This is a genomic window from Blastococcus saxobsidens (assembly GCF_002938435.1).
Taxonomy (GTDB): Bacteria; Actinomycetota; Actinomycetes; order Mycobacteriales; family Geodermatophilaceae; genus Blastococcus; species Blastococcus saxobsidens.
In genome coordinates this window covers 1-57,448 of record NZ_POQT01000022.1, presented here as the reverse complement: position 1 = coordinate 57,448, position 57,448 = coordinate 1, and the positions used below count along the sequence as shown (strand labels likewise).

Here is a 57,448-nt window from a genome sequence, read left to right as displayed (position 1 = left end):
CACGGCGGGCACGCGGACTTCTACTCGACGTTCCTGCGGACGCCGGCGGACGGCGAGCGGGGCATCTCCTGCTTCCACCTCACGCCCGACCTGCCCGGGTTCAGCGCCGCACGGCCCGAGGAGAAGATGGGCCTGACCGGCTCGACGACGTCGGCCATCCGGCTCGACGAGGTCCCGGTCCCGGCCGACCGGCTGGTGGGCGACCCGGGCCGCGGCATGGCGATCGCCCTGGGTGCGCTGGACTCCGGGCGGCTGGGCGTCAGCGCCGTCGCGGTGGGGCTCGCGCAGTCCGCCCTGGACGTCGCCGTCGCCTACGCCGTGGAGCGGGAGGCCTTCGGCAAGCGCATCGCCGACCACCAGGGCGTGTCCTTCCTGCTGGCCGACATGGCCGCGGCCGTGGAGTCCGCTCGCGCCACCTACCTGGTCGCCGCCCGCCGCAAGGACGCCGGGAAGCCGTTCTCCCGCCAGGCCAGCATCGCCAAGCTCGTGGCCACCGACGCGGCGATGAAGGTGACCACCGACGCCGTCCAGGTGCTCGGCGGCGCGGGCTACACCCGTGACCACCCGGCCGAGCGCTACATGCGCGAGGCCAAGGTGATGCAGATCTTCGAGGGCACCAACCAGATCCAGCGCATGGTCATCGGCCGCCACCTGACCGCGGGGACGGTGCCGCCCGCCGGCTGACGGGTTCCACGTGGAACCGGTGACAGCTGTCAGTGGTTCCGGCGGGGTGCCGCGGACCAGACTGGTGTCCCCGATCCAGGAGAGCACCGTGGCCCAGCCCCACCTGCGCGCCGCCGATTCCGACCGCGCCGCCGTCGCCACCACCCTCGGCCGTGCGATGTCGGAGGGCCGGCTGACCGTCGCCGAGTACGACGACCGGCTGGCCCGGGTGTACGCCTCCCGCACCTACGGCGAGCTCGCCGAGCTCACCGCCGACCTGCCCGCGGTCGCCGCCCGTCCGGTGCAGGCGCGGTCGGCACCCCCGGCGCCCGCCTGCGGTGGCCGGCGCCACGGAGGCAGCCACCACGCGGTCGCCTGGGGTTCGTGGTCCAGCACCGCGGTCATCGTGCTGCTCGTCTGGGGCATCACGTCGCTGGCGGCGGGCCGGTTCCTCTCCTTCTGGCCGTTCTGGGTGATCGTGCCGTGGGGCGCCGTCCTCCTGGTGGGCCAGGTCTTCGGCGGCGGCCGCGGCGCGGGGGCCACCGACGGCGGGTGGGGTGTGCGGGAGGTACCCGGCCGCTGAGCGGCGGAACCTGGAGCGGGATCGTGCATCCGGCCGCCGGGACGAGGGGCGCAGCACGACGGGTGGGCCGGGCACGACGGGGTAGGGCGGCACGGGGTGGGGCGCGACCCGCTCCGCGGCGGGCACCGCCGCACCGACGTCCCAGGAGGAACCGTGCACTCGATGACCGAGCGCTTCACCGTCGCGCTGCACACGCTCGACAGCGACCGCGACGCCGGGCCGATGCTCGAGCTCACCGCGGACGACGCCCGGCTGGTCAAGCTGGACGAGCACCACGAGACCTCGGGCAAGGACGGCGCGAAGGTCTTCTGGGAGGACTACCGCAACGTCTTCGGCGACCTGGAGACCACGTTCACCCACTCCGTCGTCGGGGAGAGCAGCGCCGCCCTGGAGTGGACCTCGACCGGCACCCTGCGCAGCGGCAAGCCCTTCACCTACCGGGGCGTCACGGTCATCGAGGGCGACGAGGACCGGCTCAGCGGCGTCCGCACCTACTATGACTCGGCGGCCTTCCTGCAGGGCACCGGCGGATCGGCCTGACCGCCGGACGGGACGAGCGCCGGCCCCCGTGGGGGACCGGCGCTCGCTCTGCGTCTGGTGGGCAAGGGGGGAGTTGAACCCCCACGTCCTTTCGGACACACGGACCTGAACCGTGCGCGTCTGCCATTCCGCCACTTGCCCTGGCGAGGGAAGACAGTAGCAGCCGGGCCCTGTACCCCCGGGAGGGGGTCGATCGTTGGCCGGTCCCGGGACGACGTCCGGGGCGTCGTGGCTTCCGGAGCAGTCAGCCGCGCCCGGCCCGGCTACGATCACGGGTGGCACAGGCGGATCATCGGACGAGCGCAGAGGAGCGACTGTGGGTGTGCTGCAGCGCTTCGAGCGCCGGCTCGAGGGCATGGTGGGTCTGGCCTTCGCCCGGCTCTTCAAGGGCAAGGTGCACCCGGCCGAGATCGCCAAGGCCCTGCAGCGCGAGGCCGACGAGCAGCGCTCGATCATGGGCGAGGGCCGCGTCCTCGCCCCGAACGTCTACGTCGTGCGCCTCGGCGAGACCGACTTCGCCCACCTCGGGCAGTGGTCCGACCAGCTCGCCGGCGAGCTCGCCGACATGGTCACCGAGCACATCGAGGACGAGGGCTACCAGGTCTTCGACAAGGTCACCGTGCAGCTCGAGCAGGACGAGGAGCTGACCACCGGCGTCTTCGAGGTCAGCTCACACGTCGCCGACCCGGCGCGCCCCGCCCCGCGGGCCGAGGTAGCGGCACCGGCCAACGGGCACCCCGCACTGCCCCCGCTGCCCCCGCTCCCGCCGCTGCGCGGCGGCCGGAGCGCCACCGACACCGGCAAGCAGGGCCCGACGATGATCGGCCGCGCCGGCTCGCGGAACACGACCACGCACGTCCTGGTCGTCGACGGGCCCGGCACGCGGCACGAGCTGTCCACCGGCCGCAACGTCATCGGCCGCGGCACCGAGGCCGACATCCGCCTGCCCGACACCGGGGTGAGCCGCAAGCACGTCGACGTCGTCCTCGACGGCGGCGTCGCGACGGTGGAGGACCTCGGCTCGACGAACGGCACGCTGGTCAACGGCCGGCGCGTCACCCGCCAGCCGCTCAGCGACGGCGACGTCATCCGCATCGGCCACTCGGTCCTGGTCTACCGGCAGGACGGGGCGTGACCGGATCCGCGCCGTCGCAGCAGCTCAGGACGGCTCAGCACCCTCCTCGCCGAGGTGCCGAGCCGACCGGCGCCGGGGTGGTGCCCCGGTGAGCGAACTCGTCCTGCAGATCTTCCGGTTCGGCTTCCTGCTGCTTCTCTGGCTGTTCATCTTCGCCGCGTTCCGCGTCGTGCGCGCCGACCTGTTCGGCGGGCGCCCGGGCCGCGTCGCCTCGGTACCGCCGCGCTCGGCCACGCCCAAGAAGCGCGGCCACCGGGGCCCCCGCTCCCTCGTGGTCACCGCCGGCCCGCTCAGCGGCACCAAGATCACCCTGGGTGACCAGCCGATCCTCATCGGCCGGGCCGACGACTCCACGCTCGTGCTGACCGACGACTTCGCCAGCTCGCGGCACGCACGGCTCACCAACCGTGGCGGCCAGTGGTACGTCGAGGACCTCGGCTCCACCAATGGCACCTACCTCGACCAGCAGCGCGTCCAGGGCCCGCTGCTGGTGGCCCCCGGCCAGCCGATCCGCATCGGCCAGACCGCACTGGAGCTGCGTTCGTGACGCTGGTTCTCCGCTATGCCGCGCGTTCCGACCGCGGTCTCATCCGTGGCAACAACCAGGACTCGGTCTACGCCGGGCCCCGGCTGCTGGCCGTGGCCGACGGCATGGGCGGCCACGCCGCCGGTGACGTCGCGAGCAAGGTGGTCATCGCCGCGCTCGAGCACCTGGACGACGACGCGCCCTCCGGCGACATGCTGCAGGCGCTGCGCGGCGCGGTGTTCGACGGCAGCGAGCACCTGCGCGAGGTGATCCGCGAGTCGCCCCAGCTCGAGGGAATGGGGACGACGCTCACCGCGATCCTGTTCGCCGGTGGCCGGCTGGCGCTCTGCCACGTCGGCGACTCCCGCGCCTACCTGCTGCGCGACGGCCAGCTGTCGCAGATCACGCACGACGACACGTTCGTCCAGACGCTGATCGACGACGGCCGCATCACGCCCGAGGAGGCCAACACCCACCCGCAGCGCTCCCTGCTGCTGCGGGCGCTCAACGGCCAGGAGGTCGAGCCCGACCTCTCCATGCGCGAGGTGCGCGCCGGCGACCGCTACATGCTGTGCTCCGACGGCCTCTCCGGCGTCGTGAGCGAGGAGACGCTGGCCGACGCGCTGCAGGACCCGGACCCGCAGGCCACCGCGGACCGGCTGATCGAGCTGGCGCTGCGCAGCGGCGGCCCGGACAACATCACCGTGATCGTCGCCGACGTCGTCGAGGACACCGGCGGCCGTGGCCGCCTGGATCCGGTCGTCGACGGCGCCGCCGGCGACAACGTCGGCCAGCGGCAGGTCGACGCGCGCTCGGCCGCCGGCCGCGCCGCGCTGGCCGATCCAGCCCCCGCGCCCCCGCCGACACCCACACTGCCGACGGGCGGCGGCCCCTCCGCCCGCCGCCGCCCGCTGCGCATCCTCCTGGTGGCGGGGGCCCTCCTCACCGTGCTGGTGGTGGGGGCGATCGGTGTGTACGTCTGGGCGCTCAACCACTGGTTCGTGGGGGTGAGCGGCAGCGGCGACGACCAGCAGGTCGCCGTCTTCCGGGGACTGGACGTCTCCGTGCTCGGCATGGATTTCTACGAGCTCGAACGCGGCACCGACCTGGCGGTCTCCGACCTGACCCCGGCGGCCCGCACGCGGGTGCGCGGCAGCATCACCGCCGACGACTCCGGCCACGCCGACCGGATCCTCGACGCGCTGCGCGAGCAGCGGCTGCCGGTGTGCCGCACCGGGACGAGCGGCGCCGCCCAGGCGACGCCGTCCACGCCGCCGGCGGCCGAGAGCCCCCCGCAGGAGCCCGTCACCGGGGAGCCGGAACCGACCGGGCCCCCCGCTCCCGACGCGACGGCGACCGCCTCGTCGTCGGCCCGGACGACCACGTCGTCCGAGCCGGGGGTGAACTGCCGGGAGGCGAGCTAGTGAGCGCCGAGGGCCCCGGTCCCCCACCGGAGGTGTGTTGATGCCCGGACCCGTCACCGACCCGCGCGGCACGCCGGCCTCGGACACGCCCACCCGGCGGGGCACCGAGGCGGTGCTGCTCGGCTTCGCCGTGCTCATCACGGTCGTCGCCCAGGTCATCGTGGACCTCACGGTCACCGGCTCGCTCCGGCCGGAGATGGCCGGCTTCAGCGTGTGGATCTCCGCGTTGTGGGTCGTCGCGCACCTCGTCGTCCGTAGGTGGGCCGCCTACGCCGACCCGCTGCTCCTGCCCTCGGTCGCCCTTCTCGTGGGCCTGGGGCTGACGGTGATCCACCGGCTGGACCTCGCCGCCGAGCAGGTCGGCAGCACGATCACCCGCGAGGACGCCCCGGTCCAGCTGATCTGGGCGACGCTCGGCGTCGCGCTCTTCGTCGCCCTGCTGATCGTGGTCCGCGACCACCGCACGCTGTCCCGCTTCGCCTACACGCTGGCCCTGCTGGGCATCGTGCTGCTCGCCCTGCCGGCCGTCCTGCCGGCATCGATCTCCGAGGTCAACGGCGCGAAGATCTGGATCCGGGTGGCCGGCTTCTCCATCCAGCCCGGCGAGTTCGCCAAGATCTGCCTGGTCGTCTTCTTCGCCGCCTACCTGGTCGACAAGCGGGACGTCCTGGCGCTGGCCAGCAAGAAGGTGGCCGGGCTCGAGCTGCCGCGCGGCCGTGACCTCGGCCCGGTGCTGCTGGCCTGGATCCTGTCGATCCTCGTGCTGGTCTTCGAGCGCGACCTGGGCAGCTCGCTGCTGCTCTTCGGCATCTTCGTGGTGATGCTCTACATCGCCACGGAGCGCGCGAGCTGGCTGTTCATCGGCCTGCTGCTCTTCGCCGGCGGCGCGCTGATCGCCTACCAGGCGTTCGGCCACGTGCGCGCCCGCGTGGACACCTGGCTCGACCCCTTCGCCTACATCGACGGCGCCGGCTACCAGCTGGTCCAGTCGCTGTTCGGTCTCGGCACCGGCGGGCTGTTCGGCGCCGGGCTGGGCGGCGGCCGCCCCGACCAGGTGCCGGTGGCCAAGAGCGACTTCATCGCCTCGGCCGTCGGCGAGGAGCTGGGCCTGTTCGGCCTGGTCGCCGTCATCGTCGTCTACCTGATCCTGGTCGAGCGCGGGCTCCGCACCTCGCTGGTCGTCCGGGACGCCTTCGGCAAGCTGCTGGCCGCGGGCCTCGCGTTCGCCATCGCCTGGCAGGTGTTCGTGGTCCTCGGCGGGGTCACCGGGCTGCTCCCGCTGACCGGTCTCACCACGCCGTTCCTGGCCTACGGCGGTTCCTCGCTCGTGGCCAACTTCGTGCTCGTCGCGCTGCTCGTGCGGATCAGCGACGCCGCCCGCCGGCCGGTCGCACCGCACGCGACCCCCGTGCGCCTCGGCGACGCCCCGACCGAGGTGGTGACGCCGTGAACGCACCCCTGCGGCGGGTGGCGATCAGCGTGCTGGTGCTGTTCACGCTGCTGATCATCAACGTCAACATCATCCAGGTCGTGCGCTCCGACGAGCTGCGCAGCGACGAGCGCAACACCCGCGTGCTCGCCGAGGAGTACGACCGCGAGCGCGGTTCGATCATCGTCAACGGCAACGAGATCGCCGTCTCGGTGCCCACCGACGACCGGCTGGAGTACCTGCGCACCTATCCGCAGGGGCCGTTGTACGCGGCCGTGACGGGGTACTACTCGCTGGTGTACGGGAACACCGCCCTGGAGCGCGCCGAGAACGACGTGCTGTCGGGTGAGGACTCCCGGCTGTTCGTCCGCCGCATCGCCGACCTCTTCACCGGTCGAGACCCCGCCGGCGGCGACGTCGTCACCACCCTGGACCCGGCCGTCCAGGAGGCCGCCATGGCCGGCCTGGAAGGCGTGACCGGCGCCGTCGTGGCCCTCGATCCCTCGACCGGAGCGATCCTCGGCATGGCCAGCACCCCCACCTACGACCCGGCGCTGCTGTCCAGCCACGACCCCGGGGCGATCCGCGCCTACATGGAGGAGATCACCGGGACCGACGGGCCGGACCCGCGGGTGAACCGGGCGATCGAGAACAACTACCCGCCCGGCTCGCTGTTCAAGGTCATCGTGTCGGCCGCGGCGCTCCAGGAGGGGTACACACCGGAGACGGTCGTGCCGGCGCCCGACGAACTCACCCTGCCGCAGACCAGCACCAAGCTGCGGAACTTCAACAACTCCCGCTGCGACGCCAGTCAGGAGCAGCGGCTGATCGACTCCCTGACCATCTCGTGCAACACCGCCTTCGCGCAGCTGGGCATCGACCTGGGCGAGGACAAGATCCGCGACATGGCGGCGGCGTTCGGCCTGGACGACGAGAAGATGGAGATCCCGCTGGTGGTCGCCCCCAGCGGCGTCGGCGACATCGAGAGCGACGCCGCCCTGGGGCAGACGTCGATCGGTCAGCGCGACGTGCGCATGACGGTCCTGCAGGCGGCGATGGTCGCGGCGACCGTGGCCAACGACGGCGTGCAGATGAAGCCCTACCTCGTCGACGAGGTGCGGGCCCCCGACCTGACGGTCATCGACGAGACCGATCCCGAGGAGCTGCGCGAGCCGATCTCCGCACAGATCGCCGACCAGCTCACCGAGATGCTGATCAGCGTGGTCGACCGGGGCTCGGGCCGGGCCGCCCGGCTCCCGGGCATGGAGGTGGCCGGCAAGACCGGCACCGCCCAGGTCCGGGCCGACGTCCCCGACCACAACTGGTTCATGGGGTTCGCCCCGGCCGACGAACCCCGGATCGCGGTCGCCGTCTTCGTCGCCAACGGCGGCGGGACCGGGGGCGACGTGTCCGCCCCCATCGCCCGCGACGTCATGGCGGCCTTCTTCGAGGGACGGGGCTGATGGCACTCGGCATCGGGAGCCTGCTGGCGGGGCGCTACGAGATCACCGCGCCGATCGCCACCGGGGGGATGGGCGAGGTCTGGAAGGCCCGCGACCAGGTGCTGGACCGCATCGTCGCGGCCAAGGTGCTCAAGTCCGAGTACACGAACGACCCCAGCTTCCTGGCGCGCTTCCGGAACGAGGCCCGCCACACCGCTGCCCTATCGCACCCGAACATCGCCTCGGTCTACGACTACGGCGAGACGACCGACGACAGCGGCACCCAGACCCTGGCCTTCCTCGTCATGGAGTTCGTCGAGGGCCAGCCGCTGGTCACGATCCTGCACGAGGAGGGCCGGCTCCCGGTCGACTGGACGCTGCACGTGCTCAGCCAGTCCGCCGACGGACTCTCCGCCGCCCACCGGGCCGGCGTCGTGCACCGCGACATCAAGCCGGGCAACCTGATCGTCCGCCCCGACGGCGTGGTGAAGCTGACCGACTTCGGCATCGCCCAGGCCCGCGACGCCGCCCCGCTCACCCGCACCGGCATGGTGGTGGGCACCGCCCAGTACCTCTCCCCCGAGCAGGCGCAGGGGATGGAGGTCAACGCGGCCTCGGACGTCTACTCGCTCGGCGTCGTCGGCTACGAGTGCCTGACCGGCGCCCGCCCGTTCGACGGCGCCTCCCAGGTGGCCATCGCACTGGCGCACATCAACCGCCCACCGCCGCCGCTGCCCGCCGACATCCCGGCCCCGGTGCGGCTGCTCGTGGAGCGGGCCCTGGCCAAGGACCCCGCCGACCGCTTCGCCGACGGAGGGGCCTTCGCCGACGCCGTCCGCCGGGTCGCCGCCGGGGGCAGCGTCGCCGCCCCTGCCGCGGCCGCCGCGGGAGCCGCCGCTGCCGCCGCCGCGTTCTCCCCGCCGACGGCGCCCACGCAGATCGTCGACACCGCTGCCGCGGCGGACCGGACGCAGATCTTCGCCACGCCCGCGGCCGGCATGCCCGCCGTGTCCCCGGCCACCGCGGGGCGCCCCATGCCGCCGCTGCACGCGCGGCCGGACGAGGACGAGGAGTGGCTGCCCGAGGAGGAGCAGCCCCCTGGCAACCGCCGTCGCTGGGCCTGGGTGGCGGCCGCGGTCGTGCTCCTGCTGCTGCTCGGCGGTGCGGTCGGGCTGCTGATGTCCGGGAGCGGCGGCCAGGACGACACCGGCGTCGACCCCACCACCACGCCGAGCAGCACCAGCGCTGCCCCCACCGCCGTCGTCGTCGACGCGGCGGCCCTCATCGGCCGCCCGGTCGACGAGGTGGCCGCCGAGCTGGACCAGGCGGGCCTCGTCCCGGAGCAGCGGGCGGCCGACGACGACCTGCTGGCCGGGGTCGACCAGGTGCTGGACGCGGGCGACGTCGCCGCGGTCACGCCGTCCGGCTCGGTCCCCGTCGGCGGGACCGTGACGCTCTACTACGCCGCGGAGCCCTGGGACCCCGACGCCGAGGTCGAGGAGGAGGAGCCGGCGCCGGAGGAAGAGGAGGAGGAGCCGGTCGAGACGCCCGCCCCTACCAGCCAGCCGAGCACCACCCCGTCCACCTCCGCCACTCCGACGACTGCGGCGACGACCTCGGCGACGACCTCCCCGCCGCTCGGTGGCAGCTCCGCCCCGGCCGTGACCAGCCCCACGGACGCCGAACCGACCGGCGATGGGGCGCAAGCGACGGGTGAGAACCAGGGGCAGGCAGCGCCGACAGGGGCCGGCGGCCAGTGAGCCCGCTGGCCGCCGCTTCCCGGGATCCGGGCGTTCCGGCGGTTAGGCTCGCCGACGGCGCGCCGTCCGCCACGCCGAGCGACGCAGGACGTCGGACCGGCGGGACGCCCAGCACGCACCGAACCGCCCGAGAGGACCGTCGATGACCACGCCGCAGCTGCTCGGCGAGCGTTACGAGATCGGTGGGGTCCTGGGCCGCGGCGGCATGGCCGAGGTCCACCACGGGCGCGACCTGCGGCTGGGCCGCGAGGTGGCGGTGAAGGTGCTGCGCAGCGATCTGGCCCGCGACCCGTCGTTCCAGGTGCGCTTCCGGCGCGAGGCGCAGGCCGCCGCCTCCCTGAACCACCCGGCGATCGTCGCCGTCTACGACACCGGCGAGGACCGCACGCCGGCAGGCGCGACGCCCTACATCGTCATGGAGTTCGTCGAGGGCGAGACGCTGCGCGACGTGCTGCGCCGCGAGGGCGTGCTGCCGATCGAGCGAGCGATGAGCCTCGCGGCCGACATCTGCGGCGCCCTGGACTTCAGCCACCGCAACGGCATCGTGCACCGGGACGTCAAGCCCGGGAACGTGATGATCACGCCGCAGGGCACGGTCAAGGTCATGGACTTCGGCATCGCCCGCGCGGTGTCGGACTCCGCGGCCACGATGACCTCCACGGCTGCGGTGATAGGGACCGCCCAGTACCTGTCCCCTGAGCAGGCCCGCGGCGAGGGCGTCGATGCCCGGTCCGACGTCTACTCCCTGGGCTGCCTGCTGTACGAGCTCGTCACCGGGGCCCCGCCGTTCACCGGCGACTCACCGGTTTCGGTCGCCTACCAGCACGTGCGCGAGGACCCTCGGCTGCCGTCGTCGATCAACCGGGACGTGCCGCCGGAGCTGGATGCGATCCTGCTCAAGGCGATGAGCAAGAACCCGGCCAACCGCTACCAGTCGGCCGCGGACATGCGCAACGACCTGCTCCGGGCGCTCGCCGGGCAGCGGGTCGAGGCCACGCCGGTCATGGGCGAGGACGAGAAGACCGCCATCATCGGCGCACCGGTCCGGGGCTACGGGTACGACGACGACTGGTCCGACGAGGACGAGCAGGCCCGCCGGCGCAAGCGGCGCATCATCGCGATCGTCTCCGTCCTCGCGGTGCTGCTGCTCGGCGGGGCGATCGCGGCGGCGCTGATGATGGACAGCGATCCACCCCCTGTGGCCCAGGAGGTCCGCGTGCCCACGCTCGCGAACCTGACCGAGGCCGACGCGCGCAGCGCCATCGAGACGGCCGGCCTGACCGTCGGCGACGTCGAGACCGTGCCGCACCCCTCGGTCCCGGAGGGCAGCGTCGTCGAGAGCCTCCCGGCGGCCGGTGCCATGGTGGAGGAGGGCAGCGCGGTCGACCTGAGCGTCAGCGGAGGACCGGACACCGTCACGGTTCCCGGCGTCGAGGGGCTGACCGAGGAGCAGGCCCGGGCGAACCTCGAGGCCGCCGGGTTCACCAACGTCTCCGTCCGGCCGGTCGACTCGCTCGAGGTCGACGAGGGGCGCGTCGCCGCCGTGACGCCCGCGCAGGGCTCGCAGGCCGCACGCACCGCCGCGATCACGCTCAGCATCTCCACCGGCACCGTCGAGATGCCGGACGTGCTCAACCAGAACGAGGCGCAGGCCCGTGCCCTCCTGCAGGAGGAGGGCATCGGCGCCGGGCAGATCGACGTGCAGGACGTCGAGCGCGACGACGTCGCGGAGGGCACCGTCGTCGAGACCGACCCGCGGGCCGGCACCGACGTGACGTCCGGCGACACCATCACGCTGCTGGTCGCCGTCCCGGTCCCGGCCGAGGAGCCGACGCCGACCCCGACCCCTACGCCGACGCCGGTGCCGGACACCGACAACGACCCCACCACGCCGCAGTGACCACGCCGCGCTGACGACGGGCACGATCGACGAGGGCCCTCTCCCACGGGAGAGGGCCCTCGTCGTTGCCGGGGGAAGGATCAGGCGATGGCGGACGACAACCGGTGCGCCGCGGTCTCCGCTGCGGTGACGACGTCCTCGTCCGGCGCCAGCCCGCAGGAGGCCAGCCAGGTGGCCAGCATCCGGTGCCCGCCCTCGGTGAGGACCGACTCCGGGTGGAACTGGACGCCCTCGACGGGGAGTTCGCGGTGCCGCAGGGCCATCACCAGACCCGACGGGGTGTGCCCGGTGACCTCGAGCTCGGCGGGCACCGTGGCCGGGTCCACCGCCAGCGAGTGGTAGCGGGTGGCGGTGAAGGGGGAGGGCAGACCGGCCAGCACGCCGTGACCGTCGTGGACGACCTGGCTGGTCTTGCCGTGCAGCAGCTCCGGCGCCCGGACCACCTCGGCACCGAACGCCTCGGCGATCGCCTGGTGCCCCAGGCACACGCCCAGGACCGGCGTGCCCTGCTCCGCGGCCGCGCGCACCATCGGGACGGTGACGCCGGCGTCGGCGGGTGCCCCCGGCCCGGGGGACAGCAGCACCCCGGCGACGTCGAGGTCGGCGAGCTCGTCGACGCGCACCGCGTCGTTCCGCCGGACCACGCAGCGGACGCCCAGCTGGCCCAGGTACTGCACCAGGTTGTAGACGAAGCTGTCGAAGTTGTCGACGACGAGGACCGGACGGTCGGCGGTGGTCATCGCGGTCGCTGGCTCCTCGCTGGTCGGCTGGCCCCGCCCGGCCCGGCGACGGGATGGCCGATCAGCCGGTGGAGGCGTGCTGCAGGGTGAGGCCGCCATCGTAGGCGGGCACCGCGACCGACGGCCGCTCCCGTACCTCGAACGTGAGTCCGAACGCCTCCACGGCCTGGCGGAAGACGGCCACCTGGGGGGAGTCCGCGAGGGTGCCGCGCAGCGCGGAGGAGTCGACGACCGCCGACACCACGAACGGCGGGGAGTAGGTACGCCCCTGCAGCAGCAGGGTGTTGCCCACGCACCGGACGGCGCTGGTGGAGACGAGGCGCTGGTCCATGACGGCCACGCCCTCGGCGCCGGCGGCCCACACGGCGTTCACGACCGCCTGCACGTCGCTCTGGTGGATGACCACGTCGTCGGGCCGGGCACCGCCCGGGAGGCTGCCGTCGGGGCGCTGAGGGGCGTCGTCGAGGGTGATGACGACGCCGGCCCCGCTCACCGGGCTCAGTCCGGCCGCTGCCTCTCCGGCCGTGCCGGCGGCCCGCGCCTCGGCGACGGCGCCGTCGATCGTCGCCGCCTCCTCGGTGAGGTCCTGCACCCGCTGCTCCAGCTGGGTCAGCTGCTGGGCCTGGCGGGCGACCGCGGCATCACGCTCGCGGATCAACTCGGAGAGCTGGGTGACCTCTCCGGCGCGCAGGTCGGTGCCCTGCGCGGCGCTGCCGGATGTGGCGAACAGCAGCCCGGCGGCCAGGGCCACCACCGGCACCAGCGCGCTCCAGGCGGAGGGGCGTGCACCCCGCAGCAGGGACCGGGCCACGCCCACCTCCTCCGACGACGCGGCGCCGGTCGGATGAGGTGACGGCGTCCGCGTTCCTCTGGAGTTTAGGCTGGGCGCAGTCACGGCCGGGGAGGACGAGCCCGGCCCCCCGGAGGGAGTACGCGGTGCCCAAGTCCAAGGTGCGCAAGAAGTCGGGGTACACACCGCCGGAGGACGCGCTCCGCTCACGGGGTGCGCAGGCCAAGGTGCTGCAGCCGAGCCCCCGGTGGTACCTGGCGCTGATGGTCGCGCTGTGGCTGATCGGCCTGCTGTGGATCGTCGTCTACTACGTGGCCGGCGACCAGATCCCGTTCATGGTGTCCCTGTCGGCCTGGAACTTCGCCATCGGTTTCGGCGCCATGGTCGGCGGCCTGATCATGTCGATGCGCTGGCGCTGAGCGATCGGTAGCGTGGCGCAGCGTTGAACTTCGCGGATCTTGTGGGGTGATGGCGGCAACTTGATTGAGGAGTAGCCGCTGTGTCGATCACTACCCTGGCGCTGACTGCTGAGCTGCCCGAGCTCGGCGAACTGCTGACCTGGTCGCAGCTGGAGGCATGGGCGGTGGCGATGCGCGAGGAGCTGCCTGCGGCCGCGCTGGCCGCGGCGCTGGAGGACCTGCAGGACCGGCTGATCGACCAGGTGTGCGGGCCGAAGTGGCTGCCGGTCCGGGATCTTCCGGCGCCGTTCGGTTGTCCGGGGTGCGGGGTGATGAGCGACTTCGCCCGCAAGGGCAAGCGCACCCGGCCTCGCCGGTTCGACACCGCCGCCGGGATCGTGCGCATCCAGTTGGCCAACGTCGGTTGCCGGGCCTGTGGCCGGGTGTTCGCGCCGCTGCTGCTCCTGCTCGATCTGTCGGGCAAGCGGCGTACTGACCGGCTGATGCTGGAGCTGGCCGAGTTGGCGGCTCAGATGTCGTTTGCCCGGGCCGGTGCGGTCGCCGCTTCATTCGGGGTGCCGGCGTCGGCGGGGCGGGCGCATTCGGCGGTCGCCGATCTGGCGCCGATGCTGGAGGGGATCGGCCAGCCGCATGCGCCGGGCGCGCCGACCGGCGCTGACGTGGTGATCCTTGATGGCACCGGGATGCGGGCGGGTCCGCGGCGGCTGGGCGTGAACGGCAACATCGCCCTGGGTCTGACCGGCCGATCCGGGCCGCGCCGGCGCCGGCGGGCGGCCACGGTGTTGCTGGGTCTCACCCTGGCCCAGCCGTGGTCGGCGATGGCCGAGCAGCTGCGGGCGCTGCGCCCGCCGGTGGTCGTGGTCGTCGACGGCGAGCTGGCCATCACCAAGCTCGCCGAGGACGTCTGGCCCGACGTGCCGATCCAGCGCTGCTGGTGGCACCTGCCCCGGGCACTGCGATGGGCGCTGTATGCCGACAAAGCGCCGTCTCCCTGGGCCAACGCCAAGCGCACCGAGCTGGTCGACCTGCTGCACCGGGTCGCCCGCGAGCGGCTCACCCACGCCCAGGCGCTGGCCGCCTACGACACCTTCGCCGCCACCATCAGCACCGAAGGCCACCACGCCGCCGGCGAGCTGCTCGCCGGCGCCCGCGACCAGGTCTTCACCTGCCTGCGGCCCGACGTGCGCGCCCGCCTGGCCCACCTCGGCGGCCCTGAACTCGGCTCCGGCGTCCTCGAGCGGGTCATGCGAGAACTCAACGCCCGCACCGATATCGGCGGCAGCCGCTGGTCCGTCGACGGACTCCGCGACCTGATCACCGTGCAGCTGGCCCGGATGACCCATCACCCGGCCTGGACCACACTGAACCAGTCCCTACGCCCACCCAACGCCATCAACTTCAAGATCGCCGTGGCGAAGTTCAACGCTTCCTGACGCTACCGAGCGATCGCTCCCGAGGCCCTCGTCCCCCCAGGGGACGGGGGCCTCCGTCGTCCCGGGGCAGGACGACACCGCGAGCCGGTCGGCGATGGTCGTGCTTCCGCCGCTGTGCACAGCGGCGGGCGTCGTCCACAGGTCGACATGGCGCTCCACCCCCAGGGTTGTCCACCACGTGTGGAGGGAGCCGTCCCCCCAGATCCAGTCTGACCTGTGCTTTTGCCGCTCGTGGGACTCGTGTGACAGGACGTCCAGCTGCGTAACTACAGCAGTGTGAGTCTGTCCCCAGCTGTGTACCCAGCTGTGGACGAATCGACATGTCCGTGCGGACGGGTCGGTGACCGCCCTCCGTCCCTACCCTTCTGACCTGGGCATATCCCGTCACGCACCGGGTGTGGACGGACCCGTCCCGTCACGACGCCGCCGGGATCAGGCGTCGAGCAGCTCGAGGACGGTGGCGTTGGCCATCCCGCCGCCCTCGCACATCGTCTGCAGGCCGTACCGGGTCCCGGTGGCCTGCATCCGGTGCACGAGCGTGGTCATGATCCGCGCGCCCGAGCCGCCCAGCGGGTGCCCGAGCGCGATGGCGCCACCGAGCGGGTTGACCCGAGCGGCGTCGGCACCGGTGTCGGCCAGCCACGCCAGAGGCACCGGGGCGAACGCCTCGTTCACCTCGAAGATGCCGATGTCGTCGACGGACAGCCCGGACCGGGCCAGCACCTTCTGGGTGGCCGGGATCGGGGCGGTGAGCATGATGACCGGGTCGTCGCCGGCCATCACCGTGGTGTGGATGCGGACGAGTGGGCGCAGCCCGAGCTCGCGCGCCTTCTCGCTGGTGGTGACGAGCAGCGCCGCGGACCCGTCGGAGATCTGGCTGGCGTTGCCGGCGCTGATGACGCCGTCCTCCTTGAACGGGGTCTTCAGGGAGGCGAGCTTCTCCAGGGTGCCCCCGGGTCGGATGCCCTCGTCGGCGCTGATGACCGTGCCGTCCTCGAGGGTCACCGGGGCGATCTCCTCGTCGAAGGCCCCGTCGGCCTGGGCCTTGGCGGCCTTCTCGTGCGAGGAGAGCGCGAACTCGTCGAGCTGCGTGCGGGAGAAGCCCCAGCGCTCGGCGATCATCTCGGCGCCGATGCCCTGGTTCGGGTGGACGCCGTCGTAGCGGGCCATGAACGTCGGGCCCAGCGGGGTGCCGGCCGACCCGTCGCCCCGGGCGGCGCCCATGGGCACGCGGCTCATCGACTCGACGCCACCGGCGACGACGACGTCGGCCTGGCCGCTGATCACCGTCGCGGCGGCGAAGGCGACCGCCTGCTGGGAGGACCCGCACTGGCGGTCGATCGTCGTGCCGGGCACCGACTCCGGCCACCCGGCGGCCAGAGCCGCGTTGCGGCCGATGTTGAAGGTCTGCTCGCCCACCTGGCTGACGCAACCCCAGAAGACGTCCTCGACGACGGCCGGGTCGATGCCCGACCGCTCGGCCAGCGCGTTCAGCACGTGGGCGGACAGGTCGACGGCGTGCACGCCGGAGAGCCCTCCCCCGCGCTTGCCCACCGGCGTACGGACGGCGGCACAGATGACGGCATCACGCATGGACCCACTCCTCGTCGTCGACGATCCGGTGCGGCCGGGACGGCCACCTGTCGCGATCGTATGTTCCGCGTGCCGCCTGGCAGGCTGTGGACGTGCAGTGGTCGCCCCCCACGGTGGTCCCGGCAGCCCTGGCCGCAGGTGGCCTGCTCCTGGGCGCCGTCACCGTCGCCCTCGACGACGCCGGCCGGGTCCTCGTCGGGGCCGCGGCCCTGCTCCTGCTGCTGCTCGCCGTCCGCGACCTCCTGCTGCGCCCCCGGCTCGCCACCGCCGACGACGGCCTGGAGGTGCGCACGCTCACCGGACGGCGGGTGCTGCCGTGGGGTCTGCTGCGGGTCCGGGTCCGCACCGGGCGCCGCTGGGGGACCACGGTGTCCACCCTGGAGCTGGACACGGCCGCCGGTCCGGACGACGACGGCGTGCTCGTGGTCCTCGGTCGCTGGGACCTCGGCGCCGATCCTGCCGACGTGGCCGCGGCCCTGGCGGACAGCGGCCGGACCTCTGGCTAGACCGTGACCGCCGCGAGGGCGGGCACGGTGAGGGCCAAGGCGAGCAGCACGACCGCGATGGCGGCGAGCCCGGCGCCCTGGAGAGCCGGCCGACGACGCGCCGCGACCAGCAGCGCCGCGACGACGGCCCCGGTGACCAGGCCGCCCAGGTGGCCGAGCAGGGACACCCCGGGGAGGAAGCTGATGAACACGTTGATGGCCAGCAGCACGAGGATGCCGCGGATGTCCTGCCGCCGGAGCACCATCAGCACACCGAGGGCGCCGAGGAGCCCGTAGATGGCGGTGGAGGCACCGGCCACCGGGCGCAGCGGCTCACCGAAGAGCTGGATGACCGTGGAGCCGCCCAGCGCCGAGACCAGGTAGAGGCCCAGGAACCGCCACCGGCCCAGCTGCCGCTCCAGCTCCGACCCGAAGACCAGCAGCGCGAGCATGTTGAGGGCCAGGTGCACCAGCCCGATGTGCAGGAAGGCGGCGGTCAGGAGTCGCCACGGTTCGCCGAGCTGGACGAGCAGCGGCACCTGGGCGAGGGCCTCGAACACCGGGGACCGGTAGTTGTCCAGCGGCGCGGAGCCGGCCAGCCCGGCCGACACCGCCGTGACCAGGAACATCGCGACGTTGGCCGCGATGAGGGCCAGGGGCACCGCCCCCCAGCGGGCGACGGCGCCGCGCAGACCGCTGCCGGTGGACCGGACGCGGCGCACGGTCGCGGCGCCCTCGCGGACGCACTCGGGGCACTGGAACCCGACGGAGGCCGGGATCATGCACTCCGGGCAGATCGGTCGGCCGCAGCGGGTGCAGCCGATCCCCGTGGGCCGGTCGGGGTGCCGGTAGCACGAGGGCGGCGGGGGCGCCGGCTGCTCGCCGGCGCCCCCGCCGTCAGGGCCCGTGCTCAGCTGCGCTGCACCTCGACGGACTCGATGACGACGTCCTGCGCGGGGCGGTCGTTGCGGCCGGTCTGCACCGCGGCGATGCGGTCGACGACGTCGCGGCCCTCCTGGTCGGCGACCTCACCGAAGATGGTGTGCTTGCCGGTCAGCCAGGCCGTCGGGGCGACGGTGATGAAGAACTGCGAGCCGTTGGTGCCCGGGCCGGCGTTGGCCATGGCGAGCAGGTAGGGCTTGGTGAAGGCCAGGTCGGGGTGGATCTCGTCGCCGAACTGATAACCGGGGCCGCCGATGCCCTGACCGAGCGGGTCCCCGCCCTGGATCATGAAGCCGGAGATGATCCGGTGGAAGATCGTGCCGTCGTAGAGCTTGTCGGTGGTCTTCTCACGGGTGGCCGGGTGCGTCCACTCGCGGAGGCCCTCGGCGAGGTCGGCGAAGTTGGCGACCGTCTTCGGCGCGTGGTCGGGGAACAGGTCCACGGTGATGTCGCCGTGGTTGGTGTGCAGGACCGCGCGGCGGGCGGGAGTCGATTCAGTCACGGATCCACTCTCCCACCGACGGCGGGAGCGGGTCGCACGGGGCCGGGGTTTGCCGGCAGCGGCGGATGTTCCACGTGGATCGATGGCGGTCCGAAGACCCAGCCGTGCGTGGCGACGAGAGGGATTGAACGCCTGAGCCACGCCTTGCCCGATCGACCGAGGAGTGGTTCGGCTGTCGGTTCCGACCGGACACCCGTCCCGAGCAGCGCTGTCACCGCTGTCCGGAACTCGTACAGGTAGGCCGACGTGGTGACCCGCCAGCGCCCCTGCTGGACGTCGTACTTCTCGGGGTCGCTCGGGAGGATCCGGTGGTGCATGGACGCGAGGAACCGGCAGCCGGCCGCGTCACCGCGCAGTACGAGGCCGTCTCCGCCGTTCAGGGTCCAGACGTGGGTCTTGTCCGTGGTCGCGCGACCGCCGGGTGAGACGACGATCTTGCCCGTGCCGAGGCAGGCCACCGCTCGTTCGAGAGGCGCCAGGAACGCTTCCACCGCTTGATACGGCGACGCTCCCGGCACGAGGCGTCAGCGTACGAGGGGGAGCGCCATGAGCACGTCGAGCAGCCCCGGGTTGGCATCGGGGTCGATGTCGTCGAACTTGCCCTCGTCGAGGGCCGCGAGGAACTCTTCCCCACTCAGGTCCAAGGCGGTGCGGACGACTCGGTCGAAGGCCGCGGCGGCTTCCTCAGGGGTGAGTTCGCTGACCTCGACAGACGCGCTGCTCTCTGCGATCGACATGGTCACCCCTACGTCCTTCATCCACACGTCCATCCACAACCACGTGTTTACCGGGTGCCACCGACGGAAGCCTTGCGGCCAGCCGTGGCGCATGCGCCGTCACACGTTCGGGGCGGGCCGTTGTCGAGGGACGACAACGTGGTCGATGAGGTGCAAGACCTCACGCGACCGGTGCTGTCAGGCACCTTGATCAGCGACAGCGCGCAGTGCCTCCTGGAGCCGGGCCTTCGCATCGGCGGCGATCGGTTCCAGTGCGGGCCGGCCGGGGACGGTCACCATGAGCTCCGGGTTGAGGGCGGAGACCAGTGTCCGCCCGTCGTCATCGGTGCGGACGACGACGTTGCAGGGCAGCAGCAGCCCGAGGTCCGGCTCGATCTGCAGGCCCTGTCGGGCGAGCGGGGCGTTGCAGGCGCCGAGGATGATCTGCGGGGGGACGTCGACGTCGAGCTTGGCCTTGAGGGTGGCGGCGACGTCGATCTCGGTGAGGATGCCGAAGCCCTGATCGGCCAGGGCCGTGCGGGTGCGTTCCAGAGCCTCGTGGAGCGGGGCGTCGACGTGCACGCTCATGCCGAAGTCGACCAAGGGGTTCTCCTTCTGTAGTGGATGACGTGGTGGATGGGTTGCCCGCGGTGGCGGGCGGTTATCCGCTGGGTGGGTTGATCAGCGCCTGGACCACGACGAGCGCTGCGACGGTGAACACCAGGTAGGCGAACCAGCGGCGCAGCCGCTCGGCCGGCAGCCGGGAGGCCACCCTCGCCGAGGCCAGCGAGCCGACCACCGCGGCCGCGGTGAAGGCCAGCGCGACCCGGTAGTCCAGCGCGGCGTCCCCAGCGTGGGCGGCGAACCCGGCGACGGAGTTGATCACGATGATGACCAGCGAGGTGCCGACAGCGACGGTCATCGGCAGCCCGAGCAGCAGAACCAGCGCGGGGATGATCAGGAAGCCGCCGCCGACGCCGAAGAGGCCGGTGAGGAAGCCGACGACGACACCGGATCCGATGGCCTTGGGCAGGCATCCACGCCAGTTCACCCCGCCGCCGGGAAGGGCGCAGTCCCCGCCGATCGTGAGCTGCTCGCGGAGCATCCGGACCCCAGCGGCGACCATGAGAGCGGCGAACCCGACGAGTACGACCCTCGGGTCGAGCAGTCGGTTGACCGCGGCCCCGGCGAACGCCGCCCCGGCGCCCGCCGTCCCGAACACCCCGGCGATCCGCCACGCCACCTGCCCCTGCCGCAGCCGCGGGAGGACGGCGGTGACCGAGGAGACGCCGACGACGAGCAGGGACGTCGGAACGGCGACGGCCAGCGGGGTACCCACGCCGTAGACCAGCGCGGGGACGGCGAGGATCGACCCGCCCCCGCCGAGCAGCCCGAGCAGGATGCCGATGGTCAGGCCCAGGCCCAGCGCCGCGGCCATCAGTACGTCCGCGTTCGGGCGCAGAGCCGCTTCCTGTGGCCGGTCACGCCGCCCGCCGGCCCTCCGGCAGTTGGTCGATGACCTCGGCGACGCTCCGCTCGCGGGGACCGCGGTTGTGCGGCAGCGCGGCGAGGATCCGGCCCATCGTGCAGGTGTCGGTGAGCGCCGACAGGGTCAGCCCGGCGCCGACGCCACCGGCGACGAGCGTCGCCCTGGGCACGCGCAGGCCTGCCGCTACCCCGGCGACCACCAGCGATCCGGCGACGAGGCGGACCTGACGCTCCAGGGACCACCGCGCGGCGCCGCGGATCACCTCGCCGCCGGCTGCGGCGTAGGCCGGGACGCCGCCGCCGAGCACGTGGAGGTTGGCCGCGCCGACACCGGTGAGGCGCCGCTGGGCTTCGGCCGCCCGCGTCCCCGATTGGCAGACCAGCACGACCTTGCGGTCCAGGCGGGCGGCGAGCTGGGCGGCGTGGTCGCCGAGCAGGTTCAGCGGCACGTTGTAGGAGCCGGCGATGTGCGCCGTCTCGTACTCCGCCGGGCTGCGGACGTCGATGACGGTGACCGCGTCGGGGTCGCGCAGCCAGTCGATCACGGTGGGCGCGTCGATGCGGTCAGGGCTGAGGCTGTGCATGGATATCCTTCTCGGATGGTCCGGCGAGTGCGGGGTGTCGTGGGTCGAATCGCTGGTCAGGCTGAGCCGGCGGGGGCGTCGCCTTCGGCGGGCCGTTCCTCCAGACCCGCCTTGCCGGCGTTGTCGTAGGAGTCGTCGATCAGGACCACCTGCCGGTCTGGGCGGTCCAGGACCGAGGCGGCGATGGAGGCGCGGTAGCCCGAGCCGCAGTAGACCCACAGCTCGCCCTCGGGGACCTCGTCGAGGCGCACGTTCAACTGGTGCAGGGGGATGTGCTGCGACCCGCGGACGTACCCCTGGGCGCGTTCGTCGTTGCGGCGGGCGTCGAGCACCTGCACCGGGCCCTGCTGCAGGGCGGCGGCGAGGCCGGCGAAATCAGTGGTCCGGTAGGAGCGCAGGCCCTGCCCGTCAGCGAGGGCCTCGATGTCGCCGATGGCGGCGCCGGCGAGGTCGTCGACGCCGATGCGGACCAGCTCGCGGCGGGCCTGGGCGACCTGCTCCTCGCTCGCGCCGATCAGCGTCAGGGGTGCGCCGTAGGTGTAGAGCCAGCCGAGGTAGGTGACGAAGTTGGTGCCGAGCTCGAAGTTCAGGCTACGGGGCAGGTGACCGGCGGCGAACGCGGTCCGCTGGCGCAGGTCCACCACCCATTCACCGGCCTCGAGCCGCCGGCGCAGCTCGGCCGGGTCCACCGGCTCGGGCAGCGACAGGTCCACCGGGGCCGGGCCGGAGCGGTTGATGGGACCCATGTGCGCGTAGTAGGCGGGGTAGGCGTCCAGCCCGGCGAGGAGGGTGTCGACGTACTGCTGCTCCTCCATGGTGAGGGCCGGGTTGGCCCGCAACTGCTCCCCGACGGTGGAGGCGGTGCCGCTGGTCGGGGTCGCGGAGCAGAAGCTGCCGAACCCGTGGGTCGGGAACACCTCGGTCTGCGCGGGAAGCTCGCGGGCGATCCGGCGCACGGAGTGGAACTGCGCGTGGGTCAGCTCGTCGGTGGCTGCTGGGCTGACCAGGTCGGTGCGCCCGGTCGAGCCGTAGAGCATCGACCCGCCGGTGAAGACCGCCCGGATGGCCCCTTCGCCGTCGCCTTCGACGTCCTCGAGGACGTAGCTGACGTGGTGGTGGGTGTGGCCCGGGGTGTGCAGCACCCGCAGCCGGACCGCCCCGGCCTCCAGCACGTCCCCGTCGCCGACCGCGTGGTGGTCGAAGAGTGCCTCGCTGCCGGTGGGCAGGACGTAGGTCGCACCGGTGCGCACGGCCAGCTCCAGGCCCCCGGTGACGTAGTCGTTGTGCACGTGGGTCTCGAGCACGTGGGTGAGGCGCAGGCCACGCTGCTCGACGAGGTCGAGGACCCGATCGATGTCACGCTGCGGGTCGACGACGACGGCGACCTGCCCGTCCGTGGCCAGGTAGCTGCGGTCGCCCAGGCTGGACGTCTCGATGGTGTGGATGTGGATCACGGGGTGTGTCTCCTTGAGGTGCGCCCGCGGATCGCGGGCGGGTGTGGCCGGGTGGCGTCGGGTGGCGTTCAGGCGACGGTTCCGGGGCTTCCGTCGGCGGTGCTGGAGGGCAGGCCCTCGCGCGCCCAGCGCTGCATCCCGCCGTCCATCACCGCGGCCCGTCGTCCGGAGGAGGTCAGCAGCTCCGCGGCCTTCGCGGCGCGCCCGCCGCCGCGGCAGACCGTGACGACGGGGCGCTGGGCGTCGAGCTCGTCGATGCGCTGGGGGAGTTGGCCGAGGGGGATGTGCACCGCGCCGTCGATGTGGCCGGCTGCCCATTCGTCGTCCTCGCGGACGTCGAGGATCTGTACTTGGCTGCGGGAGTCCTGCACCGTGCGGGGGTCCATGTCGTGCTCCTTGCTGTCGGGGTGCGCGGTAGGTGCTTCCGGGTCACCGGACCGCCGGTGACCGGTGATCACTGCTGGTCCAGCCAGTCCTGCATCAGCGAGATCTCGTCGGTCTGGACGCGGACCATCTCCGCGGCCATCGCGGCGATCTGCTGGTCGCTGCCGGCCTGCTGGACCATCTGGGCCATGTGCACGCCCATCCGGTGGTGCGGGATCATGGCTTCCAGGAAGGCGCGGTCGAACTGGTCGTCCGGCACCTCGGTCAGGTCCGTCTCCGAGCCCATCCCGGCCATCCCCGAGCCCATCCCAGCGGCCATGCCGCCGGCTGGGGCGTCCGGGTCGGTGCCCAGCCGCGTAGCCGCGGCGCGCAGCTGGGCGATCTCCGCGGTCTGGGTGCGCTCGATGTCCCGGGCCAGCTGCCGGACCTCGGGGCGCTGCGCCCGCTCCTCGGCCAGCCGGGCCATCTGCACCGCCGACTCGTGGTGCACCGCCATCTGCACCGCGAACATCGCATCCGCCGAGCGGGCCATCCCCGGCATCGCCGAACCCATGCCGGATCCGGTGGACGGCCGGGAGACCGCCCCGGCGCCCGGCAGCAGCTGGGCGCCGGTCGCCACACCACCGCCGAGCAGCAGCAACGCCGCCGTGCCCGCCACCAGTCGTCCTCGTGTCGTCCGCATCGGAGTTTTCCTTTCCTCGTCGTCTCACAACCATACAACTGTGCAGTTGTAAGTAAGATAGGGGTGTGTCCATTCCCAGCCCGCTGCCCGACCCACTGGTGGAGTTGGTCGCCCAGCGTTTCCGCGTGCTGAGCGAACCGGCCCGCATCAAGCTGCTCGACGCGCTGCGCGCCGGGCCGGCCAGCGTCGGCGAACTGGCCACCCGTGCCGACCTGAGCCAGCAGAACGCTTCCAAGCACCTCGGCGTGCTGCACAGCGCCGGGCTGCTCGAACGCGCCCGCACGGGGAACACCGCTCAGTACGCCATCGCCGATCCCAGCGTCTTCACGCTCTGCGAGCTGGTCTGCGACGCCCTGCGGGATCGGTACAGCGCCTTGCAGGCCGTCCTCCCACCGCCACAGGCGCCAGCCAGCCGCTGAGGGGAACCGTCGATCGACCTCACCGCCCCAGGCTCCGCCGGCATCGGGCCTCCACCACCCCCATGGCGAAGGGGGAGCACATGCCGCCTGGTCCCTAGCTCCGCCGCCCAGGCCGGTCTCGGCGGCCATGACACCGGACCGCTACGCCGACCTGGACGACGGCGACCTGGACGAGGTGGCCGACCGGCTGGACGCGCTGCGGGCCGCATCCCGCGGACGAGTTGCGAACTCTCTACGGACTGAGACCCCGTAGGAGGGCTCCCCGGAGCCCCCGACGGAGGTGCATCCGCGGGTCAGCGGAGTGGAGACGAGGGGAATCGAACCCCTAACCCCCGCCTTGCAAAGGCGGTGCTCTGCCAATTGAGCTACGTCCCCGGGATGACCCTTGCGGGCCGGGAGATCAGCGGGCCGGTCGGCTGACGGCGTCCGGTCCGCTGGTCGCCTCGTGCCAGAGGTCCGCCTCACCCTTGCCGGCGGAGCGCTTGCGGACGGCGGCCAGGGCACCGGCCGCAACTGCGGCGAGCGCCAGCTTCTTCAGCACGCGGAGAACCTCCTCGAGCAGATTCGCTCGCCGCGGAGACGACGACCGGCGAGTCGCGGAACCGCCTGGCTCCGGCACACGGGTGGGCCTGGGAGGACTTGAACCTCCGGCCTCATCCTTATCAGGGATGCGCTCTAACCGCCTGAGCTACAGGCCCGTGAACCTCGAAAAGCGTACCTGACCCCCGGACCGGTCCCGGCAGGGGGTCCCGGCGGCGGGGTGGGCAGCGGAGGCGGGCCGCCGGCGACCACCACGTCAGGGAAGTCGCGCTCCGGGAGCGCCGTCGGGCAACAGGTTCCCCGGAGTTGCTGGGGCACGGCTGGGATCCGGCCGGCACGATCCCTCATGCGGAGAAGAAGGTGCTCGGAGGCGCCGTAGGACGCCGGTTTCCGCGCACGTGGAGCCCGCCTCGACCGCAGGAGCGGCACCACGGCTGCGGGGCGCGCTGCCCGGCGACCGGACGGCAGTCACCGGCGGATCCGAGCGCTTCGACCCGGGCACCGCGGCCAGGCCTGCCGGGCACGATGACGAGGACCGAGGGGCCCCCGCCGGTGTGCCGGATCCGCTCGGCCGGATCGGCATCCGACGCGTGCGGTCGCGATGCAGATGGCGACCGCGGCGGGTCAGTCCCGCTCGGAGAGGGTGAGCTCGAGCCCGCCGACCAGATCGGAGCAGAGGTTGTACATGAACGTGCCCACGGTGCAGAGCGCCGTCAGCAGGACCACGTTGATGGCCCCGATGATCGCCGCGCCCCAGAAGAAGATGCCCGGCGTGACGACCTCGCTGCCGCCCGACTCCGACGTGGTGCCGAACTGGCCGACCAGGCCGTTGATGGTGTCGAAGACCCCGAGGCCGTTGAGCACCAGGTACATCACGCCGACGGCGACCATCCAGATGAAGAACAGCGAGATGGAGAGGACCAGCGAGATCTTCAGTGCCGACCAGGTGTCGATGTGCCGCAGCTGCAGCCGGGCCCGGCGCGGACCGCGGCCGACCTGCTTGGCGCCGGCCCGGCTCGCTGCCCCCGCGGGGACCGAGGTGGCGTCGGTGGCAGAGCCGGCACCCGTGGCCGGGCCAGCACCCGTGGCCGGGCCGGACTGCGCGGGGGCCGGCGGCGCGGCCGGGACGGGACCGGTCGGGGCGGGACCGGTCGGGGCGTCCACCAGCGGCTGGGGGACCAGGGGCACCGAGCCGGTGCCCGGCGCCTGCGCCCGCTGGGCGCCGGTGGCGGGGATGGACTGCGTGGTCGAGGAGTTCGGCCCCGCGCCGGGCGCACCCGACGCGTCCGGACCGTCCCCGGCCCGGGAGTCGGTGCGCACCGAACTCTGCGTCCGGTCGCTCATGCCAGTCTCCCGTTCCGCAGCGGCCAGGCCGCTCCCTCAGTGCCGGTCCTGCGGCGACCGGGGCCGCCGCAGGACGCAGACGCTTTCGTGACTACCCGCTCACCCTAGGCCGCTGGCTCGTCGTTGTCCGTCGTACGGGCGATCGCCACGATCGACACGTCCTCAGGCAAGTTCATGAGCTTGACACCCATGGTGGCGCGGTCCTTGTTGTGCCGCACGCCGTTGACCGGCGTCCGGATGACACCGCCGCCGGAGGTGATGGCGTACAGCTCGTCGCCCAGCGTCACCGCGAGCGCGCCCACCAGAGCACCCTTGCGCGCCTTGGGGTCGGCGGTGAGCACGCCCTTGCCGCCGCGTCCCTGGTTCGGGTAGTTCTCGATGCCCGTGCGCTTGGCGAACCCGCGCTCGGTGGCCACGAGCACGTCGACGCCCTCCTCGACCACCATCATCGACAGCAGCCGGTCGTCGGAGCTCAGCGCGATGCCGCGCACTCCCTCGGTGGCCCGGCCCATCGGCCGCAGCGCGGCGTCGTCGGCCTTGAACCGGATCGACATCGCCTTGCGGGTGACCAGCAGCAGGTCCTGCTCGGGGTCGATCAGCGCGGCGCCCACCAGCTCGTCGCCGTCCCGCAGGTTGATGGCGATGACGCCACCGGTGCGGGGGGAGTCGAAGTCGGTGAGCCGGGTCTTCTTCACCTGGCCCTTGGCGGTCGCCAGGACCAGATAGGGGGCGACCGTGTAGTCCTTGATCTGCATGACCTGGGCGATCTTCTCGTCGCCCTGGAAGGCCAGGATGTTGGCCACGTGCGCGCCGCGCGCCGTGCGGTTGGCCTCGGGCAGCTCGTAGGCCTTCGCGCGGTAGACCCGGCCCTTGTTCGTGAAGAACAGGATCCAGTCGTGGGTGGAGCCCACGAAGAAGTGGTCGACGATGTCGTCCTGCTTCAGCGCGGCGCCCATCACGCCCTTGCCGCCGCGGCGCTGGGAGCGGTAGAGGTCGCTCTTCGTCCGCTTGGCGTACCCGGTGCGGGTGATGGTGACGACGACCTCCTCCTCCGCGATGAGGTCCTCCATCGACACGTCGCCATCGTTCGCGACGAACTGCGTGCGGCGGTCGTCGCCGTACTTCTCGACGATCTCGGCGAGCTCGTCCTTGATGATCTGCCGCTGCCGCTCCGGCGAGGCGAGGATCGCCTGCAGGTCGGCGATGCGGGCCTCGATCTCGGCCAGCTCGTCCATGATCCGCTGGCGCTCCAGCGCGGCCAGACGGCGCAGCTGCAGGTCCAGGATCGAGATCGCCTGGATCTCGTCGACGTCGAGCAGCTCCATCAGCCCGGCGCGGGCCTCGTCGGCCGAGGGGCTGCTGCGGATGAGGGCGATGACGGCGTCGAGCTGGTCGAGGGCCTTGGCCCAGCCGCGCAGGATGTGCGCGCGCTCCTCGGCCTTGCGCAGGCGGTAGCGCGTACGCCGCTGGATGACGTCGATCTGGTGGTTCACGTACTCGCGCACCAGCTCGTCCAGCCGCAGCGTCCGCGGGACGCCGTCGACGATGGAGAGCATGTTGCACCCGAACGTCGTCTGCAGCTGGGTGTGCTTGTAGAGGTTGTTCAGCACGACCTTGGCGACGGCGTCACGGCGCAGCGTGAAGACCAGCCGGCGGCCGACGCGGTCGCTGGACTCGTCGGCGATCTCGCTGATGCCCTGGATCCGGCCTTCCTTGATCGACTCGGCGATCGACTCGGCCAGGTTGTCGGGGTTCACCTGGTAGGGCAGCTCGGTGCAGACCAGCTGCACCCGGCCGCGGGCGTCCTCCTCGACGGTGACGACGGCGCGCATGCGCACCGAGCCGCGGCCCGTCCGGTAGGCGTCCTCGATGCCCTCGCGGCCGACGATCAGGCCGTGGGTCGGGAAGTCCGGGCCCTTGACCCGCTCCATGCAGGCCGTCAGGGCTTCCTCGGGCTCCGCGGCGGGGTGGTCGAGCGTCCAGAAGACGGCGTCGGCGACCTCGCGCAGGTTGTGCGGCGGCATGTTCGTGGCCATGCCGACGGCGATGCCGGCGGACCCGTTGATGAGCAGGTTCGGGATGCGCCCCGGCAGGACCAGCGGCTCCTGGTTCTTGCCGTCGTAGTTCGGCTGGAAGTCGACGGTCTCCTCGTCGATGTCCCGGAGCATCTCCATGGCCAGCGGCGTGAGCCGGGCCTCGGTGTACCGCATGGCCGCGGCCGGGTCGTTGCCCGGGGAGCCGAAGTTGCCCTGCCCGTCGATGAGCGGGTATCGCATGGCCCAGGGCTGGGCGAGCCGCACGAGGGCGTCGTAGATCGAGGTGTCGCCGTGCGGGTGGTAGTTACCCATCACCTCACCGACGACGCGGGCGCACTTGACGTAGCTGCGATCGGGGCGGAAGCCCTGGTCGTACATCGCGTACAGCACGCGGCGGTGCACCGGCTTGAGGCCGTCACGGACCTCGGGCAGCGCCCGGCCGACGATGACCGACATCGCGTAGTCGATGTAGCTGCGCTGCATCTCCTGCTGGAGGTCGACCGGTTCGACGCGGTCGCGGGCTGAGGTCTCCGTCACGGTTTCACAGTCTCCACAGGTCGGTGCACAGAGGTGGACAAAGTCGCTGGTCAACCGGGGCGTCGGGCGCCGGCCGGGGGGAGTTCACCGGCCGGCTGCCCGACGGCGCCGGGTCAGACGTCGAGGAAGCGGACGTCGCGCGCGTTGCGGGTGATGAAGCTGCGGCGGGCCTCGACGTCCTCGCCCATGAGGACGCTGAACAGCTCGTCGGCGGTGGCGGCGTCCTCGAGGGTGACCTGCAGCAGGATCCGCGTCTCCGGGTCCATCGTGGTCTCCCACAGCTCCTTGGCGTTCATCTCGCCGAGGCCCTTGAACCGCTGGATGGCGTCGTCCTTGACCTTCCGGCCGGACTCGGCGGCCGCCTTGAGCACGGCGTCCTTCTCACGGTCGGTGTAGACGTAGTCGTCGGCGTGCTTGCCGCCCCACTTGATCTTGTACAGCGGGGGCTGGGCGAGGTAGACGTGGCCGGCCTCGACCAGCGGCCGCATGAAGCGGAACAGCAGGGTCAGCAGCAGGGTGCGGATGTGCTGGCCGTCGACGTCGGCGTCCGCCATCAGGATGATCTTGTGGTAGCGGAGCTTCGACAGGTCGAACTCGTCGTGGATGCCGGTGCCGAACGCGGTGATCATCGACTGGACCTCGTTGTTCTTGAGGACCCGGTCGATGCGCGCCTTCTCGACGTTGATGATCTTCCCGCGGATCGGCAGGATCGCCTGGAACATCGAGTCGCGGCCGGACTTCGCCGAACCGCCGGCCGAGTCGCCCTCGACGATGTAGATCTCCGAGGCGCGCGGGTCGGTGGAGCGGCAGTCGGCGAGCTTGCCCGGCAGCGAGTTGTTGCTGAGCAGGCTCTTGCGGGCCAGCTTCCGGGCGTCCTGCGCGGCACGCCGGGCGCGGGCTGCCGAGGCCGCCTTGTTGATGATCATCTTGGCTTCGGTGGGGTTGGCCTCGAACCAGTGCCCGATCTGCTCGTTGCAGACCTTCTGCACGAACCCCTTCACCTCGGTGTTGCCGAGTTTGGTCTTCGTCTGCCCCTCGAACTGCGGGTCACCGAGCTTCACCGAGACGATCGCGGCGAGGCCCTCCCGGATGTCCTCGCCGGTGAGCTTCTCGTCCTTGCCCTTGAAGAGCTTCTTCTCCTCGGCGTACCGGTTGACGATGGAGGTCAGTGCCGCACGGAAACCTTCCTCGTGCGTACCGCCCTCGTGGGTGTTGATGATGTTGGCGAAGGTGTAGACCGACTCGGAGTAGGCCTCGGACCACTGCATGGCGACGTCGATCGACATGGCCATGTCGTTCTTGCCGGTGCCCTCGGCGGCGAAGCTGATGACCGACTTGTGGATCGGCGACTTCTTCGCGTTGATGTGGCCGACGTAGTCGATGAGGCCCGCGTCGTACTTGTAGGTGATCTCGGTGGGCTCGAAGGCCTCGTCCTCGGAACCGGCCGGCGGCGCGGCCTCGGCGAGGGTGACCTCGTCGGACAGACCGGACTCGGCCTTGCTGTGGCCCGGGCGCTCGTCGCGCAGCGTGATGGTCAGGCCCTTGTTCAGGAAGGCCATCTCCTGCAGGCGCCGGTTGATCGTGTCGAACGAGTAGCGCGTGGTCTCGAAGATGCCCCCGTCGGCCCAGAAGGTGATGGCCGTCCCGCGCTTCTTCGTGGGGCCGACCTCCTCCAGCGGACCGGGCTTGGCGTAGGCGTAGCTCTGCGTCCACTCGGTCCCGTCGCGCCAGACCTGGACGTCGAGCCGCGTGGACAGGGCGTTGACGACGGTGACACCGACGCCGTGCAGACCGCCGGAGACCCCGTAGCTCTTGCCGTCGAACTTCCCGCCCGCGTGCAGGACGGTCATGATCACCTCGACGGTGGGCCGCTTCTCGACCGGGTGCATGTCGACCGGGATGCCACGGCCGTTGTCCTCGACCCGGACACCGCCGTCGGCCAGCAGCGTGACGTGCACGCGGTCGGCGTGGCCGGCCAGCGCCTCGTCGACGGAGTTGTCGACGACCTCCCACACCATGTGGTGCAGGCCGCGCTCGCCCGTCGATCCGATGTACATACCCGGGCGCTTGCGGACCGCCTCGAGTCCCTCGAGGACGGTGATGGAGCTGCCGGAGTAGGCGTTCTCGGTCAGGGGTGCTGCGACCACGTGGGGCCTTCCTCTCGAGCAACCGGGACCTCACGCCCCCGACCCGGGACAGGGGGCGGAACGGCGCAGAAGGGCACTGAGCCGGTTGCTGACGGTTTTCAGCGACCACGATACCGCGACGTACGACAGGAATGACGCCGTCCACGCCCTGAGGTCGTGTCTGCGCCACTCGCGGCACCTCCCGCACCATGGGAGTTGGCTCCCTGTGTGCCACGCCGTTGCCGGGCCCGTGGAGGGCTCGGGGCGACGGCACCGGTGGACGCGGCCGCGCAGACTCGGGTCATGGTCCAGCCGGAGGCAGCCCCGCACGTCCCGTCCACCGGTGCCCCGCTCACCTGCCTGGTCACCGGCGCGACGGGGTACGTCGGTGGCCGGCTGGTGCCGGAACTGCTGGCCGCCGGCCACCGGGTCCGCGTGCTGAGCCGCTCCCCGGAGCGGCTGCGCGACCACCCCTGGGCGGGGGACGTCGAGGTGGTCCGCGCCGACGCCGGCGACCCGGTCGCGGTCGCGGAGGCCTGCCGGGGTGTCGACGTCGTCTACTACCTGATCCACGCCCTGGGCGGCGGGCCGTCGTTCGGCGGGGCCGACCGGCGCACCGCACGGGTGATGGCGGACGCGGCCCGCCGCGCCGGCGTCCGGCGGCTGGTCCACCTCGGCGCGCTGGCGCCGGAGGACGAGGAACTGTCCCCGCACCTGCGCTCGCGCGCCGAGGTCGCCGAGATCCTGCTGGGCTCGGGCGTGCCGACCGTGGTGCTGCGGGCCGCCGTCGTGCTCGGCTCGGGGTCGGCGTCCTTCGAGATGCTGCGCTACCTCACCGAGCGGCTGCCGGTCATGGTCACGCCGCGCTGGGTGCACAGCCGGATCCAGCCGATCGCCATCCGCGACGTGCTGCGCTACCTGGTGGCGTGTGCCCAGCTGCCCGCCGCGGTGCACCGGTGCTTCGACATCGGCGGCCCGGACGTCATGGACTACGCGGAGATGATGCAGCGGTACGCGCACGTCGCCGAGCTGCCGCGTCGCCGGATCGTGCCGGTGCCGCTGTTCAGCCCGTCCCTGTCCAGCCACTGGGTCGGCCTCATCACGCCGGTGCCGGCCGGCATCGCGCGGCCCCTGGTGGAGTCGCTGCGCAACACCGTCGTCTGCGCCGAGCACGACATCGCCCGGTACGTGCCGGACCCGCCCGGTGGGCTGCTCGGGTTCGACGACGCCGTCCGGCTGGCCGTCCAGCGCGTCCGCGACTCCGCCGTCACCACCCGGTGGGCGTCGGCGTCCGTGCCCGGGGCACCGTCGGACCCGCTGCCCACCGATCCGGACTGGGCCGGCGGCACCCTCTACGTCGACGACCGGGTGCTCGCCAGCACCGCCTCGCCCGACGCGCTGTGGCGCGTGGTGGAGGGCATCGGCGGGGAACGCGGCTGGTACTCCTGGCCGCTGGCCTGGCGGGTGCGGGGCGGGCTGGACCGCATGGTCGGCGGGGTCGGCCTGCGCCGCGGGCGCCGCGATCCCGATCGGCTCTACGTGGGTGACGCGCTGGACTTCTGGCGGGTCGAGGAGCGGGAGGCCGGCCGCCTCCTGCGGTTGCGCGCGGAGATGCGGGTGCCGGGCCTGGCGTGGCTGGAGTTCCACGTGGAACACGACGGCGCCGCACCCGGCGGGCGGGGCGGCAGCGTGCTCCGGCAACGGGCCACCTTCGCCCCTCGCGGCCTGTCCGGTCACGCCTACTGGTGGGCCGTGGCCGCGTTCCACGGGTTCGTCTTCGGCGGCATGATCCGCGGCCTCGTCCGCGCCGCCGAGGAGCGGAGGCCGGCCCCGCCCCGAGCCCGGTGACGTGCTGGAACGGCCCCCTTGCAGGGGCCAGCCGCGAGCCTGCGAGCGGTGGGGGGCAAGGGGGTCCTCTTTCAGACCAGCAGCTGGGCGGTCGCCAGCTCCCGGTAGAGCCCGCTGGTCTCGACGAGCTCGTCGTGCGTGCCACGGCCGACCACCCGGCCCGCGTCGAGCACCACGATCTGGTCGCTGTCGCGGACCGTGGACAGCCGGTGCGCCACGACGAGGAGCGCCCGGTCGGCCGAGGCCGCCGCCAGGGTGTCGCGGAGCAGGCCCTCGTTGCGGGCGTCCAGGCTGGCGGTGGGCTCGTCGAGCAGCAGCAGCGACGGGCGGGCGAGCAGCGAGCGGGCGATGGCCAGCCGCTGCCGTTCACCCCCGGACAGCAGCACCCCCTCGTCGCCGACCGGCACGTCCAGCCCCCGGGCCGAGCGCTGGACGACGCCGGTCAGGCCGACGTCGGCCAGCACGGCCCACAGCTCGTCGTCCGTGCTCCCCGGCGCGGCGAGCAGCAGGTTCTCCCGCACCGATCCCGCGAGGACCGGCGCCTCCTGCTCGACGTAGCCCAGCCGGGCCCGCAGCGCCGCCCGTGGCAGGTCGCGGACGTCGGTGCCGGCCCACCGGATGCACCCGCCGGACAGCGGGTAGAAGCCCTCGACCAGCGCGAGGACCGTCGACTTGCCCGCGCCCGAGGGCCCCACCAGCGCCACCCGCGCACCGGGCGGCACGGTCATGGACACCCCACGCAGGACCTCCGTGCCGTCCGGGTAGGCGAAGGAGACGTCCTCGAGCGACAGCAGCGGGGTGGGGTCCCCGGCCGCCGGGACCCGGGGGACGTCGCGGACGACGGCACCACCGCGCTGGGGACGGTCGTCGGCCTCCGGCGCCAGGTCCAGGATCTCGCGCAGCCGGGCGAGCGCGCCCAGGCCCGTCTGCAGCTGCGTCCACGCGCCGATGGCCTGCCCCAGGGGCATGACCAGCAGGAACAGGTAGAGGATGAACGCCACGAGATCGGCGACGGCGATCGAGCCGGTGGCCACCCGGTAACCGCCCAGCCCCAGGACCGCGAGGAACGCGCCCTGCACCGCCACCTGGCCGGCCGGCGCCACGAGCGCCTGCAGCCGGGCCACCCGGACCCCGGCGGCGTGCGCCTCCCCGGCGGCCTCGCCCACGACGCCGACCTCGCGGGCGGTGGCACCGCCGGCCCGGATGGTGCGCACCGCCGACAGCGCCCGTTCGACTGTCGCGGTCATCGCGCCCACCGCCGCCTGCGCCTCCTGCGAGGCCCGGCGCACCCCGCGGGACACCGTCAGCACCACCGCCAGCCCCAGCCCGACGGCGCCGACGGTGACCAGCAGCAGCCGGCCGTCCACCAGGGCCATCGCCACGAGGGCACCGACCGCGACCACCGTCGAGCCGGCCACCTCGACGACCCCCGAGGTGACCGTGGCCCGCAGCAGCGTGGTGTCCGCCCCGATGCGGGAGATCAGATCCCCGATCCGGCGCCGGTCGTACTCCGCGATCTCCAGCCGCAGGAGGCGGTCGGCCACGGTGCGGCGGGTGGTGAGCACGACCCCCTCGGCGGTCCGCTGCAGGAGGAACTGCTGCAGCGCGCCCAGCGCGGCCGACGCCAGGAGCACGACCACCAGCGCGCTCACCACCGGCAGCAGCGGGTTCCCGGAGCTCACCGCCCGGATCGTCGCCGCCACCAGCGCGGGCTGGGCGAGGGCCGCGGCCGCCGCGACCAGCGACAGGCCCGCGGCGACCAGCAGGGGTCGCCGGTGCGGGCGCAGCAGCGGCAGCAGGTCGCGCACCCCTGCGGCCGGCGCCGGGACGAGGCCCTCGGGGTCCACCTGCGGCCGGTCAGTACCCGCCGGCGCCCAGCGCGGCGACGATCGCCGACAGCAGCCGGGCGTGGTGCTCCAGCAGCTGCGGGCGGTGCCCGTCGGGCCGGACGGCGCAGACGTGCCCTGCGCCGGACCAGAACTCGTCGCCGTCGTCGGTGCCGAGCAGGAGCCCGTGCACCGCCGGGTCCTGCGCGAGCCGGTGCAGGCGCGGGTCGTCCTCGGCGGCCAGCAGCAGCCAGCGCGCGTCGAACGCCGGGTCCCCGCTCGCCAGCGGCACCATGCCGCCGGTCCGGTGCCGCCAGAACCGGGCCGGGCTGAGCCGGAAGCCGGGCCCGGTGCCCAGCATCGGGGCGGCGGTGATCGCGTACTCCGGGACGACGTACCGCCCCGAGGCGTAGACGACGTCGAAGGCCACCAGCTCCAGGGAGCCGGCCCGGCCGCGCAGCACGTTGCCGGGGCGGTGGTCCTTGGTGGCGCGGACCGGCGAGGAGGCGATCACCTCGGCGAGCGGGGCGTCCTGCGGGGTGGTGCCGTCGGAGACGGTCCAGCCCTGCTGCAGGGCCCAGCCCTGCGCCCCGACGAGGTCGCCCTGGTAGGCGAACACCTGGTCGGCCGCGCCGGGCGTGCGGCGCCGGCCCCGGCGGTCGGTGCCTCCGGCCTCCGGTGGCTGACCCGGGAGCGGCGGACCCTGCGGCGGCGGCGCGTCCAGGGGCGCGGGTGCGTCACCGGGCGCCCGGCCGGCTCCGGGCACCGGCCCGTCGCCGGGCACCGGCCCCGCTGCGGGCGGCGGCACCGGGCGCTCCGGCTCGGCGGCCGGCAGGTCCCAGCCCGGCGGCTGCCAGGAGCGCGCGGAGATCGGCTGCTCGTCGTCCCGCGGCTTCTTCCGCCGGTCGACGAAGTTCGGCCGGTCCTCGTCCTCGGCCCCACCGGAGCCGAGGTGCGGGGGCTCGCGCCACCCGCTGCCGTCGCCGTCGTCGAAACCGTCCCGGTCACCGTCGCGGGGGCTGCTCATCGCTGCATCCTCCTCCCGGCGCCGGACCGTTGCGTCGGGCGCCTCATCCGTAGGTGTCGCGGGGTCCCCGTCCGCGCACCGAGCGCGGGCCCTTCTTCCAGCTGGGGGCCGTCGGACCGACAACGCGCAACGACGTCACGACGTCCCCGCCGACCTGCGCGCGCAGCTTGCCGAGGATCGTCGGCGCCAGCAGCCGCAGCTGGGTGGCCCACGCCGTGGACTCGGCCACGACCAGCAGGACCCCCTCGCTGAGCGTCTCCGGGCGGCAGTGCGAGGCGATGTCGGGACCCACGATGGCGTCCCACCGGCCGAACACCGACCCCACCTTCGTCCGCGACGACCAGTCCTCGTTGCTGACCAGGGAGTCGACCAGCCGTCCCAGCGGCTGGGGGTCGTCGGCGCCGGGGCCGGGGCCGCTCCAGGAGCGGCGCGGGCCGGCGACCCGCCGCCGGGTCGGCCGGGGGCGGGAGGCCGACGCCGCCCGCGCGGCCTCGAGGGCGGCCCGGGCGATGTCGCTCGGCCGGGCGGGCCGGTCCTCGCTCACGGCACCCTGCCCTCCCCGGCCGGAACGCCCTCCTTGACCACGACGGCGAAGCCGCCGCCCACCTCGACCCGCGCGCCGCGCAGCTCCGGCGGCACGTCGTCCATCACCGCGGCGGTGATCAGCGTCTGCTCGGCGGACCGGGCGACGGCCGCCAGGGCCGCCCGCCGCTCGGCGTCGAGGGTGGCGAAGACGTCGTCGAGGACCAGGATGGGGTCCTCGCCCTCGGCCCTCAAGAGGGCGAACGTCGCCAGCTTGAGCGCCAGCGCGAGCGACCACGACTCGCCGTGGCTGGCGAAGCCCTTCGCCGGTGCCGGTCCCAGGTGGATGACCAGGTCGTCGCGGTGCGGCCCCACGAGCGTCATGCCGCGGTCGAGCTCGTCACCCCGGCGCTCGGCGACCCGCGCCCGCATCGCCTCGGTCAGCTCCCCGGCCGACGGCAGCGTGGCACCGGGAACGAGCGCGACGCCCTCGCCGGCCAGCGGCACCGTCGAGCTGTACCCGAGCCCCGCCACCGCGCTGCCCTCGCCCGCCACCGCGGCGTAGGACTCGGCCACGTGCGGCGCCAGGTCGGCGATGAGCCGGAGCCGCGCGTCCAGGAGCTGCCCACCGAGATCGGTGAGGTGACCGTCCCAGACGTCGAGGGTCTCCATGGCCTTGCCGCGCGCCAGCCGGGCGGTCTTCAGCAGCGCGTTGCGCTGCTTGAGGACCCGGTCGTAGTCGCTGCGGACGCCGGCCAGCCGCGGCGTGCGGGTGGCCAGCAGCTCGTCGAGGAAGCGGCGCCGTTCGGTCGGGTCGCCCCGCACCAGGGAGAGGTCCTCCGGGGCGAACAGCACCGTGCGGACCAGGCCCAGCAGCTCCCGCGGGCGTGGCAGGGCGCCCCGGTTGACCCGCACCCGGTTGGCCTTGCCGGGGTTGATCTCGATCTCCACCAGGAGCTCGCGGTCCCCGCGGCGCAGCGCGGCGCGGACCACCGCCTGCGCGGCCCCGTGGCGCACCAGCGGTGCGTCGCCGGAGACCCGGTGGCTGCTCATGGTCGCCAGGTAGCCGACGGCCTCCACCAGGTTCGTCTTGCCCTCGCCGTTGCGGCCGACGAGCACCGTCGGCCCGGGCCCCAGGGCCAGGTCCACCCGGTCCCAGCTGCGGAACGAGCCCACCTGCAGGTGCCGTACGTACAACGAGGCCCTCCGTGGTGAGGTGCTGGAACGGCCGCTCTTCAGGGGCCCGCGCCGAGCACAGCGAGGCGTGGGGGGAAGGGCGGTCCTTCAGGCGGGGCGCTCGGCCTCCTGCGCCTGGACCGCGCGGACGGCGTGCCCGCCGAACTGGTTGCGCAGCGCGGCGACGGCCTTCATGGTCGGCGAGTCCTCCTGGCGGGAGGAGAAGCGGGCGAACAGGGACGCGGCGATGGTCGGCATGGGGACGGCGTTCTCGATCGCCTGCTCGACGGTCCACCGGCCCTCGCCGGAGTCATCGGCGTACCCGGTGATGCGCTCCAGGGCCGGGTCCTCCTGCAGGGCGCGGACCAGCAGGTCCAGCAGCCAGGAGCGGATGACGGTGCCCTGGGTCCAGGAGGCGATGACGCCGGGCACGTCCTCGATGAGGTCGACGGCGGCCAGCAGCTCGTAGCCCTCGCCGTAGGCCTGCATGAGCGCGTACTCGATGCCGTTGTGGACCATCTTGCTGAAGTGGCCGGCGCCGACCGGCCCGGCGTGCACGAAGCCGGCACCGGGCAGTTCCTGGCCGGACTCGTCCACCGGCGCCGGGGGCTTGAGGGCGTCGAAGATCGGCTGCGCCGTGGCGACGTCCTCCTTGGTGCCGCCCACCATCAGCGCGTAGCCGTTCTCCAGGCCCCACACGCCACCGGAGACGCCGACGTCGATGTAGCCGATGTTCTTCTCGCGGAGCATCACGTCGTGCACCTGGTCGTCGGTGTACTTCGAGTTGCCGCCGTCGATCACGATGTCGCCGGGGCTGAGCAGCTCGCCCAGCTCCTTGACCGTCGCCTTCGTCGGATCGCCCGCGGGCACCATGACCCAGATGACGCGGGGCGCCTCGAGCGCCTCGACCAGCGCGGGCAGGCTGTCGACGTCGCGCTTGCCGGGGGCGCGGTCGTAGCCCACGACCTCGTGCCCGGCGCGGCGCAGCCGCTCGGCCATGTTGCCGCCCATCTTGCCCAGCCCGATCAGCCCCAGCTGCACGACGGCGTCCCCTCTCAGCGTTTTCGTCTGCGTCCGTGCTCCATCGTGCTGGCCAGGGCCGGATCGTGCGACACCGGCTCCCCCGCGGCGGGCTCAGCCCGGCAGCCGCACCGGCATGATCAGGTACCGGTAGCTGCCCGGCCGTTCCGCCGGGGCGGCCGGTGCGTCGTCCGACGGCTCCTCCTCGACCCCGGAGAGCACCGCGGGCTTGAGCGGGCTGGTGAAGTCCAGCCGGGCCTGGGGGGTGTGCACCGCGGCCAGGCCGTCGAGCAGGAACGTCGGGTTGAAGCCGATCGTCAGCGGGTCGCCGTCGAAGTCGACGTCGCAGCGCTCCTCGGCCTGGCCCTCGTCGTCGGTACCGCCGGCCCGGAGCGTGACCTGGCCCGGGGTGAACTCGCAGCGCAGCGGCGTGCCGCGCTCGGCGACCAGGGCGACGCGCTTGGCGGCGTCGGTGAAGAGGCTGACCGGCAGCGTGGCGTTGGACAGGGACTCGTTCGGCATGATCGCGCGGTACTTCACGAACTCGGCGTCCAGCAGCCGGGTGGTGGTCTGCCGGTCCTTGCCCGACAGGCCCAGGATGCCCTCGCCGGAGCTGCCCGAGGACAGCGACAGGGTGATCTCCGGTCCGCTGGTCAGCGTCTTGGCCGCGTCGGCGAGGGTGCGGGCCGGGACCAGGACGGCGGCCGAGATGCCCGAGGTCTCCGGGCGCCAGGCGAACTCGCGCACGGCCAGCCGGTAGCGGTCGGTGGCGGCCAGGGTGATGAGGTCGTCCTCGATCTCCAGCCGGACACCGGTGAGCATCGGGAGGGTGTCGTCGCGTCCGGCGGCGATGGCCACCTGGCCCACGGCCTCGGCGAAGACGTCGCTGTCCACGATGCCGGCGGCCGAGGGCATCGACGGCAGCGAGGGGTAGTCCTCGACCGGCAGGGTCGGGAGGCTGAACCGGGCGTTGCCGCAGGTGATGGCCAGCCGCGGGCCCTCGGCGGTGATGTCGACCGGGTGCGGGGGCAGGGCCCGGGTGATCTCGGCGAGGAGCCGGCCCGGGACGAGCGCACGCCCGCTCTCACTGGTCTGGACGTCGATCTCCGCGCGGGCCGATACCTCGTAGTCGAAGCCCGAGACCGACAACTGGCTCCCGTCGACCTCGAGCAGGATGCCCGCCAGGACCGGCACCGACGGCCGCGGCGGCAGGCTGCGCGCCGTCCAGGCGACGGCGTCGGCGAGCACCTCACGTGCCACCCGGAACTTCATCTCTCGACCCACCCATGTTCGGTCCGCCCACCGGCCACCGGATTCCGGCAGCCGGTACGGGGAGGAGCTCGTCGTTTCCCGGCAACGGGGCCTCGAGGGCTCCGCTGCGGTGCTCATCGTGCCTGGTGCGGTGCCCCGTGGGGAAACCCCGCCCCTCGATGGGCTCCTGCGGCCTGCGCGGAGCGCCTGGAAGGCCTCCCAGCGCAGCGTCCCCACCCAGAGTGTGGTTCGAGAATTCTCCGGGATAACTCCTTCATCCTCGTCATCACACGTGTGGAAGCTGGGGATCGGGCCCCTTTCCGCAGGTCAGCGGGCGTCCGGGGGTGTTGACCGCTTGTGCAGGGTCAGCGTCCCCCTGTTGTCGACAGGTGGACAGATCGACGGCTGTGCACCGTCGCCGTCCGTCCTCCACCCGCTGTCCCCTGTCCACCCCCGGCTCGTCCCCAGGCCGTGCCCAGCCCCTCCGGCCGGTTCGACGCGGCTCGGCGCAGGCGGCCGGGCCGGACGGCGTAACCGCAGGTCAGCGGGTCGTTCGGGGATGGTGTCGTCGAGCCGGCCCCGGCGGCCCGTTACCCCGGACGAGGCCGGAAGGGAAGATCTCCCCAACCTGTGCACATTCCTGGGGACAACTTCTCGATCTGTCGACCACGACCGATCGCCGTCCCGCCGTCATCGGCCCGGAATCCTGGGCTTCCGTCCTCCCCAGGCTTCCGCACAGGTGTGGACAACCACTTGTCGACCACGTCGGGCAGGTGGCCGGCAGCTGCCGGGACGGTGACCGGCCCCCGCGCGCGGCGAGGCCCGGGGCCGCCCGTGCGGCCGCCCTCGACGCTTCCGGCGGAAGGTGCACGGACCGCCGGGGACGAGACGCCGGGCACTGCGGGACGGCGTCGACCGTCGCAGAGGTCGTCAGGGCAGGAACTTTCGGTGACGGGCCCTGCAGGATCACGCCGGGTGGGGTCCGGAGGGCCGCGGTGTCACTGCCGGGCGCGGCTCTTGATCCGCGCGGTCAGCTCGGTGACCTGCGTGTACGTGGCCCGCCGCTCGCTCATCAGGTTGGTGATCTTCTTGACGGCGTGCATGACCGTGGTGTGGTCCTTGCCGCCGAAGGAGGCCCCGATCCGCGGCAACGACAGCTCGGTCAGCTCGCGGCACAGGTACATGGCGATCTGCCGGGCGTTCACCAGCGTGCGGCTGCGGTTGGTGCCCTGCAGCTCCTCCATCGTCACGGAGAAGTACTCCGCGGTCGCGGCCATGATGATCGCCGCGGTGATCTGCGGGCCCTGTTCGTCGCTGATCAGGTCCTTGAGCACGAGCTCGGCCAGCGGCAGGTCCACCTGCTGCTTGTTGAGCGAGGCGAACGCGGTGACGCGGATGAGGGCGCCCTCCAGCTCGCGGATGTTGGTCTGCACCTTGCTGGCGATGAACTCCAGCACCGCGTCGGGCACCTGCAGCCGCTCGCCCCAGGCCTTCTTGCGCAGGATGGCGATGCGGGTCTCGAGGTCGGGCGCCTGGACGTCGGTGATCAGGCCCCACTCGAAGCGGGTGCGCAGCCGGTCCTCCAGCGTCGTCAGCTTCTTCGGCGGGCGGTCGGAGGTGATCACGATCTGCTTGCTGGCGTTGTGCAGCGTGTTGAAGGTGTGGAAGAACTCCTCCTGCGTGCGCTCGGCCCGCTCGAGGAACTGGATGTCGTCGATCAGCAGGAAGTCGATGTCCCGGTAGCGGCGGCGGAAGTCCTCGGCCCGACCGGAGTGCACCAGGTTGATGAACTCGTTGGTGAACTCCTCGGTGCTGACGTAGCGCACCTTCACGTTCGGGAACATGCGGGCGGCGTAGTGCCCGATCGCGTGCAGCAGGTGGGTCTTGCCCAGGCCGGACTCGCCGTAGATGAACAGCGGGTTGTACGCCCGGGCCGGCGCCTCGGCCACCGCGACGGCCGCGGCGTGGGCGAAGCGGTTGCTGTTGCCGATGACGAAACTGTCGAAGACGTACTTGGGGTTGAGGCCCGGGTCCAGGCCCGCCGGGCGGCCGCCCTCGGGCCGGCGGCCGCGACCGCCGGCCGCCGGCCCGCCGCGACGCTGGTCACCGGAGCCCGGGTCGACGTCGAAGGGCAGGACGTCGGCGCTGCGATCGCCGTCGGCCGGCTCACCCGGGGCCGGCCCCCACGGCGTGGTGCTCCAGTCCTCCGGGGCTCCTCGGTCGACCGGCGGGCGCTGCGGCCCGTCGGCCGGGTGCAGCTCGCGGACCTGTGGGAACTGGGTGTCCGCGGGACGCTCGGCCGCGGCGTCCCGGTCCCAGGGGGCCTTGCCCACGACGTCGGTCCGGACGCCGAAGGCGCTGCGCCCGTCGTCGGCGCGGTCGCGGGTGGCACGGTCCTCCTCGGCGCGCTGCGCCTCGGCCGCCGACCAGGGCCGGCGGACCGGCTCCTCGTCGCGGGGCTCGTCGGCCTGCGGCGGGGCGTCCTCCAGCTGCACGGCCACGCGGATGTCCCGGCCGAACTGCTCGGACAGCGCCTCGGCCAGCACCCGGCGCATGCGCGATTCGAGCACCGTCTGGGTGAACTCGTTCGGTGCAGCGAGCACCGCGGTGTCCTCGACCAGCCCCAGGGGGCGGGTCAGGTTCAGCATGGCGTTCTGCTGAGGGGAGAGGCTGGTGGCCAGCCGCTCCCGGATCTGGTCCCAGACCGTCGCCAGGTCCAGCGTGGCATCGGCCATGCCGTCTCGTCCTCCCATGCAGTCGACCCGCGGCCGCTCCCGGCGCTCCGGCACCTCCGCACCGTCCCCGCCGCGAGTTGCGCGTCCACCCCTGGATGCCCGTTGTGGACACGCGCACGCACGTGTTCCACATCGGTGTCCACAGGCTGTGCACGGTCGGCGGTGGAATGCGCCGGCCTCGTAGGGGGACGGCGGCCGGACCAGCGTTTCCGCTGGTCAGCCACCTGGTTGGGCGGGTGGAGGAGCGGCTCGGCGGTCGGTCGACCGACGGGGTCGGCCCGCGCGCCGTGACCCTGACGCCCGACGCGGAGCGACGGCGACGCTAACAGCTCCGTCCACAGCCCGGCAACGACGCCGGCGCCTCCGGCGCACCCGGGACGCCGTGCCGGGCGAGATGGCCCTCGGCGCGTCGTCCGCCGGTGGTGCGCCGTCCGGGGTGACCATGGGCGGTCGGCCGCGACCGGTCACCGGCACCCGCCGGGTCTCGGTTATGCTTGCCGGAGTCTGTGGACGGGTCTGCCCGACCCCGGCCGCTGCAGCGTGCCTGCGGTGCCGGGAGCCGGTCGACCGTCCGCAGTGTCAGCTTCCGGGGTTCCAGGAGTGGCCGTCGTGCCGGTCCGGGGCCCTGCGCGCCCCCGTCCACCGACGGGAGCGCACCGCCGATGTCGTGTAGTGGGAGTACCTCGTGAGCAAGCGCACGTTCCAGCCGAACAACCGCCGCCGGTCCAAGACCCACGGCTTCCGGCTGCGGATGCGTACCCGCGCGGGCCGGGCCATCCTGGCCGGCCGTCGGCGCAAGGGCCGCGAGAAGCTCTCCGCCTGACGTGCTGCCAGCGCAGGCACGCCTGCGCCGGCGCCCGGAGTTCAGTGCCGTCGTCCGATCCGGCCGGCGTGCCGGGCGACCGACCATGGTGCTGCACTACCTCTCCGAACGGCCCGCGCAGCCGGCCGGCGACCTCGCGTCCCCGGCGGCTGCACGGGCCGGTTTCGTGGTGGGCAAGAACGTGGGGAACTCCGTCGTGCGGCACCGGGTGACCCGTCGCCTGCGCGCCGTGGTGCGCGCCGAGCTCGGGCGGCTGCCCGCCGGCGCGGACCTCGTGGTGCGAGCCAGGCCCGAGGCCGCCGGGGCCGACTCCGCCGTGCTGCGCCGCGACCTGGCCTCGGGGCTGGACCGGCTCCTGGGCGAGCGGACGCGCGCCCGATGAGGGCCGGCCGGGCCGAGCCGCGCCGGTCCCCCGTCGCCCGTGGACTGGTGCGTGCGGTGGGTTTCTACTCCCGGGCGATCAGCCCTGCGCTCCCGCCGCGCTGCCGGTTCCACCCGACGTGCAGCGCCTACGCCGCGGAGGCGGTGGCGGTGCACGGTGCCGGCCGCGGGTCGTGGCTGACGCTGGTCCGGCTGGCGAAGTGCGCCCCCTGGCACCCCGGTGGCGTCGACCTCGTGCCGGCCGCCCGGCGTCCCGGCGGAACTGCGCCCGCCGCCCACTCGTCCAGAACTGCGGTGTCCCGTTCCGGAACGCCGACCGATGGCCCGGGTCCCGTCCCGGCCACCCCACCGGCTCCCGGCCGGGCGAACGAGGAGACCTTCGTTGCTTGACTGGCTGTACACCGCCATCTCCTGGGTGATGGCCCGGTGGCACTCGCTGTGGAACTGGGCGTTCGGTTATCCGCCCGCCGAGTCCGGGCTGTCGGGGCTGGCGTGGGTGCTGGCGATCGTCTTCCTGGTCGTCACCATCCGACTGATCCTCTTCCCGCTGTTCGTCAAGCAGGTCAAGTCCCAGCGGGCGATGCAGGAGCTCCAGCCGGAGCTGCAGAAGCTGCGCAAGCAGTACGGCAGCGACCGCCAGGGCCTGGCCGTGGCGATGCAGCAGCTGCAGAAGGAGCGCGGGGTCAACCCGCTGGCCGGCTGCCTGCCGATCCTCCCGCAGATCCCGATCTTCCTGTCGCTCTTCCACGTCCTGCGGCGGCTGGCCCCGGAGAAGCAGGGGCTGTACTCCTGGACCGACGAGCTGACCGACCAGGCCGCGCGGGCGAAGCTGTTCGGTGCGCCGATCTCCGCGTCGTTCAACATGAGCGGCGCCAAGGAGCAGGCGATCCTCGAGATCGCCAGCTACACGACGATCCGCACGGTCGCGTTCGTGCTGATCGTGGTCATGTGCGCGACGACCTACTTCACGCAGAAGCAGATCATGGCGCGCTCCGGCCCGGTCGAGGGTCAGGCCGCGATGGTCCAGAAGCTGATGCTCTACGGCGTGCCGATCAGCCTCTTCGTGTCGGGCTTCATCTTCCCGATCGGTGTCCTCATCTACTGGATGGTCAACAACCTCTGGACGCTGGGGCAGCAGTTCTTCATCCTGCGCAAGATGCCACCGCCCGGATCGGATGCCGCCAAGGCGAAGGCCGGCGCCGACAAGCCCGCGATCGACCCGCGCACGCTGGCCCCGAAGCCCGGCGCCAAGCCGGTGCGGAACAAGCCGGGTCGCACCGCCGCCTCTCCCACCGTGGCCCCGGACAGCACCGTCGACGGCGTTCCGGACGGGTCGGCACCGGACCCCGCAGCGCCCTCGACCGGTGCGACCGCGTCGCGCAACGGCTCCGGGAGCGGTTCCCGCCCGGGATCCGGCCAGGGCCCGGCGAACCGCGGCAAGCGCAAGCGTCGCTGACTGCTCCGCCCCGCCGGCTCGTCCGGCACACAGACCACCGGGTACGCCCGGCCGCCGCACATCCCTGGGAGGAACACCCGTGAGTGCTCCGCAGCAGTCCGCAACCGACAGCCAGCCTGCCCTGCCCGATGCCGACGCCGGCAGCGACGACGCCCTCGTCGAGGCCGTCGACGTCGAGACGGACGGGGCCGGCGGGACGGACGAGGCGCGAGGGACCGGCGACGACCACCTGGTCCGCGAGGGCGACGTCGCCGGGGACTACCTCGAGCGCCTGCTGGACATCCTGGACGTCGACGGGGACATCGACCTCGACGTCGAGGGCGACCGCGCCTCGGTGGCCATCGTCGGTGGCCGCCTCAACGACCTCATCGGCCCCGACGGTGCCACCCTGGAGGCCCTGCAGGAGCTGACCCGGCTCGCGGTGGCCCAGTCGACCGGTGTCCGGAGCCGGTTGATGCTCGACGTCGGCGGGTACCGGGCCAAGCGCCGGGCCGACCTGACCGCCCTGGCCGGGGAGGCGGCCCGCCGGGTCGCCTCGAGCGGCCAGCCGGAGCGGCTGAGCCCGATGAACCCGTTCGAGCGCAAGGTCGTCCACGACGTCATCGCCCCGGTCGCCGGGGTGCACAGCGAGTCGGAGGGCGAGGAGCCCAACCGTCGCGTCGTGGTCCTGCCCGACAGGTGACCCAGGGATCCCCGGAGCGGACGGCTCCCCCGGAGCCGCCCGCCACGGCCGCGGGCGTCTTCGGGGACGCGCTCCCCGCCGCGCAGCGGTACGTCGCCCGTCTGGCCACCGACGGGGTGACCCGTGGGCTGATCGGACCCCGCGAGGTGTCCCGGCTGTGGGAGCGGCACGTCCTCAACAGCGCGGCCGTCGCCGAGGCGGTCCCGCCGGGTGCCCGCGTCGTGGACGTGGGCAGCGGGGCCGGTCTCCCCGGCATCCCGCTGGGGCTCGCCCGCCCGGACGTCGCGTTGACGCTCGTCGAGCCGATGGCGCGGCGGGTCGAGTTCCTGGAGGAGGCGGTGGCAGACCTGGCCGGCGGGTCCTCCGCGGCGTGGCGCGTCGTCCGCGGCCGGGCGGAGGACCGGGGTGTCGTCTCGGCCGTCGGACCGGTGGACGTCGTGACCGCGCGGGCGGTTGCGCCGCTCCCCCGCCTCGTGGGCTGGTGCCGTGGTCTCCTGCGGCCGGGTACTCAGCTGGTGGCCCTCGTCGGGGCGCGAGCTCTCGAGGAACTGCCCTCTCTGGTCCCGGAGCTCCGGGCCGCCGGTATGCGGGACATCGAACCGCGGGCAGTCGGTGCATCCCTGGGGGACGCTGCCACTACCGTGGTGGTCATGACGCGTGGAGAACGGTGACGACGCTCCAGGCGAGCGCGCCGAGCCTGTTCCACGTGGAACAGGACGACATTCCCACCCCGTTCCACGTGAAACGCCGGCGGCACAGGAAGGACCCGCGATGACCGACCCGGGCGAGCGGCTGCGCAGCAGCCTCGCCGCTGACCAGTCGTCGGCCGCCTCCCCCGCCGGCGGGCTGGCCGACTTCGACAGCCCCATCGCGATGGAGGCCTTGCGCGCGACCCGCGTGCTGCACGCCGCGGACCAGGAGCCCTTCCCGGCTCCGGGGCGGATCCGGGTCATCACCATCGCCAACCAGAAGGGCGGGGTCGGCAAGACCACGTCCACGGTGAACCTGGGTGTGGCCCTGGCCCTCTACGGCCTGCGCACGCTGGTGATCGATCTCGATCCGCAGGGCAACGCGAGTACCGCCCTCGGTGTGGAGCACACCGTGGGGACGCCATCGATCTACGACGCCCTGGTCGGCGACAGCACGCTGTCGGAGGTGGTCCACCCGACCACGGCCAGCCCCAACCTGCTCTGCGTGCCGGCCACCATCGACCTGGCCGGCGCGGAGATCGAGCTGGTCTCCGTCGTCGCGCGCGAGCACCGCCTCCGCCGTGCCATCGAGGCCTACGTGGCGGCCCTCCCCCGTGAGCGTCGCCCGCACTACGTCCTCATCGACTGCCCGCCGTCGCTGGGCCTGCTCACGCTGAACGCGCTCGTCGCCGGCGACGAGGTGCTCATCCCCATCCAGTGCGAGTACTACGCACTGGAGGGTCTCGGGCAGCTGCTCAACAACATCGACCTCGTCCGCCAGCACCTCAACCCGGGGATCGCGGTGCGGACGATCCTGCTGACCATGTACGACGGCCGCACCAAGCTGGCCGACCAGGTGGCCGACGAGGTCCGCAACCACTTCGGCGACCTGGTGCTCGGCGCGGTCATCCCCCGCAACGTCCGGGTCTCCGAGGCGCCCGGCTACGGGCAGTCGGTGCTGACCTACGACCCGGGCTCCCGGGGGTCCACCAGCTACGTCGAGGCGGCGCGCGAGCTGGCCCGGCGCGGGGTCGACCTCCCGCCGCTCGACGCGACGACCGGCGGCGCCGGCGCGACCCCGGTCGGCGCGCTCGCCTTCGGCGACACGGCGGAGCCGTTCCGCACCCAGGAATCCCAGTGAGCACCACTCCCGACGAGGAGCAGTCATGACCAAGCGAGGCGGCCTGGGGCGCGGGCTGGCGGCGCTCATCCCGACCGGTCCCCCGCCGGCACCGGCGACCCCCGCCCCGGCACCGGCCCCCGTGGCGGAGCCGGCCCCCGAGACGCACGGGGACGAGGAGTCGTCGGGGACCGCGGCCGCGGTGCCGTCGTCGCCCGCCGGATCGTCACCCTCGCCCGCGGCCCCCTCGCCGGTCAGCCTCGTCCCGCCGCCGGCCGCTGCCCCCGAGTCGGCTGTGGGTGTACCCGGCGCGCAGCTCCGCGAGGTCGGCGTCGACGACATCGTCCCGAACCCGAAGCAGCCGCGTCAGGTCTTCGACGACGAGGCGCTGGAGGAGCTGACGCACAGCGTGCGCGAGTTCGGTCTGTTGCAGCCGATCGTCGTCCGGGAGGCCGGGGACGGGCGCTACGAGCTCATCATGGGCGAACGCCGGCTCCGGGCGTCCCGGGCCGCCGGACTGGAGACCGTCCCCGCCATCGTCCGGGACACCACCGACGACGCGATGCTCCGCGACGCGCTGCTGGAGAACATCCACCGGGTACAGCTGAACCCGCTGGAGGAGGCCGCGGCCTACCAGCAGCTGCTCGAGGAGTTCGGCGCCACCCACGAGGAGCTGGCGAGCCGGATCGGCCGCAGCCGCTCGCAGGTCACCAACACCATCCGGCTGATGAAGCTCCCGGTGAAGGTCCAGACGCGGGTGGCGGCGGGCGTCATCTCCGCCGGGCACGCCCGCGCGCTCCTCGGGCTCTCCGACGCCGCTGCGCAGGACGCGCTCGCGACGCGCATCGTCGCGGAGGGGCTGTCGGTCCGCGCCACGGAAGAGGCCGTCGCCATGGCGGCCGCCGAGGAGCCGACGGCCAAGCGCCGCACCCGGCGTATCTCGGCGCCGGGCGTGGAGGAGCTCGGCTCCCGGCTGTCGGACATGTTCGAGACGAAGGTGAAGATCCAGATCGGCCGGTCCAAGGGGAAGATCGTCGTCGAGTTCGGCTCGGTCGACGACCTCCAGCGGATCATCGGCGTCATGGCGCCAGAGATCACCGGACGGCGCCCCGACGCCTGATCGAACACGCACACGGGAAACGGGCCCCTAACGTCACTGACGTTAGGGGCCCGTTTCCCGTGGTACGGATGGGGTCAGCGCTCGGACGCCGCCCGCCGGGTCAGGAGTAGGGCGAGCACGTCCCCGAGGTCGAACCCGGCCGCTTCGACCGCCATCGGGAACATCGACGTCTCCGTCAGGCCCGGGGAGACGTTCACCTCCAGGAAGTGCACCTCCCCGTCCGGCGTCACGATCGCGTCGGTGCGGGACAGGTCGGCCAGGCCGAGGACCTCGTGGACGCGCACCGCCATGGCGGCTGCCCGGGCGGCGACGTCGTCCGGGATGCGGGCCGGGGCGTGGTACTCCGTCAGGCCGGGGCTGTAACGCGACGAGTAGTCGAAGACGCCGGACTCCGGCTCGATCTCGACCGCGGGCAGCGCCTGCGGCCCGTCCCCCAGGTCGACGACGGCGAGCGCGACCTCCACCCCGTCGACGTACCGCTCGACCATCACGGTGTCGCCGTAGGCGAAGCAGCTGACCATCGCCGCCGGCAGGTCCTCGACGCGGCTGACCTTCTGCACGCCGAGCGCGGACCCCCCGGAGGCGGGCTTGACCATGAGGGGCAGCCCGAGCCGGGCCACCATGAGGTCGAGCACCGCGCCGGCGCCGAGCTCGCGGAAGGTGCTGTGCGGGAGGGCCACCCAGTCCGGCGTCGGCACGCCCGCCGTGGCGACCACCGACTTCGCCGCCGGCTTGTCCCACGCCAGCCGGCAGGCCGAGGCCCGGGACCCGACGTAGGGCACCCCCGCCAGGTCGAGGACCGCCCGCAGGGCGCCGTCCTCCCCCGTCGCCCCGTGCAGCGCGATGAACACCGCGTCGGCGGGAGCGGCGGACAGGCCGGGCAGCAGCTCGGCGTCGGCGTCCCGCAGCTCGGCGTCCAGCCCGAGCCGGGTGAGCTCCTCGACCACCTGGGTGCCCGAGGACAGGCTGACCTCCCGTTCGAAGGTGAGCCCACCGGCGAGGACGACGGCACGCAACGGGTGCGCCGGCGCCGCCGCGGCGGGCTGGGCTGCGGGTGCTGTCTCGCTCATCGCCCGTCCTCGTAGGTGTCGCTGTTGGCCGGTCCGACGATCGACTCGGCGTCGTGCCCGGATGCCGGGGTGATCGCGCGGAAGGTGCCGGTGTCGACCTTGTCGAAGGTGGAGTGCAGGTCCAGCTCGGCCTCGATCACGCGGGCGAGGCGGCGCACTCCCTCCCGGATCTGGTCCGGCTCGGGGTAGCAGTAGGACAGCCGCATGTACTCCTGGCCGTTGCCGTCGGCGAAGAAGCCGATGCCGGGGACGTAGGCCACGTGGGCGGCGACCGCGCGCGGCTGCATGAGCTTGGCGTCCAGCCCGTGCGGCAGCTTCAGCCACACGTAGAAGCCGCCCTCGGGCCTGGTCCAGGCGGTGCCGGCGGGCATGAGGGCGGCCAGTGACTCCAAGGCGGCGTCGCGGCGCTCGCGGTAGAGCTCGGTGAACGTCTTGATCTGCTCCCGCCAGGGCTGGGTGTCCAGGTAGCGGGCGACGGCGTACTGGGTCAGCGAGGGCGGGCAGAGCACCTGCGCCTCGGTCGCCAGCACGAGCTTCTCGCGGACGGCCAGCGGGGCCAGCACCCAGCCGACGCGCAGGCCGGGGGAGAACGTCTTGGAGAACGAGCCGAGGTAGATGACCCGCTGGTTGTTGCGGGCCCGCAGCGCGCGCATCGGCTCGTGCTCGAAGCCGAGCAGCCCGTACGGGTTGTCCTCGATCACCAGCAGGTCGTACTTCTCCGCGAGGGCCACGATCGCCTCGCGGCGCGGCTCGGAGAGGGTGACACCGGCGGGGTTGTGGAAGTTCGGCACCGTGTAGAGGAACTTCACCCGGTCGCCGTTGGCGCGGCAGTCCAGCAGCGCTTCCTCGAGGGCCTCGGGGATGAGCCCGTGGTCGTCCATGGCGACGTGCCGGACGCGGGCCTGGGCGGCCTGGAAGACACCCAGCGCACCCACGTAGGACGGGCCCTCGGCCAGGATCACGTCGCCGGGGTCGCAGAAGACCCGGGTGACGAGGTCCAGGCCCTGCTGGGAGCCGACGGTCACCACGACCTCGCTCGGGGAGGCGTCGGTGATGCCCTCGAGCGCCATCACGTCGCAGATCCGCTCGCGCAGCCGCGGATCCCCCTGGCCGGAGCCGTACTGCAGGGTCTGGGCGCCCATGCCCGAGACCAGCTCGCCGATCATCGAGCCGACCGCGTCGAGCGGGAGTGCGGTGACCGCCGGCATGCCGCCGGCCAGGGAGACGACCTCCGGCCGGCTGACGACGGAGAACAGCGCGCGGATCTCCGAGGACTTCATGCCGTGCGTCCGTGCTGCGTACCGGTCGGCCAACGGGTCCAGCCGCGGATGGCGCGGGACGACGTGGGGATGGGCACCTGTGGTCAGGTGCGTCCCCGGCTGACCGGGACCGGCGGGCGAGCCGGGCGGGAGGGTGGGCACCTCCAGGAGTGTAGGCCGGGGTGCGGCGAGCCATGAGAGGGCGTGAGGGGCCCTGCTGGCGGTGACCGGCACCGTCGGCCCGAGTGGGGCCCGGAGGGTCCCGCGCAGGGACGACTCAACGGCTCCGCGGCAGCTGGGGACGCTCCCTGGCCGCGGTGTCGTCCGGAGGACGACGATGTGCAGAGCGGTGTCGTCCGGAGGAGGACGATGTGCACAGCCCCCTCAGACGTGCGTGGGTAGCTGGAACGTGCCCGTCGGGGGGTCGGCCTCGGCGGGCAGGTAGAGACGCTGCACGGCGGCCAGGACGGCGTGGGCGATGGCGCTGCGCACGCGGGCGTCCAGGAGCAGCAGCCGGTCCACCGGGTGCGAGAGGTAGCCGCAGTCGAGCCGGACGGACGGCATGCGGGTCATCCGCAGCTGGTCCCACGTCTTGGGGTGCGAGCCGAGGTCCAGCAGCCCGGTACGGGCCACGACCTCGCGGCGCACCAGGGAGGCGAACTCCTCCCCCACGGTGGACGACGCCCCGGAGCCGGTGCCGTAGTAGTAGCTCGCCACACCGCGCGCGTGCTCGGACGTGTGCGCGTCCATGTGCAGGGAGATGAAGAGGTCGGCGCGGGCGTCGTTGGCGAACGCGGTCCGCTCCGCCAGCTCTGGGCCCTGCGCGCGCCCGCGGGTCAGGTAGACCGTGGCACCCGCGGCTGCGAGCCGGCCCTCGATCCGGGACGCGAGGTCGAAGACCAGGTCGGCCTCGGTGGTCTCGCCGGCGGTGAAGCCGGTGTCGGCGCCGCCGTGCCCCGGGTCCACGACGATCCGGCGGCCGATGAGGTGCGGGCCGCTCTCCACGAAGGAGGCGCTCTGCCGCAGCAGCTGCGGGCGCCCACCGGTGACCTTGCGGCCGAGCTGGCGCAGGGCGCGCAGCGTGGCGGGGCCGCAGGTCCCGTCGGAGGTCAGACCGTAGTCGCGCTGGAACGCGCGCAGGCCCGTCTCGGTCTCCGGGCCCAGGATGCCGTCGGCCCGGCCGGCGTCGTAGCCGAGCTCGAGCAGGCGCTCCTGCAGGTTGGTGACGTCGTCGCCGCGCATCGGGCGCTCGGGGTCGTACCGCAGGAGCCGGTCACCGAGGGACCAGCGGGCCTCGCTGAGGGCGCGGTAGGTCTCCTCGCCGACCCTTCCGTCGACGGAGAGCCCGCGGACCTGCTGGAAGTGGCGGACGGCGAGCTCGGTGGCGTCGTCGTACTCGACGGAGTCCAGGGGCTGCTCGGCGCCGTCCGCGGACGCGCCCGGTGGCAGGAGCCCCAGGCTGCGCAGAGCAGCGTGCACGTCGGCAACTGCCGGTCCACGGTCTCCACGCCTCAGGATGTGCATGCGGCTGTCGGTTCCCATCGTGTGACCGATTGTGGTCGATCGGTCCCGGACCGGCTCACCGGGGGCCGGGGGACTCCCCCGCTCACGACGAAGGCCCCACCCGTCCGGAGGACGGGTGGGGCCCGGTCGTACGGAGCGTCACCGTCATCGCCCCGCGGGGGGCGGTCCGTGGCTCAGATGTAGTCGGCGAGGTCGCTCAGGATCGCGCCCTTCGGCTTGGCGCCGATGATGCTCTTCACCGGCTTGCCGCCCTGGAAGACCGTCATGGTCGGGATCGACATGACCTGGTAGTCCCGGGCGATCTGCGGGTTCTCGTCGATGTTGAGCTTGGCGATGGTGAGCTTGTCGCCGTGCTCGGAAGCGATCTCCTCCAGCACGGGGGCGACCATCTTGCACGGGCCGCACCACTCCGCCCAGAAATCGACGAGCACGGGCTTGTCGCTGCCCAGCACATCGGTGGCGAAGCTGGCGTCGGTGACCGTCACGGTGTTGCCTGCCATGGTCGTTCTCCCTCTCGGTCGACTGGCTCGTAGGTGGTGCGGACGAGGTTGCCTGCTGGGGACAACCGGCGCTCGGCGCCGGTTATGCCCGGATCAGCGCTCGTCGAAGGTGTCGGCGAGCCACCGCTCGGCGTCGATGGCGGCGGCGGCACCGGTGCCGGCCGACGTGATCGCCTGGCGGTAGATGTGGTCGACGACGTCACCGCAGGCGAAGACGCCGTCGATGTTGGTGCGGGTGGTCGGGTGCTCCACCTGGATGTAGCCCGCGTCGTCCAGCTTCAGCTGACCGGCGAACAGCTCGCTGCGCGGGTCGTGCCCGATGGCGACGAAGAGGCCGCTGACCGGCACCGTCTCGGTCGCGCCGCTGCTCACGTCGGTCAGCTCGACCGCCGAGACGGTGGTGTCGCCCAGGACGTCCGTGACCTGCTTGCCCAGGGCCCAGCGGATCTTCTCGTTGTCCTGCGCCCGCTTGACCATGATCTTGGAGGCGCGCAGCTCCTCCCGCCGGTGCACGACGGTCACGCTCTTGGCGAAGCGGGTGAGGAAGGTGGCCTCCTCCATCGCGGAGTCACCGCCGCCGACGACCACGATGTCCTGGTCGCGGAAGAAGAAGCCGTCGCAGGTGGCACAGGCGGAGACGCCGCGGCCGAGCAGTCGCTGCTCGTTGTCCAGACCGAGGTACCGGTACTTGGAGCCGGTGGCGACGATGACCGCGTGCGCGCGGTGCACGGTGTCGCCGACCTTGACGGTCTTCGGGTTCGCGGTGAGGTCCACCTCGGTCACGTCCGAGGGCACCAGCTCGGCGCCGAACTTCTCCGCCTGGGTGCGCATGTCGTCCATGAGCTGCGGGCCCTGGATGCCCTCGGGGAACCCGGGGAAGTTCTCCACCTCGGTGGTGGTCATCAGGGCGCCACCGAACTGGGAGCCCTCGAACACCAGCGGGTGCAGGTTGGCCCGGGCCGCGTACGTGGCGGCGGTGTAGCCGGCGGGCCCGGAGCCGATGATGATCAGGTCACGGATGCCGTCGTGCTCGGCCGGGGGGATGACGGGGTTCACGATCTCCTCCGTCGTCACGGCAGGACCAGGCGTCGGGAAGTCACTCACGGGCGGCACAACGAGGATCGTAGGGGCGGCATTCCGAGGCCCCGTCCAGAGGCTCGCCGCGAGCCTGCGAGCGGTGAGGAGGACGGGGTCCTCTTTCAGCCGGCGGTGCGGATCTCCACTTCGCCGAGCTCCGCGGCGAAGCCGTCCCCGGCGTTCACCAGCCCGGTCACCCACACGAGCACGTAGCGGGCCGTGACCGGCTCCCCGAACTCCAGGTCGGTGCTCCCGCCCAGCGTGCCGTCGGCGGCCGGGGTGAAGTCCTCGAGCGCCTGGCCGGCGGCCTCGCCCGTGCGGATCTCCACGGTCGCGCCGTCCGACGGCGAGGTGAGCGTGACCCCGGAGACCTGCTGGGCCTCCCCGAGGTCGTAGAGGACCCCCACGCCGGGCTTGAGGTTGCCGAAGGCCGGGGATCCCCGGTAGGTCAGCGTCGACCAGGTCGAGGCCGGATCGCCGTCGTAGGACGCCGGGATCTGCCCGGTGTTCTCCGGCTCGCCGTCGCCGAAGGGGTCGAAGACGTCGGCCGCGGTGATGGCGGCGACGGAGCCGGGCTCGGCGGCCGGCTCCTCCGAGCCGCCCGTCGAGCCGTCCGCCGGAGCGCTCACCGACGGCGTGGACCCCTGGTCGTCGACGGACCCGGCGACCGACAGCACGCTGGAACCGAACCACCAGGCGAGCGCGATCACGACGGCCAGCGCGAGCAGCGGGAGGCCCACGACCACCAGCTTGTGCCGCCGGGCGCCGTCCTCGTCGTCGCGGTCGTCGTCGAAGTCGACGTCCGATCGGTCGTCGTAGCCGGTCCCGCCGTCGGGCAGGACGCCGAAGGACTCCTCGCCCTCGTCGAGCGGGTGCCGCCCAGCGGGGGGCGGTGGGGTGAGGCCGGAGCGGCCGATGGAGCCGGCGTCCACGGTGTCGGCGCCGAGCGCGGCCCCGGACAGGGGCGGCCCCTGGGTCACCGGGCGCACCGGGGGCACGGGGGGAAGGGTGCCGGGCTCCAGCCGGACGGGCGCCACCGCCTCGGGGCGCCGGTCGCGGGACCAGCGGCGCCGCCCGCCGTCGTCGTCGGCCTCCCGGCCCCGGCCGGCTGTCGGCGTGGGACCGGTGCGCGGGCGTTCGGCCAGCAGGGAGGCCATGGCGGCCACGCTGGACAGCCGCTGGCCGGGTTCGGTGGACCGGGCACGGCGGGCCAGGGCGATGAGGTCGGAGGGGCCGGAGATCCCGCGTGCGCCCGGGCCCACTCCGGTCAGGCAGGCCTCGAGCAGCTCGCCCAGGGCCTGGATGTCGCCGTCGACGGTGCCCGCGGCCGCCGGCACGGCCCGGAGGCCCACCAGCCCGTTCGGCCGCAGCACCACGTTGTCCAGGGTCAGCCCGCCGACGGCCAGCCCGACCCGGTGCGCCTCGGCGACGCCCTCGGCCAGCCGGCGGACCGTCAGCCGCACCTCGCGTTCGGGCATGGGGCCCGAGCGGAGCCGGTCGGCCAGGGTCTCGCCGTCGATCCACTCGTTGACGACGTAGGCCGCGCCCCCGGGGGCCTGCGGATCACCGCTGCCCTCCGAGGCGTCGTAGACCATCGCCAGCGCAGGGGTCGCCAGGCCGCCGGCGGTCAGCGCGCGGGTGATCCACGCGTGCGCGGCCGGCCCGGCGGGGGTGTGCACGCGGATCGCGACGTCGCGGTTGAGGACGCGGTCCTTGGCCCGCCAGCACTGGATGACCCCGGTGGGCGTGATCTCGTCGGGGCCGATCTGGTCGAGCGGGCGGTAGCGGTCCGGGAGGCCGGTGGTCGTGGACGCCATCGACACTGTCGACTCCCTGTGCAGCTCCGGCCGCCGGGGCTGCTGCCCCGGCACGTTCGGCTCCGCGGCAGTGCTCACGAGCGGCCCCGTCCCAGCCGGGCCCTGACCGCGGTCAAGGGCTCCCGGAGCTCCGGAACACGGGCCATCACGAGTCCGACCACCGCGACGCCTCCGATGACAACGGTACCGACCAGCACCTGCAGGAGCGACCCTGCCGTCGACTGTCCGCCCAGGTCGGAGGTCACGATCCGGACAAGCCAGCCCGCGAGGCCCGCCACGAGGGCCACGAGGGCCACCCGGAGCACCGGCCCGAACGTCTCCCGGGTGCGCAGGCCGCCGAGCCGCCGGCGCAGCGCCAGGTCACCGATTCCCCAGCCGGCGACGTAGGTGATGCTCGTGACGAGCATCAGCCCGGCCACGACGTGCTCGGGGTCGACGACGGCGGGCACGGCCAGCAGCAGGGGCACGCGCACGAGCACCATGCCGACCTGGATGAGGGTGGGCGTGCGGGCGTCCTTCATCGCGTAGAAGACCCGCAGCTGCAGCAGGGTGACCGCCATGGGCAGCAGGCCGAAGGCCCCGGCCGCCAGCGCGGTGCCGATCGCCTGGGCCTCCTCCAGGGAGGTGTTGCCGCGGGCGAAGGCCAGGACGCCCAGCGGCGTGCCGAGGACGGTGAGGACGGCGGTCACGGGCAGCAGGCCCAGGGCCGACAGCCGGGTGCCCAGGGAGAGGTCGTCGACGACGCCGGGGACGTCGGAGCGCGCGGCCGCCCGGCTCATGCGGGGTACCAGGGCGGTCAGCAGCGCGACGCCGATGATCCCGTAGGGCATCTGGAACAGCAGGCTGGCGAACTGGAACGCGGTCGAGCCGAGGCCGCCGTCGCGCTGCGCCTGGTTGGCGATGCGCATCGCGACCAGCACGCCGACCTGGCTGACGGCCACGTAGCCGATGACCCAGAGGCCGAGCGTCCCCGCCTCGCGCAGCCCGGTGTCGCGGACGCCCCACCGCGGCCGCAGCGGGACGCCGGCACGGCCGAGCAGCGGCACGAGGACCAGGGCCTGCACGGCGATGCCGAGCACCGTGCCGATGCCGAGCAGCCACACCAGGCCCGGCTCGATGGTCCGCGGCTGCAGCACGCCCGGACCGCTGGCGGCCAGGAACACCAGGCCGGTCGCGATCACCACGACGTTGTTGAGCACCGGCGCCCAGGCCGGGGGCCCGAAGACGCCGCGGCTGTTGAGGATGGCCTGCGCGAAGGCGCCGAGCCCGTAGAAGATGATCTCCACCAGCAGCATGCGGGCCAGCCAGTTGGCCAGGCGGTACTGCTCGGGATCCTCGTCCAGCCCGTACAGGGCGGTGAGCAGCGGCGCGGCGAGGACCGCCAGCACCGTCATGACGGCCAGGCCGGCCATGGCCATCGTGACCAGCCGCTGCGCGTAGCCGACGCCGTCGTCCCGGTCGCGCTCCTGGGCGTGCACCAGCAGCGGGACGATCACCGAGGTGAGCACGCCGCCGAGCAGCAGCTCGTAGACGATGTTCGGCAGCGTGTTGGTGGTGGCGTACGCGTCGGCCAGCAGACCCACGCCCAGGGCCGCCGCGAGCACCATCGTGCGCAGCAGGCCGGTGATCCGGGAGACCAGCGTCGCCACGGCCATCGTGCCCGCGGCGCGCAGGATGCCGCGGCTGGCGCCGGGAGCGCCCTCGCGCTCCTCGACGTCCTCGTCGGTGTCGGAGGCCGCCCGCGGCACCGGCGGCAGCACCGGCATGGGGAAGACCTGGGTCTCGTCCGCCGCGGGGACCCAGCGGTGCCGCAGCGGCGGCATGGGGGGAAGCGGCGCGGCGCCGCGCGCGCGGGCCGGCGGCACCGGCGGGCGGGGGGCCGGTCGCTGCGGGTCGCGCTGCTCCGGGG

General features: G+C 73.1%; 54 protein-coding genes and 3 tRNA genes (1 of these 57 cut by a window edge). 23 read left to right on the top strand and 34 right to left on the bottom strand.

Annotated elements, in window-relative coordinates; genetic code table 11:
- From C5507_RS13975 to C5507_RS13965, 3 genes are all read left to right on the top strand, one after another.
- Positions 1-684 carry the 3' portion of an acyl-CoA dehydrogenase family protein gene (locus C5507_RS13975; protein WP_104529125.1) on the top strand. 480 nt of this gene lie to the left of the window's left edge, so the window shows 684 of its 1,164 coding nt (coding positions 481-1,164); the start codon falls outside the window, past its left edge; its stop codon occupies positions 682-684.
- Positions 685-772: 88 nt separating this feature from the next.
- Positions 773-1,246, top strand: coding sequence for a DUF1707 SHOCT-like domain-containing protein (locus tag C5507_RS13970; protein WP_104529149.1), 474 nt, complete (start codon positions 773-775; stop codon positions 1,244-1,246).
- Between the two features lie 162 nt (positions 1,247-1,408).
- Positions 1,409-1,786: a nuclear transport factor 2 family protein gene (locus C5507_RS13965; RefSeq protein WP_242611394.1), complete on the top strand. Its 378-nt coding sequence runs from the start codon at positions 1,409-1,411 to the stop codon at positions 1,784-1,786.
- A 55-nt stretch (positions 1,787-1,841) separates the two neighbouring features.
- Here C5507_RS13965 and C5507_RS13960 read toward each other — a convergent pair.
- Positions 1,842-1,927 (bottom strand) — tRNA-Leu (locus C5507_RS13960).
- Between the two features lie 175 nt (positions 1,928-2,102).
- Between C5507_RS13960 and C5507_RS13955 the strand changes: the two genes are divergently transcribed.
- From C5507_RS13955 to pknB, 7 genes are all read left to right on the top strand, one after another.
- A complete protein-coding gene (locus tag C5507_RS13955) occupies positions 2,103-2,921 on the top strand; it encodes an FHA domain-containing protein (RefSeq protein ID WP_104529123.1) in 819 nt (272 codons plus the stop codon).
- Positions 2,922-3,009: 88 nt separating this feature from the next.
- Positions 3,010-3,468 carry an FHA domain-containing protein FhaB/FipA gene (locus tag C5507_RS13950; RefSeq protein ID WP_104529122.1) on the top strand — a complete coding sequence of 153 codons (459 nt, stop codon included), beginning with the start codon at positions 3,010-3,012 and terminating at the stop codon, positions 3,466-3,468.
- Complete coding sequence (locus C5507_RS13945; RefSeq protein ID WP_104529121.1) at positions 3,465-4,871, top strand: PP2C family protein-serine/threonine phosphatase; 1,407 nt, start codon at positions 3,465-3,467, stop codon at positions 4,869-4,871. Before C5507_RS13950 ends, C5507_RS13945 begins: the two co-directional genes overlap by 4 nt.
- 40 nt (positions 4,872-4,911) lie before the next feature.
- Positions 4,912-6,321, top strand: coding sequence for an FtsW/RodA/SpoVE family cell cycle protein (locus C5507_RS13940; protein ID WP_104529120.1), 1,410 nt, complete (start codon positions 4,912-4,914; stop codon positions 6,319-6,321).
- The gene (locus tag C5507_RS13935) at positions 6,318-7,763 is read left to right on the top strand and encodes a peptidoglycan D,D-transpeptidase FtsI family protein (RefSeq protein ID WP_104529119.1); all 1,446 of its coding nucleotides are present in this window, start codon (positions 6,318-6,320) and stop codon (positions 7,761-7,763) included. The genes C5507_RS13940 and C5507_RS13935 overlap by 4 nt, the downstream gene beginning before the upstream one ends.
- Positions 7,763-9,502 carry a serine/threonine-protein kinase gene (locus C5507_RS13930; RefSeq protein ID WP_104529118.1) on the top strand — a complete coding sequence of 580 codons (1,740 nt, stop codon included), beginning with the start codon at positions 7,763-7,765 and terminating at the stop codon, positions 9,500-9,502. Before C5507_RS13935 ends, C5507_RS13930 begins: the two co-directional genes overlap by 1 nt.
- Before the next feature lie 142 nt (positions 9,503-9,644).
- Positions 9,645-11,402, top strand: coding sequence for a Stk1 family PASTA domain-containing Ser/Thr kinase (gene pknB / locus C5507_RS13925; protein ID WP_104529117.1), 1,758 nt, complete (start codon positions 9,645-9,647; stop codon positions 11,400-11,402).
- Between the two features lie 80 nt (positions 11,403-11,482).
- On the opposite strand, the gene C5507_RS13920 is transcribed toward pknB, so the two are convergent.
- Both C5507_RS13920 and C5507_RS13915 read right to left on the bottom strand, forming a co-directional pair.
- Positions 11,483-12,142 carry an aminodeoxychorismate/anthranilate synthase component II gene (locus tag C5507_RS13920; RefSeq protein WP_104529116.1) on the bottom strand — a complete coding sequence of 220 codons (660 nt, stop codon included), beginning with the start codon at positions 12,140-12,142 and terminating at the stop codon, positions 11,483-11,485.
- Between the two features lie 61 nt (positions 12,143-12,203).
- Positions 12,204-12,953 carry a DUF881 domain-containing protein gene (locus C5507_RS13915; RefSeq protein ID WP_104529115.1) on the bottom strand — a complete coding sequence of 250 codons (750 nt, stop codon included), beginning with the start codon at positions 12,951-12,953 and terminating at the stop codon, positions 12,204-12,206.
- A 125-nt stretch (positions 12,954-13,078) separates the two neighbouring features.
- Between C5507_RS13915 and crgA the strand changes: the two genes are divergently transcribed.
- Together crgA and C5507_RS13905 are read left to right on the top strand one after the other, a co-directional pair.
- Positions 13,079-13,351: a cell division protein CrgA gene (crgA, locus tag C5507_RS13910; protein ID WP_104529114.1), complete on the top strand. Its 273-nt coding sequence runs from the start codon at positions 13,079-13,081 to the stop codon at positions 13,349-13,351.
- Between the two features lie 80 nt (positions 13,352-13,431).
- A complete protein-coding gene (locus C5507_RS13905) occupies positions 13,432-14,784 on the top strand; it encodes a transposase (RefSeq protein ID WP_104529113.1) in 1,353 nt (450 codons plus the stop codon).
- A gap of 432 nt (positions 14,785-15,216) precedes the next feature.
- Here C5507_RS13905 and C5507_RS13900 read toward each other — a convergent pair whose 3' ends face one another.
- Positions 15,217-16,377, bottom strand: coding sequence for a thiolase family protein (locus C5507_RS13900; RefSeq protein ID WP_104529112.1), 1,161 nt, complete (start codon positions 16,375-16,377; stop codon positions 15,217-15,219).
- 92 nt (positions 16,378-16,469) lie between these two features.
- On the opposite strand from C5507_RS13900, the gene C5507_RS13895 reads away from it, so the two are divergent.
- On the top strand, positions 16,470-16,883 hold the full coding sequence (locus C5507_RS13895) for a PH domain-containing protein (protein ID WP_104529148.1): 414 nt from the start codon (positions 16,470-16,472) through the stop codon (positions 16,881-16,883).
- On the opposite strand, the gene C5507_RS13890 is transcribed toward C5507_RS13895, so the two are convergent.
- The 10 genes from C5507_RS13890 to C5507_RS13845 form a co-directional block, all read right to left on the bottom strand.
- Complete coding sequence (locus C5507_RS13890; RefSeq protein WP_104529111.1) at positions 16,880-17,644, bottom strand: rhomboid family intramembrane serine protease; 765 nt, start codon at positions 17,642-17,644, stop codon at positions 16,880-16,882. The two genes, C5507_RS13895 and C5507_RS13890, sit on opposite strands and share 4 nt — an antisense overlap.
- 128 nt (positions 17,645-17,772) lie before the next feature.
- The gene (locus C5507_RS13885; RefSeq protein WP_104529110.1) at positions 17,773-18,306 is read right to left on the bottom strand and encodes a peptidylprolyl isomerase; all 534 of its coding nucleotides are present in this window, start codon (positions 18,304-18,306) and stop codon (positions 17,773-17,775) included.
- Positions 18,303-18,824: a hypothetical protein gene (locus C5507_RS13880; RefSeq protein ID WP_130504292.1), complete on the bottom strand. Its 522-nt coding sequence runs from the start codon at positions 18,822-18,824 to the stop codon at positions 18,303-18,305. The genes C5507_RS13885 and C5507_RS13880 overlap by 4 nt, the downstream gene beginning before the upstream one ends.
- A 6-nt stretch (positions 18,825-18,830) precedes the next feature.
- Complete coding sequence (locus tag C5507_RS13875; RefSeq protein WP_104529147.1) at positions 18,831-19,043, bottom strand: hypothetical protein; 213 nt, start codon at positions 19,041-19,043, stop codon at positions 18,831-18,833.
- 177 nt (positions 19,044-19,220) lie between these two features.
- Positions 19,221-19,625 carry a DUF302 domain-containing protein gene (locus C5507_RS13870; protein WP_207225881.1) on the bottom strand — a complete coding sequence of 135 codons (405 nt, stop codon included), beginning with the start codon at positions 19,623-19,625 and terminating at the stop codon, positions 19,221-19,223.
- A gap of 58 nt (positions 19,626-19,683) precedes the next feature.
- Entirely contained in the window at positions 19,684-20,460 is a 777-nt protein-coding gene (locus C5507_RS13865) for a sulfite exporter TauE/SafE family protein (protein WP_104529108.1), read from the bottom strand.
- 43 nt (positions 20,461-20,503) lie between these two features.
- On the bottom strand, positions 20,504-21,094 hold the full coding sequence (locus tag C5507_RS13860; protein ID WP_104529107.1) for a rhodanese-like domain-containing protein: 591 nt from the start codon (positions 21,092-21,094) through the stop codon (positions 20,504-20,506).
- A 56-nt stretch (positions 21,095-21,150) separates the two neighbouring features.
- Positions 21,151-22,548 carry an MBL fold metallo-hydrolase gene (locus C5507_RS13855; protein ID WP_207225880.1) on the bottom strand — a complete coding sequence of 466 codons (1,398 nt, stop codon included), beginning with the start codon at positions 22,546-22,548 and terminating at the stop codon, positions 21,151-21,153.
- A 68-nt stretch (positions 22,549-22,616) separates the two neighbouring features.
- Positions 22,617-22,934 carry a rhodanese-like domain-containing protein gene (locus tag C5507_RS13850; protein ID WP_104529144.1) on the bottom strand — a complete coding sequence of 106 codons (318 nt, stop codon included), beginning with the start codon at positions 22,932-22,934 and terminating at the stop codon, positions 22,617-22,619.
- A gap of 68 nt (positions 22,935-23,002) precedes the next feature.
- Positions 23,003-23,614, bottom strand: coding sequence for a DUF305 domain-containing protein (locus C5507_RS13845; RefSeq protein ID WP_104529106.1), 612 nt, complete (start codon positions 23,612-23,614; stop codon positions 23,003-23,005).
- Between the two features lie 65 nt (positions 23,615-23,679).
- On the opposite strand from C5507_RS13845, the gene C5507_RS13840 reads away from it, so the two are divergent.
- Positions 23,680-24,033, top strand: a complete 354-nt coding sequence (locus C5507_RS13840; protein WP_104529105.1) for an ArsR/SmtB family transcription factor — start codon at positions 23,680-23,682, stop codon at positions 24,031-24,033.
- Between the two features lie 302 nt (positions 24,034-24,335).
- Here the strand turns inward: C5507_RS13840 and C5507_RS13835 are convergent.
- The 6 genes from C5507_RS13835 to gyrB all read right to left on the bottom strand — a co-directional run bounded on the left by C5507_RS13835 (position 24,336) and on the right by gyrB (position 30,637).
- Positions 24,336-24,408, bottom strand: a tRNA-Ala gene (locus C5507_RS13835).
- 25 nt (positions 24,409-24,433) lie between these two features.
- On the bottom strand, positions 24,434-24,574 hold the full coding sequence (locus tag C5507_RS22700; RefSeq protein WP_165400475.1) for a DLW-39 family protein: 141 nt from the start codon (positions 24,572-24,574) through the stop codon (positions 24,434-24,436).
- Positions 24,575-24,657: 83 nt separating this feature from the next.
- Positions 24,658-24,731 (bottom strand) — tRNA-Ile (locus C5507_RS13830).
- A gap of 466 nt (positions 24,732-25,197) precedes the next feature.
- Positions 25,198-25,917 (bottom strand): DUF3566 domain-containing protein, encoded by a 720-nt coding sequence (locus tag C5507_RS13825; RefSeq protein ID WP_104529104.1) that lies wholly within the window; start codon positions 25,915-25,917, stop codon positions 25,198-25,200.
- Between the two features lie 104 nt (positions 25,918-26,021).
- Positions 26,022-28,490: a DNA gyrase subunit A gene (gene gyrA, locus C5507_RS13820; RefSeq protein ID WP_104529103.1), complete on the bottom strand. Its 2,469-nt coding sequence runs from the start codon at positions 28,488-28,490 to the stop codon at positions 26,022-26,024.
- A gap of 113 nt (positions 28,491-28,603) precedes the next feature.
- Positions 28,604-30,637 carry a DNA topoisomerase (ATP-hydrolyzing) subunit B gene (gene gyrB, locus C5507_RS13815; RefSeq protein ID WP_104529102.1) on the bottom strand — a complete coding sequence of 678 codons (2,034 nt, stop codon included), beginning with the start codon at positions 30,635-30,637 and terminating at the stop codon, positions 28,604-28,606.
- A 282-nt stretch (positions 30,638-30,919) separates the two neighbouring features.
- Here gyrB and C5507_RS13810 point away from each other — a divergent pair, with 282 nt between their 5' ends.
- Positions 30,920-32,464 (top strand): SDR family oxidoreductase, encoded by a 1,545-nt coding sequence (locus C5507_RS13810; RefSeq protein ID WP_104529143.1) that lies wholly within the window; start codon positions 30,920-30,922, stop codon positions 32,462-32,464.
- A 71-nt stretch (positions 32,465-32,535) separates the two neighbouring features.
- Here the strand turns inward: C5507_RS13810 and C5507_RS13805 are convergent, their stop codons facing one another.
- The 7 genes from C5507_RS13805 to dnaA form a co-directional block, all read right to left on the bottom strand.
- The gene (locus C5507_RS13805) at positions 32,536-34,311 is read right to left on the bottom strand and encodes an ABC transporter ATP-binding protein (protein WP_207225879.1); all 1,776 of its coding nucleotides are present in this window, start codon (positions 34,309-34,311) and stop codon (positions 32,536-32,538) included.
- Between the two features lie 10 nt (positions 34,312-34,321).
- A complete protein-coding gene (locus C5507_RS13800) occupies positions 34,322-35,317 on the bottom strand; it encodes a hypothetical protein (protein ID WP_158657605.1) in 996 nt (331 codons plus the stop codon).
- 43 nt (positions 35,318-35,360) lie between these two features.
- Positions 35,361-35,861 (bottom strand): DciA family protein, encoded by a 501-nt coding sequence (locus C5507_RS13790; protein ID WP_104529099.1) that lies wholly within the window; start codon positions 35,859-35,861, stop codon positions 35,361-35,363.
- On the bottom strand, positions 35,858-37,036 hold the full coding sequence (gene recF / locus C5507_RS13785) for a DNA replication/repair protein RecF (protein WP_104529098.1): 1,179 nt from the start codon (positions 37,034-37,036) through the stop codon (positions 35,858-35,860). Before recF ends, C5507_RS13790 begins: the two co-directional genes overlap by 4 nt.
- Before the next feature lie 87 nt (positions 37,037-37,123).
- A complete protein-coding gene (gene gnd / locus C5507_RS13780) occupies positions 37,124-38,056 on the bottom strand; it encodes a phosphogluconate dehydrogenase (NAD(+)-dependent, decarboxylating) (RefSeq protein ID WP_104529097.1) in 933 nt (310 codons plus the stop codon).
- 93 nt (positions 38,057-38,149) lie between these two features.
- Complete coding sequence (gene dnaN, locus C5507_RS13775) at positions 38,150-39,307, bottom strand: DNA polymerase III subunit beta (RefSeq protein ID WP_104529096.1); 1,158 nt, start codon at positions 39,305-39,307, stop codon at positions 38,150-38,152.
- A 977-nt stretch (positions 39,308-40,284) separates the two neighbouring features.
- Positions 40,285-42,021 carry a chromosomal replication initiator protein DnaA gene (gene dnaA, locus C5507_RS13770; RefSeq protein ID WP_104529095.1) on the bottom strand — a complete coding sequence of 579 codons (1,737 nt, stop codon included), beginning with the start codon at positions 42,019-42,021 and terminating at the stop codon, positions 40,285-40,287.
- Between the two features lie 685 nt (positions 42,022-42,706).
- Here dnaA and rpmH point away from each other — a divergent pair.
- From rpmH to C5507_RS13730, 8 genes are all read left to right on the top strand, one after another.
- Entirely contained in the window at positions 42,707-42,844 is a 138-nt protein-coding gene (gene rpmH, locus C5507_RS13765) for a 50S ribosomal protein L34 (RefSeq protein WP_040338882.1), read from the top strand.
- A 1-nt stretch (position 42,845) separates the two neighbouring features.
- Positions 42,846-43,226, top strand: a complete 381-nt coding sequence (rnpA, locus tag C5507_RS13760; RefSeq protein WP_104529094.1) for a ribonuclease P protein component — start codon at positions 42,846-42,848, stop codon at positions 43,224-43,226.
- Between the two features lie 56 nt (positions 43,227-43,282).
- A complete protein-coding gene (gene yidD / locus C5507_RS13755) occupies positions 43,283-43,615 on the top strand; it encodes a membrane protein insertion efficiency factor YidD (protein WP_242611245.1) in 333 nt (110 codons plus the stop codon).
- On the top strand, positions 43,608-44,681 hold the full coding sequence (yidC, locus tag C5507_RS13750; protein ID WP_207225878.1) for a membrane protein insertase YidC: 1,074 nt from the start codon (positions 43,608-43,610) through the stop codon (positions 44,679-44,681). Before yidD ends, yidC begins: the two co-directional genes overlap by 8 nt.
- 79 nt (positions 44,682-44,760) lie before the next feature.
- Positions 44,761-45,363, top strand: a complete 603-nt coding sequence (locus C5507_RS13745) for a Jag family protein (protein ID WP_104529091.1) — start codon at positions 44,761-44,763, stop codon at positions 45,361-45,363.
- The gene (gene rsmG / locus C5507_RS13740; RefSeq protein WP_104529090.1) at positions 45,360-46,034 is read left to right on the top strand and encodes a 16S rRNA (guanine(527)-N(7))-methyltransferase RsmG; all 675 of its coding nucleotides are present in this window, start codon (positions 45,360-45,362) and stop codon (positions 46,032-46,034) included. Before C5507_RS13745 ends, rsmG begins: the two co-directional genes overlap by 4 nt.
- Positions 46,035-46,134: 100 nt before the next feature.
- The gene (locus C5507_RS13735) at positions 46,135-47,193 is read left to right on the top strand and encodes a ParA family protein (RefSeq protein ID WP_104529089.1); all 1,059 of its coding nucleotides are present in this window, start codon (positions 46,135-46,137) and stop codon (positions 47,191-47,193) included.
- Positions 47,194-47,218: 25 nt separating this feature from the next.
- Entirely contained in the window at positions 47,219-48,292 is a 1,074-nt protein-coding gene (locus tag C5507_RS13730) for a ParB/RepB/Spo0J family partition protein (protein WP_104529088.1), read from the top strand.
- A 74-nt stretch (positions 48,293-48,366) separates the two neighbouring features.
- On the opposite strand, the gene C5507_RS13725 is transcribed toward C5507_RS13730, so the two are convergent.
- From C5507_RS13725 to murJ, 7 genes are all read right to left on the bottom strand, one after another.
- Positions 48,367-49,362, bottom strand: coding sequence for a D-alanine--D-alanine ligase family protein (locus C5507_RS13725; RefSeq protein WP_104529087.1), 996 nt, complete (start codon positions 49,360-49,362; stop codon positions 48,367-48,369).
- The gene (locus C5507_RS13720) at positions 49,359-50,783 is read right to left on the bottom strand and encodes an aminotransferase-like domain-containing protein (protein ID WP_242611244.1); all 1,425 of its coding nucleotides are present in this window, start codon (positions 50,781-50,783) and stop codon (positions 49,359-49,361) included. The genes C5507_RS13725 and C5507_RS13720 overlap by 4 nt, the downstream gene beginning before the upstream one ends.
- A gap of 222 nt (positions 50,784-51,005) precedes the next feature.
- Positions 51,006-52,145 carry an N-acetylmuramoyl-L-alanine amidase gene (locus C5507_RS13715; protein WP_104529086.1) on the bottom strand — a complete coding sequence of 380 codons (1,140 nt, stop codon included), beginning with the start codon at positions 52,143-52,145 and terminating at the stop codon, positions 51,006-51,008.
- 173 nt (positions 52,146-52,318) lie between these two features.
- Positions 52,319-52,645 carry a thioredoxin gene (trxA, locus tag C5507_RS13710; RefSeq protein WP_014378697.1) on the bottom strand — a complete coding sequence of 109 codons (327 nt, stop codon included), beginning with the start codon at positions 52,643-52,645 and terminating at the stop codon, positions 52,319-52,321.
- A 93-nt stretch (positions 52,646-52,738) separates the two neighbouring features.
- On the bottom strand, positions 52,739-53,701 hold the full coding sequence (trxB, locus tag C5507_RS13705; RefSeq protein WP_242611242.1) for a thioredoxin-disulfide reductase: 963 nt from the start codon (positions 53,699-53,701) through the stop codon (positions 52,739-52,741).
- Positions 53,702-53,844: 143 nt separating this feature from the next.
- Positions 53,845-55,539, bottom strand: coding sequence for a protein kinase family protein (locus tag C5507_RS13700; RefSeq protein WP_165400474.1), 1,695 nt, complete (start codon positions 55,537-55,539; stop codon positions 53,845-53,847).
- 74 nt (positions 55,540-55,613) lie between these two features.
- On the bottom strand, positions 55,614-57,448 hold a 1,835-nt coding region (murJ, locus tag C5507_RS13695), incomplete at its 5' end, for a murein biosynthesis integral membrane protein MurJ (protein ID WP_104529083.1).

Excerpts from the sequence above, each read along its gene's own strand:
- C5507_RS13965 (WP_242611394.1), top strand. The coding sequence starts at position 1,409 with ATGACCGAGCGCTTCACCGTCGCGCTGCACACGCTCGACAGCGACCGC.
- C5507_RS13940 (WP_104529120.1), top strand. The coding sequence starts at position 4,912 with ATGCCCGGACCCGTCACCGACCCGCGCGGCACGCCGGCCTCGGACACG.
- C5507_RS13930 (WP_104529118.1), top strand. The coding sequence starts at position 7,763 with ATGGCACTCGGCATCGGGAGCCTGCTGGCGGGGCGCTACGAGATCACC.
- pknB (WP_104529117.1), top strand. The coding sequence starts at position 9,645 with ATGACCACGCCGCAGCTGCTCGGCGAGCGTTACGAGATCGGTGGGGTC.
- C5507_RS13920 (WP_104529116.1), bottom strand. The coding sequence starts at position 12,142 with ATGACCACCGCCGACCGTCCGGTCCTCGTCGTCGACAACTTCGACAGC.
- C5507_RS13900 (WP_104529112.1), bottom strand. The coding sequence starts at position 16,377 with ATGCGTGATGCCGTCATCTGTGCCGCCGTCCGTACGCCGGTGGGCAAG.
- C5507_RS13890 (WP_104529111.1), bottom strand. The coding sequence starts at position 17,644 with ATGATCCCGGCCTCCGTCGGGTTCCAGTGCCCCGAGTGCGTCCGCGAG.
- C5507_RS13875 (WP_104529147.1), bottom strand. The coding sequence starts at position 19,043 with ATGTCGATCGCAGAGAGCAGCGCGTCTGTCGAGGTCAGCGAACTCACC.
- C5507_RS13865 (WP_104529108.1), bottom strand. The coding sequence starts at position 20,460 with ATGGCCGCGGCGCTGGGCCTGGGCCTGACCATCGGCATCCTGCTCGGG.
- C5507_RS13860 (WP_104529107.1), bottom strand. The coding sequence starts at position 21,094 with ATGCACAGCCTCAGCCCTGACCGCATCGACGCGCCCACCGTGATCGAC.
- C5507_RS13850 (WP_104529144.1), bottom strand. The coding sequence starts at position 22,934 with ATGGACCCCCGCACGGTGCAGGACTCCCGCAGCCAAGTACAGATCCTC.
- C5507_RS13845 (WP_104529106.1), bottom strand. The coding sequence starts at position 23,614 with ATGCGGACGACACGAGGACGACTGGTGGCGGGCACGGCGGCGTTGCTG.
- C5507_RS13825 (WP_104529104.1), bottom strand. The coding sequence starts at position 25,917 with ATGAGCGACCGGACGCAGAGTTCGGTGCGCACCGACTCCCGGGCCGGG.
- C5507_RS13810 (WP_104529143.1), top strand. The coding sequence starts at position 30,920 with ATGGTCCAGCCGGAGGCAGCCCCGCACGTCCCGTCCACCGGTGCCCCG.
- C5507_RS13800 (WP_158657605.1), bottom strand. The coding sequence starts at position 35,317 with ATGAGCAGCCCCCGCGACGGTGACCGGGACGGTTTCGACGACGGCGAC.
- dnaN (WP_104529096.1), bottom strand. The coding sequence starts at position 39,307 with ATGAAGTTCCGGGTGGCACGTGAGGTGCTCGCCGACGCCGTCGCCTGG.
- dnaA (WP_104529095.1), bottom strand. The coding sequence starts at position 42,021 with ATGGCCGATGCCACGCTGGACCTGGCGACGGTCTGGGACCAGATCCGG.
- C5507_RS13735 (WP_104529089.1), top strand. The coding sequence starts at position 46,135 with ATGACCGACCCGGGCGAGCGGCTGCGCAGCAGCCTCGCCGCTGACCAG.
- C5507_RS13730 (WP_104529088.1), top strand. The coding sequence starts at position 47,219 with ATGACCAAGCGAGGCGGCCTGGGGCGCGGGCTGGCGGCGCTCATCCCG.
- C5507_RS13725 (WP_104529087.1), bottom strand. The coding sequence starts at position 49,362 with ATGAGCGAGACAGCACCCGCAGCCCAGCCCGCCGCGGCGGCGCCGGCG.
- C5507_RS13715 (WP_104529086.1), bottom strand. The coding sequence starts at position 52,145 with ATGCACATCCTGAGGCGTGGAGACCGTGGACCGGCAGTTGCCGACGTG.
- trxA (WP_014378697.1), bottom strand. The coding sequence starts at position 52,645 with ATGGCAGGCAACACCGTGACGGTCACCGACGCCAGCTTCGCCACCGAT.
- C5507_RS13700 (WP_165400474.1), bottom strand. The coding sequence starts at position 55,539 with ATGGCGTCCACGACCACCGGCCTCCCGGACCGCTACCGCCCGCTCGAC.